This is a genomic window from Bacillus sp. AY2-1 (assembly GCF_008368965.1).
GTDB lineage: Bacteria > Bacillota > Bacilli > Bacillales > Bacillaceae_G > Bacillus_A > Bacillus_A thuringiensis_S.
Genome location: NZ_QPEL01000076.1, coordinates 1 through 56,432, shown reverse-complemented (window position 1 = coordinate 56,432; position 56,432 = coordinate 1). Strand labels below are relative to the sequence as shown.

The following is a 56,432-nucleotide window of genomic DNA, read 5'->3' as shown; positions in this document are numbered from 1 at the left end:
TGCGATTTGGTAAAATATAAACTTTCATTTCTATCACGCTCCTTTCAATGTGGTAAAATGTATGAAGAAAGAATAGGAAATAGAACAGGGAGATGAAGTAGTATGAGTAATCTTACAGAGAGAACAGTAAAAACTGAGCCGATTTTTGATGGTAGAGTTATAAAAGTTCGTGTTGATGATGTAGTATTACCAAATGGAGAAATGAGTAAACGTGAAATTGTAAATCACCCTGGTGCAGTTGCGATTATTGCTATTACAGATGAGGGGAAAATTGTGCTTGTTGAGCAGTATCGTAAAGCGCTTGAAAAGGCGATTATAGAAATTCCAGCCGGCAAGTTAGAGCCTGGTGAAAAACCAGAGGTAACAGCAGTTCGTGAATTAGAAGAGGAAACAGGATATGTATGTGAAAATATGGAGCTTATTACTTCTTTCTATACATCTCCAGGATTCGCAGATGAAATTTTATATGTATATAAAGCGACAGGTTTGACAAAAAAAGAAAATAAAGCTGAGTTAGATGAAGATGAGTTTGTGGAATTAATGGAAGTATCGTTAGAAGAAGCGATTACTCTTATGAAAAATCTTCGTATTCATGATGCGAAGACGATGTTTGCAGTACAATATTTACAACTACAAAAATAAACACTCGCCAAAGGCGAGTGTTTTTTAATTGATTTTTGCATATACACGTGCATCACGTAAGCTACCGTCTGGTGCTAGGAAATCATTTTCCATTGTACCTTCTAGAATGAATTCTAAACGTTCTGCTAAGCTACATGCATTTATATTTGTTGCATCAGTACGAATTTCAATTCTTCTAGCGCCTAGTTTATCAAAGGCGAATTGGATAGCGCCTTTAACAGCTTCAGTCATATAGCCTTGTTTTGTATAAGCGCTATGCAACCAGAAGTGAAGTGAAAACTTTGGAATATCCCAGTTTTCAGGTTTTAGTGTAATTGCTCCGATGAATGTACCAGATACTTTATCGTATAAGTGAAAATCAAGTGTTTCACGAAGTAAAAACTGTCCGTGAGCTTCGCGAACAATTTCTTCAGCACTCTCTTCTGTTTCAGCGTTAATTGGTACCCACGGTACTAAGTCTTCTAGAGAAGCTTGGATTGCTTCATATACTTCTGCACCATCACCTGGAAATGGTTTACGAACTTGTAAGCGTTCAGTTTGAAATAATGTTGGAAAATCTAATAATAATGGTTTCAAGAGAAATCCCTCCTATTCTCTACTTTTTAGTTTAGCAAAGTAGAGCGGAATTTCAATGTTAATTCGTCATACTTTTTTCTTTCTTTCATACATTTTTAATAAGAGTGTGAACGGAGGGAAGAAAAATGTGGCGAAAAAATTGGCAAGACCGTGTAATGTCTCACATACAGGAAAACTCTTCATTATATATATTTAACGCTGTTTTATTATTGATGGGAGTAATATTTGGAGCCATTCTTGTGAATAGTTTACAAATCAATCAAAAACAAGATTTATCATTTTATTTACAACGTTTTTTTGGACAAGTCTCTAAAGGAGAATTTGCCATTGCGGGCGAAATGTTTCGAGAAAGTTACTTTTCGCAATTAAAATACATCGGATTTATTTGGATTTTAGGGATTTCAATTATTGGATTACCACTTATTTTTATTTTATTATTTGTAAAAGGAGTTGTTGTTGGATTTACAGTTGGTTTTTTAGTAAGTCAGCATGGATGGAATGGACTATTATTAGCATTTGTATCTGTTTTGCCACAAAATTTAATTATCATTCCAGTCTTTCTCATTATGACAACCATTGCTGCAAGTTTTTCTTTACGGATGATTAGGCATCAATTTATTAGAAAAATAACCGAGCCACTATTACCATTATTAATCCGGTATACATGTTTCTTTCTTGTAATTGGAGCGGTATTAGCAATGGCTTCTAGTGTGGAGGCTTACGCATCACCAGTTTTAATGAAAGAAGTTGTTGAGGCTATTAATAAAAAATAAATATTTTTTGAGAATAATTATCAATTTGTTTTTATTGTTTTTCTTTTGACAGAAGCCCTTCTTCTGATATAATGGTGTAAGAGTGGCGAGGAGGGAGTAGTACCGAATGGAAGAAAGAATTGAACGAATTAAGAAGCAATTACATGCAGCGAGCTATAAATTAACACCGCAACGTGAAGCAACAGTTCGTGTGCTGCTAGAAAATGAAGAAGATCATTTAAGCGCAGAAGATGTTTACCTCCTTGTAAAAGAAAAGTCGCCAGAGATCGGATTAGCAACCGTCTATCGAACTTTAGAACTATTATCTGAGTTAAAAGTTGTCGATAAGATTAACTTCGGAGACGGTGTTTCACGCTATGACTTACGCCAAGAAGGTGCGCAGCGTTTTCACCATCATTTGATTTGTACACAATGTGGTGCTGTACAAGAAATACAAGAAGATTTACTTGGTGAAGTGGAAAGGAAAGTAGAACGAGACTGGAGCTTTAAGGTGAAAGATCATCGTTTAACATTCCATGGGATTTGTAAAAATTGTCAAGAAAATGAAACGGATGAAAAATAACCTTTTCCTATTTATCTAGGAAGAGGTTTTTTATTTGAATAAGGTATAAATTGGTGAAAGCTTGGCATATGTTGTAATAACTTATATTTTGGAGGAATTTACAATGCGCCGAGCTTTAAAATTAACTTTTGATGGAATAAAAGTATTTTTATTATTTACAAGTTGTACGATTTTGTTTTATTTCGCTATACTATGGATAAATGAAGAATATGAAAGCTATCATCGTTATGAAAAACCTAAAGAAGAGACTGTAGAAAAAGTATCAGGGAATGAAGAACCGGCAAAGGATGCTTTCGTAAATAGAATGATGTTTTTCTATGAAAATGGGGAGTAGTGTAGAGTGGAAGATCAATTAAAAGATTTTATTCATTATATGGTTGTCGAAAAAGGATTAGCAAAGAATACAGTAGTATCTTATGAACGGGATTTAAAAAGCTACGTAAAGTATTTGCAAAATGTGGAACAGACGAAAACTTTTCATGAAGTGACCCGTTTACACATTGTTAACTTTTTGCAGTATTTAAAAGAAAACGGAAAATCTTCGAAAACATTGGCGCGTCATATTGCATCAATTCGTTCGTTCCACCAATTTTTACTTCGTGAACGAGCGGTAGAGCACGATCCATCCGTACATATTGAAACGCCGCAAGGGGAACGGAAATTACCAAAAGTATTATCAGTTGATGAAGTAGAGGCGTTACTTCAAACACCAAAAATGACAAGTGCTTTTGGGATACGTGATAAGGCGATGCTAGAGTTACTGTATGCGACAGGACTTCGTGTTTCAGAATTGATTGCACTCAATTTAGAAGATGTACATTTAACGATGGGATTTGTTCGTTGCATAGGGAAAGGGAATAAAGAAAGAATTATTCCACTAGGAAGTTTAGCAACGGAAGCGATTCAAAAGTATATTGAAAAAGGAAGAAGAGAATTAATGGGGAAAAAAGTAGTAGATGCACTCTTTTTAAACCATCATGGTAATCGATTATCAAGACAAGGATTTTGGAAAATATTAAAACGATTAGCGAAAGAAGCAAATATTGAAAAAGAGCTTACACCTCATACGTTGCGTCACTCGTTTGCTACGCACTTATTAGAAAATGGAGCAGATTTACGTGCTGTACAAGAAATGCTTGGTCATGCAGATATTTCAACGACGCAAATCTATACGCACGTTTCAAAAACTAGATTAAAAGATGTATATAAACAGTTTCATCCAAGAGCATAGTTACTATGCTCTTTTTTCATAGATTCAGAAGGGAAGACCGTTTCACAGAAACTTCACAAACATTTCGTATATTGTTTTCAGCAGAAGACTGGAATATTACAATGTATTTCCTCTATACTAAATAAAGTATAAAGGAGGAAATGATGATGAAAAAACTGATTATAACTTTATTTATCGCGATGCTAGCGTTGGCTGGCTGTAATACAAACAAAGAAGAACCGAAAAAAGAACAGAAACTTGAAGCTGTAAAAGTAGCAGTCCAAACAAATCCGAAAGAAATTAAACCAGGTGAAAAAACAGAAGTACAAGCACTTGTTACACAAGGAAAAGAAAAAGTAACGGATGCCGATGATGTAAAGTTTGAAATTTGGAAAGATGGCGACGAAAAGCACGAGATGTTAGATGGTAAGCATAAAGGAAAAGGTGTTTATGCAGTAGAGAAAACATTCGAAACGGATGGAGTATACCATATTATCGCTCACACAAATGCACGTGAAATGCACGTTATGCCGGAAGTGAAAGTTGCTGTAGGAAATGCGAAAGTAGAAGATGCGAAAAAAGAAAATAGTGATCACAGTGCAGGACATGGAGATCATAAAAGTGACACAATGATCCATCTTATGGCTGGAGACATAAAGGCAAATGCTGAATCTACAATGAAAGTTCATTTAAAGCAAAAAGAAGAAGCATTAACTGGTGCTGAAGTACAACTAGAGATTTGGAAAGATGGTGTTGAAAAACACGAATTTATTCCAGCGAAAGAAGGGAATAAAGGAGAGTATGAAACGAAACATACTTTCAAAGAGAACGGTGCTTACAAAGTGAAAGTGCATGTAAGAAAAGGCGAATTGCATGAACATAAAGAAGAAACAATAGAAGTAAAATAAAAAGTAGCTCTTTAGAGCTACTTTTTATTTTTAATATGAAGAAATAAATCATAAAAAAATTAGCACTTCGTTGCAGAATGGATTACAATAGAAGTGTGAAGAAAATGAGAAATTCTACGAAAATGTATTAAAAAGAAAGCGTAAACATGTTATGATATCAGTATCAGATGTCTGACATCTGACTTAGAAAAAACTAGAAATGTTTTTGAGTCGTTTCAAGTAAAACGAAATAGGTTAGAGAATGGTTTAAAGAAGTACTGTTTGACAATGAGAATTCTTATGGATAACAGTTTCACTTTATAGCGTTTTGAACATACTACAAGAAGTAGAACTGAACTTATAGGAGGTCGCAGTTATGAATAAATATAAACGTATATTCCTAGTCGTAATGGACTCTGTGGGAATCGGTGAAGCACCAGATGCTGAGCAATTTGGTGATTTAGGATCTGACACAATTGGTCACATTGCTGAACATATGAATGGTTTACAAATGCCTAACATGGTGAAATTGGGTCTTGGTAACATTCGTGAAATGAAAGGTATCTCTAAAGTAGAGAAACCACTTGGATATTACACAAAAATGCAAGAGAAATCTACTGGTAAAGATACAATGACAGGTCACTGGGAAATCATGGGCCTTTACATTGATACACCATTCCAAGTGTTCCCAGAAGGATTCCCGAAAGAATTACTTGATGAATTAGAAGAAAAAACAGGCCGTAAAATTATCGGTAATAAGCCAGCTTCTGGAACTGAAATTCTTGATGAACTTGGCCAAGAGCAAATGGAAACCGGCTCTTTAATCGTTTATACTTCTGCTGATAGCGTATTGCAAATTGCAGCACACGAAGAAGTAGTGCCACTTGATGAGTTATATAAAATCTGTAAAATTGCACGTGAATTAACATTAGATGAGAAATACATGGTAGGTCGTGTTATTGCTCGTCCATTCGTTGGTGAACCTGGAAACTTTACACGTACACCAAACCGTCATGATTATGCATTAAAACCATTCGGCCGTACAGTAATGAATGAATTAAAAGATAGTGACTACGATGTAATTGCTATCGGTAAAATCTCTGACATCTATGATGGTGAAGGGGTAACGGAATCACTTCGTACGAAGTCTAACATGGATGGAATGGATAAGCTTGTAGATACATTAAATATGGACTTTACAGGTCTTAGCTTCTTAAACTTAGTTGACTTTGATGCATTATTCGGCCACCGCCGTGATCCACAAGGATACGGAGAGGCTCTGCAAGAATATGATGCACGTCTTCCAGAAGTATTCGCAAAACTACAAGAAGATGATCTATTATTAATTACAGCAGACCACGGTAATGATCCAATTCACCCTGGTACTGACCATACACGTGAATATGTACCATTATTAGCATATAGCCCAAGTATGAAAGAAGGCGGACAAGAGTTACCACTTCGTCAAACATTTGCTGATATTGGTGCAACAGTAGCAGAAAACTTCGGTGTGAAAATGCCAGAATACGGAACAAGCTTCTTAAACGAGCTAAAGAAATAGGGGGATAAACAAATGAATCGTGAACTTATTACAAAATCAGCTTCATACTTAAAAGAGAAATTTCAAGAGACACCACAAGTAGGACTAATCCTTGGATCAGGACTTGGTGTATTAGCAGACGAAATTGAGAACGCAGTAACAGTACCTTACAGTGAAATCCCTGAGTTCCCAGTATCAACTGTAGAAGGCCATGCAGGTCAACTAGTATTTGGTACACTTCAAGGTGTAACAGTAGTAGCAATGCAAGGACGTTTCCACTTCTATGAAGGATACGACATGCAAAAAGTAACATTCCCAGTTCGTGTTATGAAAGAACTAGGTGTAGAAACGGTTGTTGTAACAAACGCAGCTGGTGGTGTAAATACATCATTCGAGCCAGGCGATCTTATGTTAATTTCAGACCACATTAACTTCATGGGTACGAATCCATTAATCGGGCCAAATGATTCTGAAATGGGCGTACGTTTCCCTGATATGTCTACATCGTATACAGTAGAACTTCGTGAAATGGCGAAACAAGTTGCAGCAGACTTAAATATTAAAGTACAAGAAGGTGTATACGTTGGAATGACAGGTCCTGTATATGAAACACCTGCTGAAATTCGTATGCTTCGTACACTTGGCGGAGATGCAGTTGGTATGTCAACAGTACCTGAAGTAATTGTAGCACGTCATGCTGGAATGAAAGTATTAGGTATTTCTTGTATTTCAAATATGGCAGCTGGTATTTTAGATCAGCCACTTCATCACGATGAAGTAATTGAAACGACAGAACGTGTTAAAGCTAACTTCTTAGCATTAGTAAAAGCAATCGTAAAACAAATGAAGGGGTGACTTCACAATGAGAATGGTGGACCTAATTGCAAAAAAACGTGACGGACATGCATTAACGACAGAAGAAATTAACTTTATTGTTGAAGGATATACAAATGGTGATATTCCTGATTATCAAGTAAGTTCACTTGCAATGGCAATTTTCTTCCAAGATATGAACGATCAAGAGCGTGCTGATTTAACGATGGCAATGGTAAATAGCGGCGATACAATTGACTTATCAGCTATTGAAGGTGTAAAAGTAGATAAGCATTCGACAGGTGGTGTTGGTGATACAACGACACTTGTATTAGGTCCATTAGTAGCTGCTTTAGACGTACCAGTAGCGAAAATGTCTGGACGCGGTTTAGGACATACTGGTGGTACAATTGATAAATTAGAAGCAGTTCCAGGATTCCATGTGGAAATTGAAAACGATGAATTCATGCGACTTGTAAATGAAAACAAAATCGCTGTTATCGGCCAAAGTGGTAACTTAACACCTGCTGATAAAAAGTTATATGCACTTCGTGATGTAACAGCAACAGTAAACTCAATTCCGCTTATTGCAAGTTCGATTATGAGTAAAAAAATTGCTGCTGGTGCAGATGCAATTGTTCTTGATGTAAAAACTGGAGCAGGTGCATTTATGAAAACGGATGAAGATGCAAAACGTTTAGCAGAAGCAATGGTACGCATCGGTAATAACGTTGGTCGTAATACGATGGCAGTTATTTCTGATATGAGTCAACCACTCGGTGAAGCTATCGGTAACGCACTAGAAGTACAAGAAGCAATTGATACATTACAAGGTAAAGGGCCAAAAGATTTAGAAGAGCTATGTTTAACACTTGGAAGCCAAATGGTGTACCTTGCTGGACAAGCTTCATCTTTAGAAGATGCACGTGAAAAGCTAATTGAAATAATGAACAACGGAAAAGCGCTAGAATCATTTAAAACGTTCTTATCAGCGCAAGGCGGCGACGCATCTGTTGTTGATGACCCTTCTAAATTGCCACAAGCACAATTTAAAATTGAAGTGGAAGCGAAAGAAGACGGATATGTATCAGAAATCGTTGCAGACGAAATCGGAACAGCAGCAATGCTTTTAGGAGCAGGACGTGCAACGAAAGAGTCAGAAATTGATTTAGCAGTTGGTCTAATGCTGCGCAAAAAAGTAGGCGATAGCGTGAAGCAAGGTGAATCCCTTGTTACAATTTACGCGAACCGCGAAAATGTTGAAGATGTAAAAGCGAAAATTTATGAGAACATGAAGATCTCTAAAGAACACGTAGATGCACCAACTTTAGTACACGGTATCGTAACGAAGTAATAAAAAAAGCTGAGGAGATTTCTCCTTGGCTTTTTTTACTATTTTTTGTTTATAATAATAATGGGTGAAATTATGATTAGAATTTGTGCAGTAACAAAAACAGATGAAGTATTATATGATGTTTCTCTAGAAGAAACAAAGAAAGACCATATTGTATGGTATTGGCTAGATTTATATAAGCCAACGAAAGAAGAGTATACATATATTCTACAAGACCATTTTAAGTTCCATCCCCTTGCAATTGAAGACTGTCTAGAATATGTACAGAGGCCAAAAGTTGATTTTTATGATGGATATAACTTTTTAGTTCTTCACGCGTTTGGAGAAGATGGGCTAGAACCACATGAAATTGATTTGTTTGTTAGTGATCGCTATATTGTTTCTTTCCATTTTTCTCATAATAATGCAATTGAAAGAGTATGGAAAACACTTGGTGAGAAGAGGCGGATTAAGAAAGGACCTTTACATGTAGCACATACAATCACTGATCAAATTGTAGATGATTATTTCGCACCTGTATATTACATTGAAGATCATTTAAATGCGATTGATGATAATTTAACAGGTGAGACAGCAGGAGCCGTGCTAGAAGAAGTATTTGATATTAGGGCAGATTTATCTAAGTTAAGACGTACAATTATTCCAATGCGTGATTTATTGTATCGTATTTTGAATTCCACTCGTTTTTACGGTATAAGTGATCATGAGATTTATTTTAAAGATATACATGATCATTTACTTAAACTTACGGAAATGATTGAGGCAAGTCGAGAGTTAACGGCGGATATTCGGGATAGTTATTTTTCATTAAACTCACATCATATGAATAACATTATGAAAACATTAACTGTATTCTCGACTATTTTCATGCCATTAACATTTATTGCGGGAGTATATGGAATGAACTTTACGCATATGCCAGAGCTTGGTGGACAATATAGTTATTTTATTTGTCTTCTTCTAATGGCATTAATTGGCGGCGGAATGATGGCATGGTTTTATAAAAAAGGATGGTTTAAGTAAAAAACACCGAGGATTTCCTCGGTGTTTTTTCTTAACCAATAGCATGTAATACAAACATAGCTAAGAATAAGCATGTAATGATATACATAGATGGTGCGACTTCTTTACGCTTTCCAAGAGCAACTTTTAAGATAGGGTAAGCAATAAATCCGAACGCAATGCCATCAGCGATACTATATGTGAGCGGGATCATAACGATAATTAAGAATGCTGGAAATCCTTCTGAAAAGTCGTTCAGAGGAATTTGTTGAATGCTTGTAATCATCAGACCGCCAATAATAATTAAGATTGGTGCAATGGCACTATCAGGAATTAATTTGACAAATGGAAGAGCAAACAGTGATGCAAAGAATAGCAACCCAGTAACGATAGACGTCAGACCTGTCTTACCACCTGCAGTAATACCTGCGGCACTTTCTACTGTTGAAACGGTAGGGCTTGTGCCAAATAGACCACATGTCATTGCTGAAATTGCATTGGCTTGGTAAGCACGTGGGAATTTACGATCATCTTCTAATAAACCGTGCAGAAGTCCCATGTTCTCAAAAATAAGCACCATGCTTAAAGAGAATGTTGCAATCCAAAATGGTAAGGAAGAAAGTTTCCCAAATGACATAGCTCCAAACACATCACCGTAATTAGCGAATGAGAATGAACTATTTCCCATTTGACTCGTATCCACAAGACCAAATAACCATGAGATACCAGTTCCTATTGCAATCGTCCATAAAAAGTTTCCACGTACGTTACGAATAAATAATACAAGTGCAATGATAAGAGTAAGTAATGTCGCAAGAACGACAGGATTACTTAATTTCCCCATTGCCACAGCAGTATTTGGGTTCGAAACGACTAAACCACCTTTTTGCAATCCGATAAACGCTAAAAATAATCCAATGCCGACAGTAATCGCTTCCTTTAATGACTTTGGAATTGATACTGATAGCACGCGAGCGATTGGTGTAAAAGCGGCAATTGCAAAAATAATACCAGAGATAAAGACAGCAGCTAATGCTTCTTGCCAAGTTAGTCCAAGCGTATGCACAGCTGTGTACGTGAAGAATGCATTTACACCCATACCAGGGACAAGAATAGCAGGTGCATTTGCCCAAAATGCCATGAGTAGACATCCGACAAATGAACTAAAAACAGTTGCTAAAATTCCAGCTTCAAGAGGAATGCCAGCATCTGATAAGATGGACGCATTTACAATCATAATATATACGATTGTGAAAAATGACGTAACTCCAGCTAAAACTTCTTGTTTTGGTGATGTTTCGTGTAAACCTAATTTAAATGTTCTTTCAAGTATTCCTTTCATGTTAAACCTTCTTTTTCATATCCCTCTCCCACCCGTGATATCTCTTTTGTAAGAGCTCACCGTCCTTTATTATATCAGAACATCATGTTTTTACAACAAGTAAAATGATAACGTTTACTTGTAAAGAGAATTCGTTATAAATACGTAAAAATAGCCCGTATGGATGAAATGATTTCTAATTCACCAGATTGAATGGGCGGGGCTGCTTGTGCATGTAAAGTAGCATAAGACGTAACCTCCCGTGGTAATTGGGCAGATTCTTCAACGAATGAGAGGGGAACAGGATTAATATTTAGATTATATGTACTCGCAATAGCACGAGCTTTTTCTACTGCCTGGTGCAGAGCTTGAATGAGAGCCTTCTCATAATATTTATTTGGATGAGATACTCGGAAACGTAAACCTTTTGCTACATTTGCGCCATTTGATACGGCTATATCATATACTTCCCCAGCTTTTTGTACATTTAAAACGGTAATTTCATACAAATGCTCCACACGGTATCCTTGGAGCAATGCTTTATCATTTACATATTCGTATTGAGGAGTGATCGTATAAGAAATCGTTTCTATATCTTTATCGGCAATACCCAGCTGTTTAAGTGCATCCAGTAATTGTTTTGATTGTACTGCATTTTCTTCCTGCGCTTGTTTTACATTTTTACTATCAGTTCGAATGCCAAGCGTTAATATAACAACGTTTGGTTTTGCTTTGACAACGCCTTCGCCTTGTACAGTAATAGTAGCTTCTTTACCAGTATTAGCTGTGCGTACGTTGTGTAAATAAGGATTTATTCCACCCTGCATTTTCCATCACCATCCTTTTTATATGTATATGTGTGAACAAAAAAGAAATTTATATGAAAAAAGTTACATAAATGAGAATGTTGAGGAAAGAAATCATATACAATATAGGTATTTATAGATTATAATATGTGTAAATATGATAAAAAAGGGACGAGGCTATTGAACGAAAAAAGAGAAACGCTGATTTTAGATTTATCTGCATCATTTCGAAAAATGATACGTTTATTACAAAATGATATTAATACACGTTTTGCAGAACATATGCCATATAATGAATTTTCTGTATTACGTGCGTTATTTTTAAACAGTCCACAGATGGCTTCGCAAATTGCGAGTGAAGTAAACGTAACCTCCAGTCATATTACAGCTGTTACAGATCGACTTGTACGAAAAGGATTAGTAGAAAGAAAACGTTCTAATTCAGATCGTCGTATCGTGTACTTAGAAATTACAGAGCACGGAAGAGAAGTAACTGAAAAACTTGAAGCTGTGCGTAAAGAATATTATAAAGAGAGATTTAAAGGTTGGAGCGACCAAGAAATAGAAATGGTCTTAGAACTATTTGGCCGCGTATTATAATAAATGAGGATAGGAAGCGAAAGCATTCCTATCCTTTTTCTTTTGAATAAAAATATTTTGAAACTCCGATACTTTAATTAAAAGATCGGAGGAAAGATTATGAAATATATTGCTGCACTTACCATTTTATTTGGTAGTTTTTTCTATTTTCAAACATTCACGTACGCAGATACGCCTATCCAAGTGGTGCGAAAAGAAGTGAAGTACATTGAAACTGATAATACAGTTTTATATTCGAAATTATGGGTTCGTTCTATGCAAAACGCAGTATTATTTCACCATAGCGATAATATTCGTAATCGGGACACATTACGTAATGTAACAAGTTCATCGTTTGTTAAAGCGAAGCAACTATCTTTTCAGAAAGCAGCACTTTATATACCGAGACTATCGCAATACGTATCAAAAATAGGGAAAGAAAACATTCAAGTGTACTACATTGCGATTCACTATAATGTGAAAAAAGAAAATGCATATCAATTAGATGGTATGAACTATTTTCTACAAGTATTTGTAAAAGAGCGTGGGGAATGGAAAATTGCCGAAAGTGTAGTTGCACCGACAGAGCAAATTGTGCAAAATGGTGATGGATTTGGGATGAAAGAAGAGATGGTGTATGGGGATAGGAGAGAGAATGTGAAATAACCTCCTCTTTAAGAGGAGGTTATTTCACACGCCAAGAAAATTTAAATTTTAATAAGCGAGATAATAGTAGGTAGACTATCGTACTGGTTCCTATAAAACCAATATAATAATTTAAGATAGAATGACTTCCTCCCGTTGCCATTCCTCCAAACATTCCAATAAAGATTACACAACATATCATACATAGTGTTTTGAGTTTCGGATATAATAGAAAATTCCCATTTTGTTCATTAGGTGATCTTGTATATAAGTACATTCCTAAAGGTAATAGAATAAGTACATTTGCGATTGGGCCGATAAGTTTTGTTGCTGAGGGAATATACGTAAAATTAGGTTCATCATGACGTACGCCTTGTTCATCAGTATAAGCACGTTGAGGATCGTAATTAAAATTAATATTGAATCCGCGAACTGGCGCTAAAATACTCACTTTTTCTATTACTGAACCATAACGATCTACATTCTCCTCCGTATAGACGGGATGATTAGAAATAAGTCCAACCGTATGAATAGAAATAGCTCCGGCAATTAGAGTCGGCAAAATAAAAGGGAATCCAAGTATAGCAACACTGAAGAATCCTTGTGAAATCATATTACCAGCAATTGTTCCTATGCATAATGCAAGTGTATATATAGCAATTAAGATGATAACCATGTATAAGAAATAGGTATGAAATGGTGAAAATATTTGATACTTATTATGAAAAGTTGCCTTTTTCATAATAGCAAAAAGTCCCCAATTCAATATAACGATAGCTAAAATATTACACACACCAAAAAGCCATTTCGTCATGAAGAGATGTTTCCGTTTAAATGGCATAGACCATAGAATGTCACTTGATTGATTTTGACGCTCCCATCCAATAAGGATGCAGGCTAATGCAATAAGGAGTCCTCCTTGAACCATGATAGCATCGGGAAGTGAAAGTTGATAATAGTATCGGTATATATATTTCCATTCATTATGTTCATGAAAATATTTTAATTGCTCGGCAGATGCTAAGTAGTATTTATAGGATAGTACATAAAAACTTACTAACCAAAATAGCCAAACAATATATTTACTTTGCTTGTAGGTATGCATCCATAATACTTTTTGAAACATAGGATCTCTCCTTTAAAAAACTTTATAGTTTGTAAGACGTGATAATATAAAATAAGTGACGATTCCAAATAAAAAGAACCCAACATAGTAACTAAATAATAAATCAAAACGCTTCAACATTTGCCCACCTATTAATGCAAAATAAAAGGTAGTACACGACATCCAGAGTGAGTTGTATTTTGGAAAAAGGAAAATTTTCTTATTATGTTCATTAGGTGACCTTGCATAGAGAAACATCCCAATAAGCAAACTGAAAATTGTATAGAAGATAGGAACAAGTATTATTTTTGCAGAGTAATAACTATGAAAAGTAGGTCCCCTTTGTATTACTTTTCCATGATCTTCATCTGATTGGGCAGTAGGGTGGTAATTATAACTAATTGAAAAGTCTAATATAGCGCTTGAAATGTTGGTCTTTTTATTGAATTCATAAATGTTTTCGAAATTCGTATAACTTTTATTCCCCTGTATTGCCTCAGCATGAGCTGTAAAGAATAGGAGTAAGAGTGAAAAGATTCCCATTCCCATGATGCAAAAAGTAATGCTAAAGATGCTTTGTGAAATAATACTGCCAGTAAATGTACCAATACATAAAGAGACAGTATAGATCGCTATATATGTGAAAATTGCATACAGGAAATATCGATGAAACGGTTCGAAAGATTGATATTCAAAGTGAATCGTAGATTTATAAATAAAATACATAAGACCCCAATTGATTAGAAGTGATAGTACAATGAAAAATCCACCGAAAACCCACTTCGATAAGAACATATCACGTCTTTTAAATGGAAATGTCATAAGTGAATCTCCACTTTGATTACTTCGCTCCCAACCAATCAATATACAGGATAGGATAATTGTAATAATACCTAACCAAAAGCTATTAGAAGAATAAAAAGAATAATGATAGTAGAACTTTTCTTCACCTATTTTTTCTGGATGGAGAAAGAGAGACTGTTGAGTTTCTGCTGCTTGATAGTATTCGAAAGATAAAAAATAAAGCGAACTAAAGAAAAACAGTAACGCAGCATATTTCCCGCGCTTCCAATTCCACATCCACAACGCTTTATGAAACATACCCATCCTCCTCCAGTGTCGTAACGAAGACATCTTCAAGTGACATTGTTAGTTCTTCAATGAGTATAGGTTGCTCTTTATAAAACTTCTCCAGTGTTGTAGCTACATTTCCCTCAATTAAGATTGTATATACTTTTCCCGTTTGGTTTAATATTTTAATATTGCTTAAGTTTTCTAGTTTTTGAGGTAATGAGCGTTCATAGGCTACTTGGATTTTAGCAAATTGTGATTTTGCATCGTCTAGTGATGTAATAGAAGATACAGTATGTCCTTTTAAAATAATGATTGTATCTGCAATTTGTTCAACTTCATCTAAATGATGGGTAGATATGAAAATGGTAATCTCTTTTTCTGCAACTTCTCCAACGAGAAACTGTAAAATCTGTCTTTTAACGATAGGATCAAGTCCGTTTGTTGGTTCATCTAAAATAATATATTCTGCCTGTGCAGCAACAGCTAAAATGATGGCAAGCAGTGCTTTCATTCCTTTTGAATAACTACGAATTCGTTTGTTTGGTAAATTGAAACGTTCTAGTAGTTCGTAGAAATATGGTTCATCAAATGCTGTATAAACTGCTTTATAAAACTTCACGATTTCTTTTACTGTATAACCGTTCAGTATGTTAGTAGAATCCGGAACATATACGATTTTTTGTTTCGTTTCAGGATTTTTATGAATGTCGATATCCTCATATGTAACAGTTCCCTCATCTGGGTCTAAAATACCGACTATCGTTCGTAATAAAGTTGTTTTCCCCGCACCATTTCTTCCAAGTAATCCGACGATACTACCTTTTTGTAATGTGAAAGAAACATCGTCTAAAATTGTTTGATTATCAATTGTTTTCTTCAAGCTTGTCACTTTCAACATCCGTATTTCCTCCAATCTCTTTATAGTATGAATCTATCCAATCATGAATTTTATCTTTCGTAATACCAAGATAAGAGGCTTCTAATAGTAATTGATGAAATTGCTTTTCAACCATAGCGATTTTCCTTTCGTCTAATGTTGGGGTAATCGATTGGGATACAAATGTTCCTTTTCCTCGTAACGTTTCAATAATTCCTTGTCGCTCTAACTCTTGATACGCTTTACTCACTGTATTTGGATTTATAACGAGTAAAGAAGCGAGCTCGCGTACAGAAGGAAGTTTATCACTTGGAGCCAACATGTTTTTCAATACGAGTTCTTTTATATTTTGAACAATTTGTTCCCATATCGGAGTGTTGCTTCTTGGGTCAAGTTGAATATGCAAGAGCAATGTCTCCTTCCTCATATGTATTAAGTGTACTACTGTGTGTAATACACTTAATACAATATAGGGGACGAATGTATTTGTCAAATGAAAATAATAGAAAAAATTGGTATTAAAAAAAGAGAAATTGGAAAAAATAGGTCTGATATAGAATGGAGGGTTAGTCATGAAGCGAGTTTTTGGAATACTTGTTTGTTTCATGTTATTGCTTTCTGGAACTTCAGTGAGTTTTGCGCAATCTGAGAAAACGAAGCAGGAGAAAACAGAAGAAACAACGCCGAAGTTAGCGGAACAAGCGTCGTCAGCAATCGTAATTGAGCAAGATACAGGTAAAGTTTTATTTGATAAAAACCCAAATGAAAAATTACCACCTGCTAGTATGACAAAGATTATGACAATGCTTTTAATTATGGAACAAGTTGAAAAAGGAAAACTAAAACTGACCGATAAAGTTAGAGCGAGCGAACATGCAGCTTCAATGGGTGGATCGCAAATCTTTTTAGAACCTGGGGAAGAGATGACTGTAAATGAGATGTTAAAGGGTATTGCAATTGCATCTGGAAATGACGCATCTGTTGCAGTAGCTGAGCATATCGCAGGTTCAGAAGAAGGATTTGTAAATATGATGAACAAAAAGGCGAAAGATCTAGGGTTGAAAAATACACATTTTCAAAACCCAACAGGTCTTCCGGCCAAAGACCATTATTCGACAGCAAATGATATGGCTATAATGGCGAGAGAATTGATGAAGTATCCACTTATTCGTAAATACACAGGTAAGTACGAAGATTATTTACGTGAAGATACGGATAAAAAGTTTTGGCTCGTTAATACGAATAAGCTAGTACGTTTTTATCCTGGCGTAGATGGAGTAAAAACAGGTTTTACGACAGAAGCGAAATATTGTTTAACAGCATCGGCTCAAAAAAATGGCATGCGTGTCATTTCAGTTGTCATGGGAGCACCAACATCAAAAGAACGGAACAACGAAGTGACGAAGCTTCTTGACTATGCATTTGGACAATATATGACAAAGAAATTGTATACGCGCGGCGAAAAAATTAAGACAGTTCAAGTAGGAAAAGGGAAAAAAGAAAAAATAGATTTAGTTGCGTCAGATAATGTTTCTCTTCTTATGAAGAAGGGCGAGAGTATGGACAAGGTAAAACAAGAAGTAATTGCTGAAAAGAAAGTAAAAGCACCGATTAAAAAAGGTGACGCGCTTGGCACACTTGTTATTAAAAAAGATAAAGATGTTTTATTAAAACAAACAATTGTAGCAAAAGAAGATGTTGCTGCAGCGAGCTGGTGGGAGTTATTTAAAAGAAGTTTTGGGATGTTTTCAACATCAAAATAGCGGCAAATAGTTTGCCGCTTTTCTATTCGTATGCCAGTGAATAATGCTGAAAGGTTTCACTTTATGACGAAATAGTTCTTCTTTTGTCAGCAGGAAGGATTCTTATTTTATATCACGAAAATCTTTATGTATGTGAATAAGTAAAGTTTGAGCATAAGGAGGAAATCGTGTGAGTCTTTCCATGCAATTAGAAGTAAAACGTGACGTCCTATGTGTGAGACTAGAGGGTGAATTAGATCATCATACGGCTGAAGAGTTGCGAACGAAAGTAACAGATATGATTGAGACACATGGTGTTCATCATATTGTTTTGAGCCTAGAGAACTTATCGTTTATGGATAGTTCTGGTCTAGGTGTTATATTAGGCCGATATAAACACGTAAAGGGATTAGGTGGAGAAATGGTTGTTTGTGCAATTTCACCGCCTGTTAAGCGTTTATTTGAAATGTCGGGCTTATTCAAAATCGTTCGCTTAGAAGAAAGTGAAGCGCACGCGCTCGCGACGTTGGGGGTGGCATAGATGAGAAATGAAATGAACCTTCAATTTTCAGCATTAAGTCAAAATGAATCATTCGCTCGCGTTACAGTGGCGGCTTTCATTGCACAACTAGATCCAACGATGGAAGAATTAACGGAGATCAAAACAGTTGTGTCAGAAGCGGTTACAAATGCAATTATTCATGGATACGAAGGAAATGCAGAAGGTATTGTTTATATTTCTGTAATTTTGGAAGAAGCAATGGTGAAACTCACGATTCGAGATGAAGGGATTGGAATCTTTAACTTAGATGAAGCGAGACAACCCCTTTTTACAACTAAACCTGAATTAGAGCGTTCCGGAATGGGATTTACTATCATGGAAAATTTTATGGATGAAGTAGAAGTTATTTCAAACGAATCTTTCGGGACAACAATCCATTTGACAAAATACTTATCAAATAGTAACGCTCTATGCAATTAAGGAGAATAGCCTATGGACATAGAGGTCAAAAATGAGAAGAAGAAACCTCAGTTAAAGGACCACGAGCTAAAAGCGTTAATTCAAAAAAGTCAAGATGGAGATCAACAGGCGAGAGATACAATCGTTCAAAGTAATATGCGTCTCGTTTGGTCGGTTGTACAGCGGTTTCTTAATCGAGGATACGAACCAGACGATCTATTTCAAATTGGATGTATTGGGCTCTTGAAATCGGTAGATAAATTTGATTTATCTTTCGACGTGAAATTTTCAACATATGCAGTTCCAATGATTATTGGAGAAATACAACGTTTTTTACGTGATGATGGATCAGTGAAAGTTAGTAGGTCTTTAAAAGAAACAGGGAACAAAATTCGAAAGATGAGAGATGAGCTTTCGAAAGAGTTCGGAAGGGCTCCAACGATTAATGAGGTGGCAGAGGCGCTAGAACTAACGCCAGAGGAAGTTGTTCTAGCACAAGAAGCGAGCCGGGCGCCTTCATCTATACATGAAACTGTATATGAAAACGACGGTGATCCAATCACTATTTTAGATCAAATTGCAGATCAATCTGAAACGAAATGGTTCGATAAAATTGCTTTAAAAGAAGCGATTAGAGAACTAGATGAACGAGAGCGCTTAATTGTATACTTGCGTTACTATAAAGATCAAACACAGTCAGAAGTAGCAGAGCGCATAGGTATTTCGCAAGTACAAGTTTCAAGACTTGAAAAGAAAATATTAAAACAGATGAAAGATCGAATAGACGAATAATTGTCTATTCGATTTTTTTATGAAGTTAATAGGAGAGAGATGTTAATTTTCGAAAAAATTAACAGAATTTATTGATAATTTAGTTAATTTAAAATATAATCCAAGTATGAACTTGTCATAAAGGGGGGAAGGAAACATGGAAACGAGGCAACAATGGGGAACGAGAGCTGGATTTATTTTCGCAGCGGTCGGATCTGCCGTTGGATTAGGAAACATATGGCGTTTTCCTTATACAGCGTATGAAAATGGCGGCGGGGCATTCTTTTTACCGTACTTATTTGCATTATTAACGACGGGTATTTCATTGTTAGCATTTGAGTTTGCTCTTGGTCATCGTCATCGTGGCTCAGCACCACTTACATTTTTCCGTATTAGCCCGCGTGCCGAATTTATTGGATGGTGGCAAATGTGCGTAACATTTATCGTTTCAACATATTATGCAGTGATTATTGCTTGGTCTATATCGTATACATACTTTGCAATTACTGGAGCATGGGGAAAAGACACGCAATCATTTTTATTTAAAGAGTACTTACATGTTGCAGATAAGCCAGGACAATTTGGAGGACTTGTACCGGAAGTATTAATTCCGTTAGCTCTCGTTTGGATTATTGTGCTTGGCGTTGCATTTAAAGGAGTTAAAAAAGGAATCGAAGTTGTTAACCGTATATTTATTCCTTTATTAGTTGTTATGTTCCTTATTATCGTCGTTCGTGCAGTGACGATGGAAGGTGCTATGCAAGGACTAGATGCATTCTTTAAACCAGATTGGAGTCGTATTTTTGATGGGAAAGTATGGCTTGCTGCTTATGGTCAAATATTCTTTAGTTTATCTTTAGCATTTGGAATTATGATTACGTATTCTAGTTATTTACCGAAAAACTCTGATACAACAAATAATGCCTTTATTACTGGATTCGCAAACTCAGGATTTGAATTATTAGCAGGTATTGGAGTCTTTGCAGCTCTTGGATTTATGGCAAATAATATGGGAGTACCGGTTGATAAAGTAGCAAGTGCTGGCGTTGGACTTGCGTTCGTAGTATTTCCGCAAATTATTAATGAGTTGCCGATGTCACCGTTGTTTGGTGTATTATTTTTCTTATCGTTAACGGTTGCTGGAATCACATCACTTATTTCACTTGCGGAAGTATGCTTTGCCGCTGTATCTGAAAAATTCAGTTTAAGTCGTGAAAAAACCATTGGAATTATGGGAACCCTTCTCGTGTTAGTTTCTCTTGTTTTTGCAACACGTGGTGGACTTATGTTCTTAGATGTTGTCGACTATTTCGCTAATAATTTCGGATTAATTACAATTGCACTTGCGGAAGTAGTTACGATAGGGCTCATTTTACGTCGTTTACCAGTTTATCAAAATCATGCAAACTTTGTATCTGATATTAAATTAGGAACGTTTTGGAGAGTGAGTTTACTCGTTATTACTCCGCTTATGTTAGGGTATATGCTAATTGATGGTACAATCCAAAATATTAAAAAGAACTATGGAGATTATCCGACTGAGTTTGTTGTAACGTATGGTTGGTCGATAGCAGCAGCATTCCTCATAGTTGCAATAATCATTGGTCTGAAAAAATGGGATGCACAAATTCATTCGGACTCTGCCAAACTTGAAAAAGAATGGAAAGATCGAGGTGTTTCATAATGAGTGGATCAGCGATTATGATGATGGTTATTGGAATCGTAGTCATTTGGGGAGGGCTTGCATTAAGTATTGCAAACTTATTTAAGAAAAAGGCATAAGTAAAAAACATCTGCACCAAAATGGTGCAGATGTTTTTTTATGAAAAAATTGTATTAGAAAAAAATTCAATAACCATACTACAACTACGAGGAAGAGTGAAGGGGTGAATGAAAGTTGGAACAAACGATTTATATTAAAATGCGCAATCGTTTAAAAGTTTCTCCTACTTATGAAGTAAAGCTGGGCGATGTTGCTCAACTTGCCGGAGATTCTTCCGTAGTTGAGTTGTTACAAAATGAGATAGTTTACAAAATAACAGCGCATGATAAGACGCATGTTGTAATTGATGTTATGAAAGTAATTGAGATTATTCAACAGAAAGCATCTCATGTACAAATTAATTTACTCGGTTCTGGACAAACTCTTGTTGAAATTATATACGAAAAAAAGAAGGCGCATCCAGTTTTTTTCGGGCTTGTATGGCTGTTACTTTTCATTGGAGCGGCCCTTGCGATCATTTATTTCCATGAAGATGTAAGTATGCAACAAGTACATCAACGGTTATATTACATGATTACTGGAGAATTTAATGCGCAACCACTTTTATTTCAAATTCCTTATTCTTTAGGTCTTGGCTTAGGGATGGTTTTATTCTTTAATCATGTATTTCAAAAGCGAATTAATGAAGAGCCAAGTCCGCTAGAAGTTGAGATGTTTCAATACCAACAGTCGCTTGATCAATATGTAATCGTTAATGAAAACAAGGATAATATGAAACAACTTGCCGATGATTGAGTCTGGATTTGTTATTTTAATTGGTTTAGCTGGAGGGATTGCGGTAGGTAGCGGGTATGTCGCATTTTTAGCTGTACTTGGTATAATCCCCCGTTTAGCTCAATTAACGAGAAGTGGAAAGCATATTCAATATTTTGAGTGGGCAGTCATTGCAGGTACTTTAACAGGGGCTTGGTGTAGTTTGAAAAACATTACATTTCAAACATCGCAATATTGGCTCGTTATATTAGGGATATTTTGTGGCACGTTCATTGGAATGCTTGCTGCGGCATTAACAGAGGTGTTAAATGTTCTACCTATTTTAGCGAAACGAGTAGGGGTAGAGGGGAAGATTGTTGTTTTACTCATTGCTATTGTACTTGGGAAAGTAATAGGATCGTTGTTTCACTGGATTTATTTCGTAAAGTAGGAGGCAGTATATAAATGACAAGTCAGAAATTGAAGGATGATTACATAAATAAAGTGAAGGAGTATCATCCAAAGCCAAACTATTTACTAAATTGTATCAAAGCATTTCTTGTAGGTGGACTCATTTGTACAGTTGGAGAAGTATTGATGAAATTTTATATACATTATTTTCACTTCAGTGAACAAGAGGCAGGAAACCCAACTGTTGCAACGCTTGTTTTATTATCCGCGATTTTAACAGGATGTGGTGTATATGATAAAATCGGTCAATTTGCTGGAGCAGGATCAGCGGTGCCGGTGACAGGATTTGCAAATTCTATGGCGAGCGCTGCCTTAGAGCATAAGAGTGAAGGGATTGTTCTAGGGATTGCTACAAATATGTTTAAACTGGCAGGAAGTGTAATTGTATTTGGGGTTGTTGGTGCATATATCATTGGGTTAATAAGGTATACCTTTAAAGTTTTTATGTCTTAAAGGAGGGGCTAGTATGAGGTTGACCGGAAAACAAACGTGGGTATTTCAAAATGATATATATGTGAATGCAACGGGTACTGCTGTCGGTCCGAAAGAAGCTGAGGGCCCTCTTGGAAAAGATTTTGATATTTCATACGATGACTTGCATTGTGGAGAGGAAAATTGGGAGCTCGCCGAACGAAGATTAATGTCAGACTCAATTCAACAAGCAGTGCAAAAAGGGAATATAAAAACATCGCAAATTGATTTCTTTTTAGCGGGAGATTTATTAAATCAAACAGTGACAGCAAATTATGTTGCGCGTAAGTGGGGCATTCCTTTTTTAGGAATGTTTAGCGCTTGTGCGACGTCTATGGAGACTTTAGCAGTTGGCTCAGCTTTTATAGACGGTGGATTTGCAAATCGTGTCTTAGCTACAGTAAGTAGTCATAATGCAACGGCTGAAAGACAATTTCGCTATCCAACAGAGTATGGTGGGCAAAAGCCAGGGACAGCAAATTCAACTGTGACTGGTGCAGGATCTATATTAATTAGCAATGAAAAAAGTGCGATTAAAATTACGGCGGCTACAATCGGAAAAGTGCAAGATTTAGGAATCACAAATCCTTTGGATATGGGGGCAGCGATGGCTCCAGCAGCAGCTCATACAATTCAACAGCATTTTGAAGATTTAAGAAGAAGTGCCGATGATTATGATTTAATTGTTACGGGTGATTTATCAGCTGTTGGGACGCCGATTGCAAAACAACTTTTACTTGAGGAAGGTTACGATCTTGGGCATATATACAATGATTGCGGATTGATGATTTATGAATCAAGTCAAGAAGAAGTGTTTGCAGGTGGTAGTGGTTGCGCTTGTTCAGCAGTTGTCACATATGGCCATTTATTACACGAGATGCAAAAAGGGAATTTACAACGAATTTTTGTCGTTGCCACTGGCGCATTATTAAGCCCGATGATGATGCAACAGAAAGAAACGATTCCAACAATTGCACATGGTGTCGTATTTGAAAGAGTTAAAGGAGAGTGAATTGTGGATTTTATATATGCATTTCTTGTAGGTGGAGCTATTTGTGTAATTGGGCAACTATTGTTAGATTTCGCAAAGTTAACACCAGCTCATTTAATGGCAACTTTTGTAGTCATCGGAGCAATTTTAGATGGATTTGGATTGTACGATAAACTAATAAAGTTTGCAGGTGCTGGAGCAACAGTCCCTATTACAAGTTTTGGACATTCACTATTGCACGGAGCAATGCATGCAGCAGAAAAACATGGATATTTAGGAATTGGTATTGGCATGTTTAGTTTAACGTCTGCGGGCATTTCCGCAGCGATATTGTTTTCGTTTTTTATAGCACTTATATGTAAACCGAAAGGATAAATCAAATGAGACGAAGGGTTGTTTTGGTCACAGATGGAGATGAATATGCAAAGCGGACAATTGAGCTTTTAACAAAGGAATTTGGGGGAAGGTGTATTTCAGCATCACAAAGTAATCCAACCAAATTGACAGGGAAAAAAGTTGTTGAGCTTATTATGCAAACGCCATATGACCCTGTATTTGTCATGTTTGATGACAGTGGATTTATTGGAGAAGGATCTGGTGAGAAGGCTTTAAAATATGTGGCTACCCATAAACAAATTGATGTGCTCGGAATTTTAGCAGTAGCGTCTAATACGCATCATTGGGAATGGGCACGTGTAGATGTAAGTGTAGATCGGAATGGGAATTTAACCGAATACGGTGTTGATAAATTTGGACTTCCAGATGGTGAAATTGGCAGGATTAGTGGAGATACAATATATTGCTTAGACGATTTAAATGTTCCTGTCATTGTTGGAGTTGGTGATATTGGTAAAATGTGCGGGAATGATGAATGGGAGAGAGGGTCACCTATTACTAGAAAAGCGATTCAATTAATTTTGGAAAGGAGTGGTTTTTATGACGAAGCCTAAAAAGGTGGATATCCCTATATCAACTTTCATAAGTGACAATGAAAATTATTTAAAGCAGACAGTTGGACTAGGCGTTACATACGATGTTGGCATTCGTAAATTTCAAATTTTGAATAAAGAAATTGGTGTGTTATTTGTAAACGGACTTTGTGATACAAATTATATTATCCCTATTTTAGAAGAAGCGGTGGATACAAATGAGATAAGGGATGTAGAAGAAGATACAGTGAAGCTTTTAGAGAATCGCTTAATCCATCAACAAGTAAGCAAAGTGAAAACGATGGATGAGGTAATGCTCCAAGTATTATCAGGACTCATTGTGATATTTGTGGAAGGTGAAACGGAAGCGTTCGCGATCGATGTTCGTAGTTATCCAGGGCGAACACCGACAGAACCAGATACCGAAAAGGTAGTACGCGGTGCGAGGGATGGGTTTGTTGAAAATATCGTTGTAAATACAGCATTAATTCGTAGAAGAATTCGAGATCCACGTCTTCGAAATGAAATTATTCGAGTAGGAGATAGATCACAAACGGATATTTGTATTACATACGTTCAAGATGTTGCAAATCCAGACTTAGTAAAGATTATAAAACAAGAATTAAATAACATCGATGTAGATGGAATTACGATGGCGGATAAAACAGTAGAAGAATTTGTTGTAAAGCAAAGCTATAACCCATTCCCACTTATTCGATATACAGAAAGGCCAGATGTAGCAGCAAATCATCTACTAGAAGGGCATGTGTTAGTGCTCGTTGACACATCACCAAGTGCTATGATTACACCGACAACATATTTTCATCATTTACAGCATGCGGAAGAATTTAGACAAAATCCAGCTGTCGGTACATTTTTACGCTGGGTGCGCTTTTTAGGTGTTATATTCTCGTTATTTTTATTACCATTTTGGCTAGTGTTTGTATTTGATCCAACTCTTTTGCCAGCAAATCTTGCTTTTATTGGACCGACTAAGATGACGCATTTACCAATTTTATTACAGGTGTTAATGGCAGAGGTCGGACTTGAGTTTTTAAGGATGGCAGCCATTCATACTCCAACGCCGTTATCGTCTGCAGCAGGGTTGATTTCCGCTATATTAATTGGTCAAATTGCAATTGATGTAGGTTTGTTTGTGCCAGAAGTAATTTTGTATGTAGCGGTTTCGATGATTGGTGCATATGCAACACCGAGTTATGAATTAGGATTAGGGAATAAGGTTGGGAAATTGTTTGTTATTATTTTAACAGGTCTCTTCCATGAGATGGGATTTGTAATTGGTATGACGATATTAATTTTATTTTTAACGTCTATAAAAAGTTTACAAACACCTTATTTATGGCCGTTTTTACCATTTGATTGGGGCGCGTTAACAAAAATTTTACTCCGTCCAACAATGTCTAGTTTAAAAGTACGACCAAGTATTGTAAGACCTCAAAATGTAAAAAGACAAAAATAAACGGGATTATACACCCGTTTATTTTTTTTAGCAAAAATTTATTGTTTTTTAACAAAAATCACACATTTTTTGTGTACACTTAGAGTAGATATTGTGTATGGAAGGGGAAGAGGACATGATTAAATTATTTGTAAGTGATTTAGATGACACGCTCGTTTACGATGTGAATCATATGCAAAAAGAAGATGAACGTGCGCTGTGTTGGTTAGCTGAGAAAGGGACAAATATTTGTTTTGCCTCTGGCCGCTTTACACATAGAATTGATGAAGTTGTAAAAAGGTTTTCATTCCCATATTACACAACAGGCTTAAATGGAGCGACAATGTTACTTCCGGATGGGGATTTATTCCATGAATCGAGTTTTGAAAATACGGTTGCCCAGGAAATATATCGATATATACATAAAAAAGGACTAGCGGATATTGTTTGTGCAAATGAGCAGCGATATACAAAAAGGAAAAATGAACAACACCATAATTTTGAAGCGTATATGGGTGTGCATATCGCTGAAATTGAAGCGTTAGAAGAAGAGTTTGGTAAGACTGTGCACCCTGCAAAATTGTTTGTTTTTGGAGAAGAAGAGAAAATTGTGACGTTAGATCAAGAGCTACGAGATACGTTTCAAGGCGAAGCGGAAGTTTTTATATCAGGTAAACGCTATGTTGATATTATGCCAAGAGGCGTGAGTAAGGGTAGTGCTCTAAAGCGACTAATGGACCATTTGCAAATTGAAGCAAATGAAGTTGCTTGTATTGGAGATTCTTTCAATGATATTTCTATGTTTGAAGTAACCCCGCATTCATTTACTCTTCATCATGCCCATCCATATGTAAAGGAGAAAGCAAATCATATAGTGCGTTCGGTTGAAGAGGCTGTTATGAAATTACCGTTACTTGTATAAAAAAGAAGCCCGTCACTGGCGGGCTTCTTTTTTACTTGAATAAAGATTTAACAAAATCAATGATACTTGAGAAGAAATCTTTCACTTTATCTAGAAAACTTTGTCCTTCTTCAGATCCTAAAAAGGCAGAAACGTGTTCTTTTGCTTTGTTTAATTGACTACCAACTTGATTCCAATCGATATTAAGATTTTTCATTTTATCAAATAACGATACTAAGTTATCTAACTGTTCATCTGTTAATGTAATGCCTAATTGATCAGCAATTTTTTTAATTAATGAACGTAAATCTTCTGTTGTTTTTGGCTGTTCTTTTGCAATTTCTTCTTTAATTTTTGCAACAAGTTGAACTGCTTTTTCTTCACCAATTTTATCACCAAGCTGGGCTGTTTGTACCATTTCTTCATTCGCTACTTTTTTAACTTCTTCAGGAATTTGTTTATTGGACGCAGTTTCATATGCTTTCATTAATCCAGTTAAAGCTGCAGTTCCTGAAACTTTAAAAGGTGCGTTAATTTGAATTTCTGCATCTTTTACACCTGCTGTAATCAAAGCGTTAGTGTACATTGCATCTGTTACCCAGTTAATGTTCTTTGATCGTACAATAAGACCAGATCCTGGTTTAGTGTATGTAATCATAGAAGAAGAAATTGCTCTCGTACCAATTTGTGCTTTTGGAACAATGCCTTCTAGAAATTTATGTTCTTCCGCATTAGATACAGTAATAATTGTAGCATCTTTCGGTGCTTTCATTTCTTTTAACAGATCTTGTTTTTGTTGTTCGGATAAGTTCTCTCCTAGTGTAACAATTGATTCTCCCTCGATGATGTCTGCAAATGAAGCTGTTGGCATCATAAATACCGTTACAGCTAATAGCAGAGCTAATAATTTCGTTCTCACGAAAAATCGCTCCCTTTCTCTTTCTAAAATTTTCGGGCAACAAAGTTATTATAGTATATATTTCTTATTTGTCACCTAGCTTTTTCCACATTTCAAAAAAGAAGTATCTAGATTGTCGGATTCTTTTTGTTTCTAGTCATGAATGTGGTAATATAGTGCTGAGATAGTTGAAAGGAGACATATACATATGAAAACTTTAGGATACATATTAATGGAAAACGGTGAAAAAATCGACTTGGAATTTTTCCCAGAAGAAGCACCGAAAACAGTAGAAAACTTTAAAAAATTAGCAGAGCAAGGATTTTATGATGGTGTTACATTCCACCGTGTTATTCCTGGCTTCGTAAGCCAAGGTGGAGACCCAACAGGTACAGGTGCAGGTGGCCCAGGTTACTCTATTCCATGTGAAACTGATGGAAACCCTCATAGACACCTTGTCGGATCACTTTCTATGGCTCATGCTGGCCGTAACACAGGCGGTAGCCAATTCTTTGTTGTTCATGAGCCACAGCCACATTTAGATGGCGTTCATACTGTATTTGGTAAAGCAACAAGCGGTATTGAAACAGTATTAAAAATGCGTCAAGGCGATGTAATGAAAGAAGTTAAAGTTTGGGAAGAATAAGGTAAGGGAAAAGAGAGCTTTTGCTCTCTTTTTTTACTTTTAAATGGGACGGGGTACTTCTTCTGCAGCTCATCATACAAGTAGTATTGTTGCTAAAATATATTGCTTGTGAGAACAAACCTTTAACAAATTACATAGAATACATTACATTATATGTTTCAATAAATATTTTTTGTTATATTAATTTTGCTAGAAGTGTGCTGCTTTAGGGTAACTATTAATGAAGTGATATTGAATGATATGTTTCTTTCCATTCCATATAAAATTTTCTTTTTTTAACTCTATTTATTAAAGGAATAGTGCTGAAACATAGATTTGACTTTCTTCTTTTCGCTTTGTATGATTATCAAGTTGTTTTAGGCTCTTCTCACTCTGTTGAAAATATTGTAAAATGAATATGATATGAAAAGAGTGATTGAGGGGATTACTAGTTTGTAACTTTTGTAAGAAGGGATAAGGGTTATGTTAATTCGTTTTAAAAAAAGTTATGAAAAAATTGCAATGGGGCTTCTTTCGTTTATGCCAACTGAAAAAGATGTGAAAACATTACAATTGACAATGAAAGAATATGAAGCAAAAGATGATTGGCAATTGTATTTGTGGAAAGAGAATGAAGATTTTGTTGGAATAATGGGGATTGTAAAAAAAGAGAATCAAGTATTAGAAATTCAGCATTTGAGTGTCAACCCATCTCACCGTCATGTAGGGATTGGGACAAAGATGGTTCAAGAGTTAAAGAGTAAATTTCTTGAGTTTACAATTTGCGGAAATGAGCAAACAGCAAGTTTTTGCGAAAAATGTAAAGGGCTAGAACAAAATATACATTCGTGAAAGCAGGGATAAGTAGTTTATTATCTCTGCTTTCTTTTTTGTAATTGTTCATTTCGTTCAGTAATGACTTCTGTGCGATCACGCATAGTATGCTTGTTTATAATATATTCACTTGGGATAGCATTCAAATCTTTCCAAGGGAGGTTTTGTTTTTGACATAACTCTGTGCACTGCTTCTCTAACGATGGATCTGATAAGGGTAAAAATAAAGGTACAAAACGTTCTTTTTTATGGATAGATTGCAATCTTTCATTGAGCAAGGAAAGAAGTTGTACTTGATTAATTCCTAAACGTTGTAAAGACACACCGCTTTTTTCTAAAATTGTGATTGCGCTTTTCATCATTTTTGTAGAACCATTCCAGTTATCACGTCTTTGGTGGTATAAAGAAACTGCAATTTGAATGAGACCAACTAAGTAATGATCACGATTTCCTCGTGGTTTTGTCTTCCAGTACTCTTCTAGTATTTCGTGGCATTCAAAATAGTCGTAATCTCCTTGGAAATGAATTAAAAATTGTATGTATTCGGTAGGATACATGTTTTCTCGCCCCTATCTAACGGTTATACATATAAGTGTATCATAGAAATATGAACAATAAACGACTAGGAGATTTCCCCCTAGCCGTTATTGTTCATATTAGCAGAAGCAAGCTGCTCCTACAATAATTAGTAAAATAAACAGTACAACAAGTAATGCGAACCCACCGCTAAAACCACAATCAACGTGACCCATAGTTTTTTGACCTCCTACATTGTTCTTACTACACTGTTATCATATGAAGTGGTGGGCATGATGACATAGGCATCGGTCTATTTTTAATTAAATTTCTTAAAAAGGTTGGATAGAACATGAGTATGCTCTATACTTATGTTGTTATAGAAAAAATGTGGTGGGATGCTTTGTGCAATATAATTTTAAAGTAGAGGCTTTTGAAGGGCCTTTAGATCTATTGTTACATTTAATACATCGTTATGAAATTGATATATATAATATTCCTGTAGCAGATATTACAGAGCAATATTTATCTTATGTGCATACGATGAAAGAACTTCAATTAGATGTTGCAAGTGAGTATTTAGTAATGGCCGCAACGTTATTACAAATTAAAAGTAAAATGTTGTTGCCGAAACATGAAGAAGATGTACTTGATAACGGTGATGATTTTATAGATGATCCTCGTCAAGAATTGATGGAGAGGTTAATTGAATATAAGAAATATAAGCAAGTTGCTACTGAGTTAAAAGAAAGAGAACAAGAAAGAGCACAGCTATATACACGTCCACCAATTGACTTTACATCGTTGCAACAAGAAGAAGAGACAAGCTTGCCTCTTGATGTTACGTTATATGATATGCTAGCGGCATTTCAAAAATTAATGCGCCGTAAAAAGGCAAAAAAACCTGTAACAACACGTATTACTCGTCAAGAAATACCAATTGAACAGCGAATGACTGATATTTTAAAGCAGTTAAAAATAAAGGGTGGTCGCCAAAGTTTTTATGATTTATTTGTTGATGATGAACGTGAAATAATGGTCGTAACATTTTTAGCAGTTCTGGAACTTATGAAAAATCAACAAATCATAATTGAGCAAGAACATAATTTTGATGAAATTTTCGTATCAAGCTCTAATAAATCTGCATAGGGCAAGTATGTGAAATTGGGATAAAAACACTTTATCTCATGCTATGTTTTAATGTATCGTTTGGAACAAGAGAAAAAATATTGAACCGAACGCATTGATTGTGATTCGGTTTTTTGATGTGTATTTTTATGGGAAAATAGAAGGAAGGAGCTCGTGAAATGGATAGGAAAGAACAAAAGTCAATTATTGAAGGCCTTTTATTTGTTTCTGGTGATGAAGGGATTTATCCAGAACAAATAGCGAAAGTTCTTGAAATTGAAATGAATGAAGTAATGAATATTTTAGAAGAAATGCAACAAGAATGTGAAGGTGCAAACCGTGGTTTGCAAATTGTACAGTATGCAAAAGTATATCGTTTTGCTACAAAGAAAGAACATGCTTCATATTATCAAAAACTAATAGATACACCAACAGCTGCTTCGCTCTCACAAGCTGCCCTTGAAACGTTAGCGATTGTTGCATATCGTCAACCAATCACAAGGACTGAAATGGAAGAGATTAGAGGAGTTAAAACCGATAAGGCGTTACAAACGTTGGTTTCACATTTACTTATAAAAGAAATGGGAAGGGCGGAAGGACCAGGGCGTCCTATTTTATACGGAACAACAAAAGAATTTTTGGACACATTTGGATTGAAAACATTAGATGATTTACCGCCGCTTTCTGAAGAGAATGAACAAATGAATGAAGCAGATTTATTCTTCGGTTCCTTACAAGAGATATCGAAATAAAAGCTTAGCATTTTGCTAAGCTTTTTTTGTATATCAATTATTTACAGTGCCATACTAAATGAAAAAAGGAGACGAGTTATGAGAGGTATGCGGATTATTCTATTATTAGTTTCTGTTTTATTATGTTTTTCTTTAAATAGCGCATCAGCTAAAAGGTATATGATGTCCATTCATACTACGTCTCCTTTACATATGCATCGGCAACATCTTAGTAAAATGAAAGTGAGCTTTTTAAAAGTGGGGCAAGGTGATGCAACACTTATCATAATGCCAAACGGACAAACAATGTTAATTGATGGAGGACCTTATGAAGCAGGAGAGGTTATTATTCAGAAATTAATTGAGAAAGGGATTAATCATTTAGATGTAATTGTCAGTACGCATCCCGATATGGATCATATAGGGGGGCTAATTCCAATTGTAGAGCAAATGCCGGTATCGCTTATATTAGATAGCGGAAAAACATATAGTTCTCTTACTTATCATACATATCGGAATAATATTAAAAAAAGAGGGATACCTTTCGTTTCAGTAAAGGAAGGGCAATATATACCGCTGGATCCACATGTTTCTATACAAGTATTAAACAATGGGAAATCAAAAGATGAAAATAATGAATCCTCAATTGTTTTGAAGGTACGATATGGAAAAGCGGATTTTTTATTAATGGGTGACGCGGATGTACGGACAGAACATGAAATATTAAAACAATTTGATGTACATGCAGATGTTTTAAAAGTGGGGCATCACGGCTCGTATACTTCAACAAGTGAAACGTTTATAAAAAAAGTGGAACCGCAGTTTGCTATTCTGTCTTATGGGAGTAGTAATCCGTATGGACATCCTCACCAAAGTGTAGTAAAACGCTTAAAAAGGCACGGTATAATGGTATATAGAACGAATAAACGTACAGTAGAAATAGAAACAGATGGTGAACATGTTATGTTAGAGTCTAGTGGGTTAATGCCATTGTTGAAGTGACTTCTATATTAGGGGTGGATACTGTCCCTTTTTGGAAAAATGAATACTATATATTATAATTATAATTATAATGGACGTAAGAAATTTCCTTTTTTGTTGAATAAAAAGGAAATTTCATTAGAATGTATAGACAACTACTCGTGCATATATTAAGATGGAACTAGGCGAATAAGGTAATAATAACAAGTAGGTATTTCATGGGAAAGGATCGATGAAAATGAAAACGCAAATTGTCATCAATGCCAAAATTTACACAGGTCAAGAAATAGTGGAAAACGGATTTATTCGTTACGCAGAAACCATTAAAGAAATTGGTTTGATGGCTCAATATGTACCACAAGAAAATGAAACTGTTTTTGATGCTACAGGGAAGATTGTAATTCCAGGTATGATCGATGTTCATATTCATGGTGGATACGATATTGATGCGATGGATGCAAATAGCGATGGGTTAGTAACTCTAGGTAAAGAAATGTTAAAAGAAGGGGTTACAACTTACTTCCCAACAACAATGACACAAGCTCCAGAGGCAATTGAAGCAGCGCTAACTGCTGCGAAAGAAGCAAAAGAAAAAGGAGCACATTTCGAATATATTCACTTAGAAGGACCTTATGTTTCAAAGAAACGTGCAGGTGCACAACCACTTGAACATATCGTTCCTGCAAATATTGAGCAATTTAAACAATGGCAAGAAGCAAGTGGGAATTTAATTAAATTAGTAACATATGCACCAGAAGAAGAGGGAGCATTAGAGTTTGAACAATATCTTACTGAAACTGGTGTAGTTGGCACAATGGGGCATACAGATGCAATTGATGCGCAACTAAAAAATAGAAAGATTACACATGCGACACATTTATACAATCAAATGCGTGGATTACATCACCGTGAGCCAGGAGTTGTTGGTCATGTGTTATTAAATCCAGATGTAATGGTTGAAGTAATTACAGATGGTATTCATATTCACCCTGATATGGTGAAATTAGCATATAAGTTAAAAGGACCGAAAAAAGTAAGTGTTATTACTGACGCAATGCGCGCAAAAGGTCTTGAAGATGGATTATATGAGCTTGGCGGACAGCCGGTACATGTAAAAGATGGTAGTGCTCGATTAGAAGATGGAACGTTAGCTGGTAGTATTCTAAAAATGGATCAAGCTTTCCGAAATGTAATTGAATTTACAGGTTGTTCAATCGAAGATGCAGTACTGATGACATCAGTTAACCAAGCAGAAGAGTTTGGATTAAATAATAAAGGTGCATTAGCGGTAGGAAAAGATGCAGACTTTGTTGTGATGAATGAAGATTTACATGTATATGATACGGTTCGTTTAGGAATTCATATGAAGGAAGGGAAGTAATTAAATGAATATTCTTGTTGTAAAAACTCCAGAAGAACTAGCAGAAGCAGGTTATAAATTAATTGAAGAAGTTGTAAAAACAAAAGAAAATCCAACATTAGGAATGGCTACAGGAAGCTCTCCATTAGGTATTTATGCAGAAATGCGAAAAAATAAACTTGATACAAGCCGTGTAACCACTGTAAACTTAGATGAGTACGTAAATTTACCACATGAAGATAAAAACAGCTATCACTATTTCATGCAAGAACAGTTGTTTGATCATCTTCCATTTAAACAAACTTATGTACCAAACGGGATGGCAAGTGATTTAGAGGAAGAATGCAAACGTTACGAGGGCATTCTAGTTGCTAACCCAGTTGACCTACAGATTCTTGGAATCGGTGAAAACGGTCACATCGGATTTAACGAGCCAGGAACACCGTTTAATTCTCCAACGAACATTGTTGAATTAACAGAATCTACACGCCAAGCAAACCTTCGCTTCTTCGAAAAAGAAGAAGATGTGCCAACTCATGCGATTACAATGGGAATTGGAAGCATTATGAAAGCGAAACAAGTTCTACTTGTAGCTATGGGTGCTAAAAAGGCAGAAGCTGTTAAAGAATTATTGCAAGGTGAATATAGTGAAGAGTGTCCGGCTACAGTTTTACAACGTCATCCGAATGTAACCGTAATCGCAGATCAAGAAGCTCTATCTTTATGCAGTGAGGCGATTGCTGATGAACATCGACAAGTATTCACCATTTCCGATCTATTATCAGATTCAAGAGTGGGTGAAACAGCTAATTGAGGACGGCGAATGGAAGCCGGGAGATAAAATCCCATCTGAGAATGAACTTTGTGATAAGTTCGAAGTGAGTCGTATGACAATCAGACAGGCGATTAATAATTTAGTGGAACAAGGCTATTTATATCGGAAGCGTGGAATTGGAACATTTGTCCAACTTCCGAAAGTGGAACAAAAATTGCAAGGAATGACGGGATTCACAGAAGACATGATTTCTCGTGGGATGAACCCAAGTAGTCAATTACTTAGTTTCCGCCTAGTTCCAGCTACTGCTAAAATAGCAGACCGGTTGAGAATACAGGAGGGGGAATCGGTTTATGAAGTGAGGCGTATTCGCTTAGCTGATGATGAACCGATTGCTTTTGAGACGACATATTTGTCGCCAGCTCTTGTAAAAGATATTAACGAAGAGATATTGCAACAATCTTTATATGAACATTTAGAGAAAAAACTGGGCTTTAAACTTGTTAGCGCTACTCAGTCAATTGAAGCTTCTGTTGCAACGGAAAATGAAGCTGAACATCTGCATATTCCTAAAAAGGCGCCTGTACTTGTAATGCGTCAATGGTCATATTCAGAAGGTGAGATACCGCTAGAGTACGTGAAATGTATTTATCGTGGAGATCGTTATAAATTTATTACGAATATTGCACGTAACAAATAGTATATTTCAGTTTGTGAAGTACAGTGGAAATGAAAATGGATAACATGTAAAGAAATAAAAATACGACTCATCCTTATAAGGAATGAGTCGTATTTTTATTATGAGCAATTACGTGGTTAACAGCATCTTTGACGTGATTTACTACATAGTGAGCGTGTTTTTTCACTGCATCATCGGCTTGCGACATAGCAAAACTGTGAGGAGTTAAAGAAAACATAGGAATATCATTGTAAGAATCCCCTATACAAGCAATTTCCTCAGGTTTTATTTGAAACTCATTTAATAAAACAGAAATGGCAGAGCCTTTACTAACATTCGGTGGCATTACATCTAAACATTGTTCTGCTGAGATGAAAGTACTAACTTTCCCGTGGAATTTTTCATCAATTTTTTTCTGAAGGAGTTGTAAGCTCTCCTTTGTTCCACCGACAGAAATTTTATTTGGGAAAATTGTATCATCAATCTTCTGTAGTAAGTTTGGTTCTTCAACAGAAGTCATTGTTACTTGTTGTTCAAGTTCTTGAATAAAAGGTGTTTTCTCTTCAATGTAATAATTATGCTCATCACTTACATAACGGAAATAAGGATTTTCATTCGTCATAGCTAACAAATCGGGAAGTATGCTGGAATCAAAAGTTGCAGATAATAGTTGTTTATTTTCATGTGTATATACAAAAACACCATTTACACTAATACGATGAAAATTTGTATTTACAGCTTTCATTAAGTCTGCAATTTCATTATCAAGTCTTCCGGAAGCGAAGCAAAGAATAACATTTTGCTCGGCGAGGCTGCGTAGTGCCGCAACATCTTGCTCATCAATAAGACCTCCGTGTTGCATCATTGTACCATCGATATCACTTACAAACATTTTAATCATGTTGTTATCTCCTTTCTATGTACAGTTGCTCTTACATTATACGCATCATATATAAACATGTCTAAAAAATGAATTTTTATTAAATGGCAGATGTTTTACATTGACGACAAAGAAGAATATTCTGTAACATAAAAGTAGGCTATTTAAGTACGAGGGTGGTGTTATATGAATAATTATCTAGAAATTAAAAAAGTTTTAAATAATAATGTCATCATTGCTAGCCATCCTGAACACGAGGAAGTAGTAGTGATTGGTAAAGGAATTGGATTTGGGAAAAAAGCGAAAGATGTATTGGAGCAAGAACAAATCGAAAAAATGTTTGTCTTAAAAAATGAACGTGATCGTGAACAATATAAATTATTAGTGCCGCATGTTAGTGAAAAATTAATTGAATTGATGAACGATATTATGCTGTACATTCAAGAAAAAGCAAAATCTCCACTAAATGAACATATTCATATTGCGTTAACAGATCATATTTCATTTGCAATTAAAAGGTTAAAACAAGGACTTACAATTGATAATCCTTTTTTAGTTGAAACAAAAATGCTGTATCCAGAGGAATATGAAATTGCTGAAGGTGTTGTAGAACTTTTAAATTCTCGTTTGCAAATTACATTGCCAGAAGGAGAAATTGGTTTTATTGCACTTCACATTTACAGTTCGCTTACAAATTCTGATTTATCTTCAGTTAATCAAAACTCCCGTCTCATTGCACAACTTGTATCTTTAATTGAGACAAACTTACAAATTACATTAGATCAAGAGAGCATTCATTATTTACGCCTTATTCGTCATCTTCAATATGCTATTGAGAGGGTGAAAAAAGGAGAAAAAGTAGAGGAATCGCAAAGTTTTGCTGATTTATTAAAGGCGGAGTATCCAGTTTGCTATAACGTGGCTTGGAAGCTAGTTAAGGTCATGCAAAAAGAGTTGCAACTACCTGTATATGAAGCTGAAAGTATTTATTTAACGATGCACTTGCAACGCTTAGTAAAGGCAGAGCATGTGTAAAAAGTCATATATTTTTGTCTAAAATGAAAACGTTAAAAAAAATGATTGAATCGCTTACAATAGTTATGTATAATAACTATTGCAAAGTTATACAAATTTCGACAAACAGATTAAGGAGAGTAACGAAAACGTTTGCCTTAATTATAGTGAACTTATACGTAAACCTATTTTTGACACGTGTTACTGATTCGATCAGGCATGAGTGGAGAAAAGTAAGGAATGTAAGCTAGAGAAAGGGATATACTACCCTTTGTATAGCTATCGTTCTATCTTTTTTTCCTCATGTCTTTTTGGCGTTTGTCGGAAGGTATCAATATAGATAAGAGAGGAAGGGTTTCCATGTTTAAGAAGATCTTTGGTGTTCTTCAAAAAGTCGGAAAAGCGTTAATGCTTCCAGTAGCGATTTTACCGGCGGCAGGTATTTTACTTGGATTTGGTAATGCATTTCAAAATCCACAGTTAACAAATGTTATTCCTGCTTTAAAAGCAGATTGGTTCGTAATGGTTGCAAAAATTATGGAACAATCTGGTGATATTATTTTCGCTAACCTTGCATTATTATTCGCAGTTGGGGTAGCAATTGGTTTAGCTGGTGGAGACGGAGTAGCTGGTTTAGCAGCATTCGTCGGCTACTTAATTATGAACAAAACGATGAGTGTGTTCTTAGAAGTAGATAAGCTAGTGAAAGTAACAAGTTCTGGAGCAGACCCAGTAAAAATTGGATTTGCAGATCCAGCGTATGCAAACGTATTAGGTATTCCGACGCTACAAACAGGGGTATTTGGTGGTATTATCGTCGGTATAGTAGCGGCATATTGCTATAATAAATACTTCAACATTGAATTACCATCATACTTAGGTTTCTTTGCAGGTAAGCGTTTCGTACCGATCGCAACTGCAACATTCTCTTTAATAGTAGGTATTATCATGTGCTTCGTTTGGCCATACATTCAAGGTGGCTTAAACACGTTCTCACATCAAATGATTGATGCGAATAGAACAATCGCAGCATTTATATTCGGTTTAATTGAACGTTCATTAATTCCATTTGGACTACACCACATTTTTTATTCACCGTTCTGGTTCGAATTCGGTCAGTATACAAATGCAGCTGGCGAATTAATCCGTGGTGACCAAAAAATCTTTATGGCACAGTTAAAAGACGGTGTAGAATTAACGGCAGGTACATTTACAACTGGTAAGTATCCGTTCATGATGTTCGGTCTTCCAGCAGCAGCTTTAGCAATGTATCATGAAGCACGTCCAGAAAATAAAAAATTAGCAGCAGGTATTTTAGGTTCTGCAGCATTAACATCTTTCTTAACAGGTATTACAGAGCCACTTGAATTTTCATTCTTATTCGTAGCGCCAGTATTATTCGGAATTCATGCTGTATTTGCTGGTCTATCATTTATGACAATGCAAATTTTAGGTGTTAAAATTGGTATGACATTCTCTGGTGGTTTAATTGACTTCCTATTATTCGGTGTACTACCAGGCCGTACAGCATGGTGGTGGGTAATTATTGTTGGTCTTGTACTAGCAGTTATTTACTACTTCGGATTCCGCTTTGCAATCCGTAAATGGAATCTAAAAACACCTGGTCGTGAAGAGGCAAATGCGAATGACGGTGCAGGAAAAGCAGAAGCAGGCGAACTTCCTCGTGAAGTATTAGTAGCACTTGGTGGTAAAGAAAACATTGCTTCTTTAGATGCTTGTATTACTCGTTTACGTGTTCAAGTTAACGAACAAAAGAATGTAAACAAAGACCGCTTAAAAGAACTTGGAGCAGCTGGTGTACTTGAAGTTGGAAATAACATTCAAGCTATTTTCGGACCGAAATCTGACACGTTAAAATCACAAATTCATGATATTATGTCAGGTCGTACACCTCATGCTGAAAAAGAAGAACCTGTAAAAGTGGAAGAAACTCCTCAAAAAGTTGATGAAAATGAAACAATTGTATCACCAATTGAAGGGAAAATCTTACCAATTACAGAAGTACCTGACCAAGTATTCTCAGGAAAAATGATGGGAGATGGATTTGCAATTGAGCCAACTGAAGGAACAGTAGTTTCTCCAGTTAACGGTGAGATCGTTAATGTATTCCCTACAAAACATGCGATTGGTATTCAATCTGAAGGCGGAAAAGAAATTTTGATCCACTTCGGTATTGATACTGTAAAATTAAATGGTGAAGGTTTTGAAGCGCTTGTAGCACAAGGCGACAAGGTGAAACAAGGCCAACCATTATTAAAAGTAGATCTTGCATTTGTAAAAGAAAATGCACCATCTATCATTACACCAATTGTCTTTACAAACTTACAACAAGGGCAACAAGTCGAATTGAAAAAAGATGGAAATGTTAAGAAGGGCGAAACCGCTATTATTGACATTCAGTAGGAATTTGACGCAAAATGTTTATAATTATAATAGGCGATGTGGTTGACCGAACATCGCCTATTATATACAATAGATGATGTAGTACTCACGTCTATACAACTAAAAAATACTGTAATTTAAAGGAGATAAATTATCATGGAAAAAATCTTTAAAGTAACTAGCGACTCAGGAATTCATGCTCGTCCAGCAACTCTACTTGTAAACACTGCAAGCAAATTCGGTTCTGACATTAACTTAGAGTATAACGGAAAGAACGTTAACTTAAAATCAATTATGGGCGTAATGTCTTTAGGTATTCAACAAAACGCAGAAATTAAAATCACTGCAAATGGTGATGATGCAGCTCAAGCACTAGCAGCTATCGAAGAAACTATGAAAAACGAAGGATTAGGAGAATAATGACTCTTAACATTCAAGGGATCGCTGCATCAAGTGGGATTGCTATTGCAAAGGCTTTCAGACTTGAAAATCCTGAATTTAACATCGAAAAGAAATCAATTACAAACGAAGCTGCAGAAATTGCACGCTTAGACGCTGCGCTTGAGAAAGCAAAAACTGAATTAGAAGCTATTAAAGACCACGCATTTGCTGAGCTAGGAGCTGACAAAGCTGCGATCTTTGAAGCACATTTATTAGTGTTAAATGATCCAGAACTAGTAAACCCAGTAAAAGATAAAGTGAATAGCGAAAAAGTAAATGCTGAATTTGCAATGGATGAAGTTGCATCAATGTTTATTTCTATGTTTGAAAACATGGATAACGAATATATGAAAGAACGTGCTGCAGACATTCGTGACGTAACAAAACGCGTTCTTGCACATTTACTAGGAATTAACTTCTCAAATCCTGGTACAATTTCTGAAGAGGTAATCATCATTGCTGAAGATTTAACACCATCTGATACAGCTCAGCTAAACCGTAAGTATGCAAAAGGTTTCACTACTGATATCGGTGGACGTACATCTCACTCTGCAATTATGGCTCGTTCTATGGAAATTCCAGCTGTTGTTGGTACAAAAGTTGTTATGGAGAAAATCCAAAACGGCGATATCGTTATCATTGACGGTTTAGATGGAGAAGTAATTGTAAACCCATCAGAAGAAACTCTTCGTTCGTTTGAAGAAAAGAAAGCGAAATTTGAAGAGCAAAAAATTGAATGGGCAAAATTAAAAGACCAAGCTACTGTAACAAGTGATGGACATCACGTTGAGCTTGTTGCAAATATCGGAACACCAAATGATGTACAAGGTATTATCGATAATGGTGGAGAAGGCGTTGGTTTATACCGTACAGAATTCTTATACATGGGCCGTGACAATCTTCCAACAGAAGAAGAGCAGTTCGAAGCGTATAAAGCAGTTCTTGAAGGTGTAAAAGAAGGTCAACCAGTCGTTGTTCGTACACTTGACATCGGTGGAGATAAAGAGCTTCCATACTTACATTTACCAAAAGAAATGAACCCATTCTTAGGATACCGTGCAATTCGCTTATGTCTTGATGAGCAAGATGTGTTCCGTACACAACTTCGTGCATTACTTCGTGCTAGCGTATACGGCAACTTAAAAATTATGTTCCCAATGATTGCAACTCTTGATGAGTTCCGTCAAGCGAAAGCGATTTTATTAGAAGAGAAAGCGAAACTTGTAGAAGCGGGTACAACTGTTTCTGATTCTATTGAAGTTGGTATGATGGTTGAAATCCCAGCTTCAGCAGTATTAGCAGATCAATTCGCGAAAGAAGTTGATTTCTTCTCTATTGGAACGAATGATTTAATCCAATACACAATGGCTGCAGACCGTATGAACGAACAAGTATCATACTTATACCAACCATATAACCCATCTATTTTACGTCTTGTAAAAATGGTTATCGATGCTGCTCATAAAGAAGGCAAATGGGCTGGCATGTGTGGTGAGATGGCGGGAGATTCACTTGCTATCCCATTATTATTAGGATTAGGTTTAGATGAGTTCAGTATGAGTGCAACATCTATTCTTCCTGCAAGAACACAACTAAGCAAGTTGTCAAAAGCAGAAATGGAAACATTAGCAGAAAAAGCATTAATGATGTCAACTGCTGAAGAAGTTGTTGAACTAGTTAAAAGCATATAATTAATAAAAAAACCTGAGTCGATTTGAAATCGGTCTCAGGTTTTTTCTATGAGAAAAGTAAATCTTGTTTTCTTACTATAGAGGATAAGACACAGAACTAGATAGCGATAGCAACGATATCAGTTGGGCATACACGTAAAATACCATTAAAAGTATTACGTTGACGGTGCTTATCATCTTTGTTGTCGTCTTTATTATCTTTATCATTATTGTTACGAGCTAAAGCGGAGAAAAGAGCAACACCGTTAGCGAAACCTTCAAAAATTACATCGTTGAAAGATCCGATACCTTTAATGCTTAAAAGAGAAAGCTCTGTTCCAACTGAAATGCTAGCAAGTACGTTACATACAGCTGGTTGTTGTGGTTTTACCTCTCTCTCTTTCTCGCGATGGTCACGATGGTCGCACTCTCTTTCACGATGATGACAGTCTCTAAAGTTATCACAGCATCCAAATGATCCAAACATAATCCTCATCACCCCCTTCACACTTATAATCTATGTAAGTTCGGTAGTTAGTGACTGGACAGAGAGTGGAATTTTTTCTAGGGGATTTTCTCATTTTAAATGACTAGCTGGGTGTTTAGTATGGAATGATGTTTAAAATAGGGGTAATATAACAAAAAAATGTAAAAACCACCAAAATAAACGAAATGGGTAGCCTTTACACTTTTTTACTTTTATATAAAACGATGATATATACAGGAAGAGCTAGGAGTAGTGGTACGATGGATCGTGCAGTATGTTTTTCTGATTCTAATTGAAATGCTTCTTCTTTTGGGAATTGTAAAATGGAGATGTTTGCGGCATCACCAATAAAATATAGAAGCAGTACAGTTACTATGTAACATAAAAGTGCGATCAAGCTTCCGTATGAACTCAATGAAAATCCCTCTCTTGTTATCTATTTGTTATCATTGTATCACAATTGTAATAAAAACACACGGGTATATTTCAATACCTTAACAAAATTCGACACAAAACGTCACGTTTGTTTATGATAAAGGAATAGAATATACTTTTCTATAAGTATAAATGTCGAATGATTTGTAGTAATATTACAAAAGTATGACAGGAAATAAAAAACGAAGGTAATGTAGTTACCTTCGTTTTTTATTATTTTGCCCACTCACTCACTTGCTCTACGCTCATACGTGGTGCAGGGTGACCTTTTAAAGTTGATTCACCAATTGTAATAAGCATAATTGGAACGTAACGAGATGAAACGTTAAATTCGTCTGTCAGTGCTTGTGGATTGAAGCCACCAATAGCACAAGTATCCCAACCAGTTGCTTTAGCTGCAAGCATAAGTTGCATTGCTGCTAAAGATGCATTTGAAAAGGCAGCATCTCTCGGGAATTGTTCACGAGCATATGCAGATTCAATATTTTTAGCTAAGCGTTCTTTTGCTTCTTCTTTCATAAATCCTTGTTCTACAATTGGACCATATACTGGCTCAACATTTTTATAAGCTTCTAAATCACCTAAAATAGCGACTACTGCAGAAGCATCAAGAATTTGTTGTTGGTTATAAGCTATTGGGTGTAATCGTTTTTGTACATCTTCACCTTGAAAAACAAGGAATTTCCAGTGTTGTAAGTTCCAAGCGGAAGGTGCTTGTGCTGCGGCTTTTAAAATCTCATGCAATTCTGTAGATGAGATTTCTTTATTTGGGTTGAATGCACGTGTAGATGTGCGTTCATATAAAACGTTAAAAAAGTTGTCGTTTGTCATTATATATCCTCCAAATTGTATATAAAATTATCAAGAAAACGCAATGTATATTACTTACATTTTGTAAGTTTTCGAATTTAAGAATATAATATCTTTATTTTAATTGTCAAGTTTTAAGAAATAAGCTAGGGCATTCATACAAACGATATAATTCCTATAATCATACACTAAAAAAGGAATTTATAGAGTGAAAAGGGAAGATAACATTCTCAATTAGCTTGTTAATATGTATCTCTTGCAAATTAAAGTTTATTAGAGAACAGTCTTTTAAAAATGTTTGTGAGGAATTCAGTAGAACAAGATATATGAAGTGAGTGAAGACTAGTGATGAACATACTACATTTTTTATTAGAGAATACGGTTTTCCAAAATGTGTTACAAGATTTGCAGTTAAATGTCCTTTATATAGAAAATGGATGTAAGCATCAACAAACGATAGAAAATATCCATCCAAAATGTATGTTTATAGCAAATAATTTTGAAGAGGGCGAACTATTATTTCAAAGAACGAAACCGCACATTATAATTATGTATGTAACAGATTATTCTCAAATCAAATATATAAAGAATATGTATACCCCGCAAAGTACATTCATTGTCATTTGGGATCAACAAATAACAAAAGAATTTACAGATGTACTTGCATTAGGAATACGTAATATTGTAATAGCCCCTGTAACTCCACAAGCAGTATTAGAAGAAGTGAATAAGAGTTTGTATCAACTTTCTTTAGTAAGGCAAGTTAGTTTGCAACAGGAACTGCTTCAAACGATGTTTGATTTTCAAAATGATTTATTATTTATAGTAGAAGATGATGAAATTGTTGATTGTAATACAAATTTTTTAACTTTTTTCGGATATGAAAATTTGTTTGCCTATCGTGAGCAACATTTAGTATTTGCTGAACATTTTATTAGAGAAAATGGATACTACTCGACGACGCATGATATAACATGGCTAGACGATACTTTATCAAGTGGTAGAAGAATTAAGATGTCAAATTATGAAGGGGAAGTATCTACTTTTCTATTACGTGCGACACCATTGCCAGAAGATTTATCAAGATTTATTGTAAAATGCACGGAAATTACAGAATTAGATGAAATCTATCAAGAACAAGAAAGACTTGCTATGGTAGATTCATTGACAGAGATTTATAATCGTTTAAAGTTTCAACAAATACTAGAGGTAGAGTGGGAAAAGGTAATACGTAGTGATGAGAAAATAGCAATCATTTTATTTGATATAGATAATTTTAAAACAGTTAATGACACATATGGTCATGATTTTGGTGATTTGGCATTAATACAACTTGCAGAGCTTATGAAATCTAAAGTGGAGCAGCAACACGTATTTGCAAGATGGGGAGGAGAAGAATTCATTATATTAGTGACAAATACAGTAGAAAAGGAAGCATTTCAAGTTGCGGAGTCATTACGATTCTTCATTGAAACAAAGCAATTCACTGGAATTTCGAAGCTAACAGCTAGCTTTGGAGTTGCGTTATATGAACAAGGAACTACAAGAGAAGAATTAATGCAACGAGCGGACATTGCTTTATATGAAGCGAAAAAAAATGGAAAGAATCAAGTATGTGTGTACAGAAAAGAAAAAATGTAATTTTTCGCAACAAATTGTTGCGATTTTTTTTTATTGTTTGATAATAGAATAGGGGGACAATTTTTAGCGAAGGAATTATGGAGGATCGACATGATAAAAAAAGTAATGATAATGGCTTCACTGTCTGCTATAGTTGGCGGCGGAGTATACTATTTTCTTGTTAGCCCCAATATAAAGGAAAACACAGTATTAACAACTAAGGTGAACCCTACTATTGAACCAGAAGTGCAAGGGAATATAGAAGAAAAAGAAGAGCAACAAATTGATTATGCTAGCATATCTCAAAAATTAGATCAATATTTAGTCGGAAAGCAATTTAATGGAACAGTTTTGGTAACAGATAAAGAGCATGTTATATTGAATAAAGGATATGGCTATGCTGATGTTCAAAATAAAATTGAAAATACGCCTCAAACAAAATATCGTATCGGTTCTATTACGAAAACAGTTGTTGCCACATCTATTTTACAGCTGCAAGAACAAGGGAAATTGAATATTCAAGATAATGTAAATAAATATATTCCTTCATTTCCGGAGAATAAAAATATTACGCTATATCATTTATTAACACATACCTCTGGTTTACCTGAACACGCAAAAGGCAATGTTAATGCTGCTTCCCGTTTACAGTTAATTAATTGGATCGGACGTCAAAATTTAGAATTTCCTGCAGGAACAGGTTGGAGATATACAGATTATAATTATATGGTGCTTGCTTATATAATAGAACATATATCGAAAAAACCTTTAGGAGATTACATAAAAGAAAACATATTTGTAAAAGTAGATATGCATGAATCCGGTATGGGAAATATGGTACCTGGCGATAAAAATTTTACAAAGGGTTATGTGAAAAAAGATCAAGAGCTTGTACCAGCGCAGAAGTTAGGCATGGATTGGCTATATGGTTGTGGTGAGATGTATACGACAGTTGGAGATATGAAGAAGTTAGACGAAGCAATTATAAATGGAAAACTTCTTTCTGAACAAAGTATACAAGCAATGTTTTCACCTTCAGCAGAACGGAAATATGCATTTAGTTTTTATATATATGCAGATTATTTTCATAATCATGGTGTATTATCTGGTTGGAACACTTTTAATAATTTTAATAAAGAAAAAGGAACTTTTGTTATGTTATTTTCAAATGTGAAAAATAGTATGGATGATGACTTTAATAAAGAGTTCCGAAAGATGGTAAATGATTTATTAGAACAAAGGGGATGAGAAAATGGAACATAAAACTTTATCAATAGGTTTCATTGGTATTGGCGTAATGGGAAAAAGTATGGTTTATCACTTAATGCAAGATGGTCATAAAGTATATGTATATAATAGAACGAAAGCAAAAACAGATTCTTTAGTGCAAGATGGTGCACATTGGTGTGATACGCCAAAAGAGTTAGTGAAGCAAGTTGATATTGTAATGACAATGGTTGGATATCCACATGATGTAGAAGAAGTGTATTTTGGTATAGAAGGAATTATAGAACATGCAAAAGAAGGTACGATAGCAATTGACTTTACGACATCTACACCTACTTTAGCAAAACGCATTAATGAAGTTGCAAAAAGCAAAAATATATATACGTTAGATGCACCTGTCTCAGGAGGAGATGTTGGTGCGAAAGAAGCAAAACTCGCAATTATGGTAGGTGGAGAGAAAGAAATATATGATAGATGCTTACCTTTACTTGAAAAGTTAGGAACAAACATTCAATTACAAGGACCAGCTGGGAGTGGACAACATACAAAAATGTGCAATCAAATTGCGATTGCTTCCAATATGATTGGAGTATGTGAGGCTGTTGCTTACGCGAAGAAGGCTGGACTGAATCCAGATAAAGTGTTAGAGAGCATTTCAACAGGGGCAGCAGGTAGCTGGTCATTAAGTAATTTAGCTCCTCGAATGTTAAAAGGAGACTTTGAGCCGGGATTTTATGTAAAGCATTTTATGAAAGATATTAAAATTGCTTTAGAGGAAGCAGAAAAATTACAATTATCAGTCCCGGGCTTAAGTATGGCGAAAGAATTGTATGAAGAGTTAATTAAGGATGGAGAAGAAAATAGTGGAACACAAGTATTATATAAAAAATATATAAGGGGGTAAACGAGGTGAACCTTCAAAAGTTTGATGAGATGATTGATACTGTACAGCGAGCTACTTGTATGAAAATTAATGAAAAACAAAAAGAAGCTTTTAAACAAAAGTATGATTTTGAACCAGAATTTGAATATGGAAGAGATGAGAAGGGGCATTATGTAATTCGAACCTCAAAAAAGATGTTAGAAGAAATGGAGTTTTATTTGGCATTGAAATATGATCGTGATGGAGTGGATCTTTATATGCAAGCTGAGATTGACGGTATATTTCATGTATCTGTTAGCTATGGTGAAGATGCCCTACATCTACAAGAATTGTTTCAATTTCTAGAAGAAAATAAATAAAAGTCCTCATTTGAGGACTTTTATTTATTTAGTCATCTTTAATTTTTATAATTATAAGTTAGAAGCGCGGCGGCATCGTTCAACCGGGAATGGGATAATTTGTGCGATGTGATTAGGACCCAATTGTTTTGTACGAGCATGGCGTATTATATAAAAAGCACACAGAATTGAAACAGGAATAGCGCCGAATAAACCAAACAATAAAGCGCTTACACAAGATGCGACAAATCCTAAAACACCAATTTCTAACTCTTCCATAATAGCTCCTAAAATAACTGGAAATGCTCCACATGTAACCCCAAGTATAAGTGCGATAAGTAAGCTCATGATTATCCCCCTCTGTTTGCGATATTATTTTCCTTCTTAATTAATTGTAGTATATCATATACAAAACAGAATTTTCAGAAAAAATTCAATAAATATTCAAAAAATGTTCAAAAAATATACTTGAAAAATCAAGGTGTTAAATTTGTGATGAAGTGGTACTTTTGAGTAAATAAAAAATCAGGCTTATTTCAAAAATGAAATAAGCCTGTTCCATAGGAGGATGTATATATGTAGAGTGAATAAAAGTTTGGAAAAGGGGGTCCAAGTCCTTTTATTCAACTAACTACCTTAATAGATTGGAACCCAGCCTTCAGTTGTCACAAAAATACGAATAGCTACAACTTGACGATCATCTTGCAAGGTAAAATAATGTCTTGCATTTTCAGGAACAGATATGAGATCGCCTGGCTCAAGTTCAACATCAAAGAATTTCCCATCTTTGCCTTCAATAGCGAAAATGCCATGACCACTGACGATAAAGCGAACTTCGTCATCTGTATGATGATGTTCTTTTTGGAAATTAATTAATAATTCGTCAAGGTTAGGTGTGCTATTTGAAAGTGAAATTACATCATGTGCTTTATAACCTCGACTTGCTGAAACATCAGCGATTTCTTTTGAAAAAACAGCTAATATTTCAGCTTTGTTTTCATCTGTTAACGAATAATTTTCATTTAAATGAGTAGGAAGTTTAGAAATGTTCCATTTCTCATATAAAACGCCTTCCTCTTGTAGAAATTTAGATACTTCCACTTCATTTTCAATGCGAGTATTTACTTCATGAATACGAATTTGCGCCATTAGAAACGCCTCCTTGAATTGATAATAGTTTTATATGAAATTGGAATAAAAACTCATAAGCTTCTAATCTTTTCTTTGCATCAAAGCTATCTCGGCCCCATACGGTAATACCGTGGTTACGGATTAATACTGCTCCTGAATCACCTTTTATATGCTTTCGGAAGTTTTCTCCAAGCGTTGGGATATGGGCATGGTTTTCGATAATAGGAATGTGAATTGTTGCACCTTCTTCCCAAATATCGAGAGCTTTAATAATTTCTTGATTTTGAAGGGTGACTGCATCATTATATAAATTTGTGATGACATTGTTATCAGTTGTATGAACATGAAGTACGCACCCGGCATTTGTATTGTTATAAATATGTGTATGCAATACTGTTTCTGCTGACGGGCGTAATTCAGTCTCTAATACGGGACCCCCTAAATGATCTACTAATAGAAAATCATCTGGAGTAGTTTTTGTTTTATCTTTACCACTTGCTGTAATAAGAAAAGTAAGGGGCTCATGACTAACCTTTATAGAAATATTACCACTCGTTGCCGGAAACCAATTTCGTGTTGTTAATTCTTTTTTTATCTCGCTTAAGTCATACCATTGACGAAAAAGTTGTTTCATAATTTCACCTCCAACAAATGTTTTAATTCATTTTGAATATCATGGAATGTTTCAAACGGTGTATAAGCAATATAATTCTCTTCACACTTTGTAATAAGGAAGTCACGAGCAAATACTTTATCTGCTTGTTTCGCAGCTTGTAAATCAGTAATTGAATCTCCAATCACAATATGGAAGTCATTCGTATCACTCAATTTACGGATGAGTGATGATTTACATAATCCGCAATGATTTTGACAATGATGATCACAAGGATGAGGCCAATTCACCGTAATGTATTCATTTGAAAAATCTGTTTCATTACAGTAAATTTGCTCTTTTGGAATGAGTCCTTGTAAGAGTGGATAGACGAAGAAATCCATTCCACCTGATATAACGTAAAAAGAAATGTTATTTTCATTTATAAATTGTATAAATTCATGAAAACCATTACGAATTTCAGCAGTTTCTATTAAAAATTGAATAATTTCATCGTGCAGATGAGTAGGTATTAATTGAAATAATTGAGAAACACCTTCTTGAATAGATAGCTCTTGTGATAAAATTCTATTCTTTACTTCTTCAGCTTCTGGTGGTGCGAATTTTTCCATAATGGACATAATGTTATCATTATTTGTAATCGTGCCATCGAAATCACAAAATACTTGAATACTCATAATTTCACCTCATGAGAGGGATTTCCCCATATTTGTAGTGCACTATGCAAATTTGTGTCATCTACTTCATGGAGTGGTTTATTTTGCAAAGTAGCATCAATTGCAGTACGGAAAGCTTTACCACCGCCTTGCGCTCCATTTGGATGTCCATGTATCCCGCCGCCAGCATTAATAACAACATCTTTACCGAAATCTCGTACAATAAAGGGAACGAAACCAGGGTGAATACCAGCAGACGGAACAGAAAAGCTCTTCTTGAAAAATGCATCGTCTTCAGTTAAATATTTTGAGATAGCAAGAGCTTCCTCTTTTTCTAGCGCAACACTTCCGTATGGAGATGGGAATAATGAAAAGTCAGCCCCAGCATAGCGTAGTAGCTTTCCGAGTAATAATGGAGATGAAATTCCATATAACCTAGATGCTGAATAAGCACCACTTACAGCAGGGTGTGCCATAATAGGAACTGGGATTTCATCATCTTCTGCAAGTGATTGTAGTACATCTAGTCCGTAAGCAAATACGTTAAATAATAGAATATCAGCTCCAGCTTGCACTGCACGTTTCGCATTTTCTTTTAAATCAAAAGTTCGTCCTGTTAAATTTACGGCATATAACGTTTTATGTCCGTATGTTTCATATACGGATTGTAAAACTTCTTTTCCAGATACAATGCGTTTCGTAAGTGGTGTTAATGCATTTTCAAATAATATTTCATCATCTTTTACTATATCTACACCACCAATTGCTTGATCGCGTAATTGCGTTTTTAAATACCCAATATTTCGTCCAATCATTCCTTTAAAAATACTCATTAAAAGGGGACGATCATGCACTTGTAAAAGATTTCGAATACCATCTATACCGAACTTAGGACCAGGAAAATGCTTTTTTAACTCACCTGAAAAAGTTAAGTCAATTAATTTTACTTCGCCATCAAGGGATAGCTTTCCAAATGTAGTCGTTAAAATTGCTGGTAAATCTGGACTGAAGTTTAATAACGGATATTCGATTTTAATAATTCCGCGTTTTACTTTTTTACGTAAATACGAATTTGTATGTTCATGTTCAGCTAATTCCTCAATATGAATGACGTTGCCTTTATGTTGCTTTAATTGTTCTTGCAATAATTGTGGCAAATGAGTCCAAGAGCCAATTGTTAAACCAAGTGCAATTTGCTCAGCCTTTTTTTCTAAGTTATGTGAATCATCATGGATTAAATACGTCGCTATAATTCCGCTCATTGTTATAACCTCCTAGTTAAATAAAAAAACCTCTCAGCTAAGGAGAGGTTTTTTTACAACCAGCTCCTTATCTGTCAGCGTAATGCTGCGAGAATTAGCACCGTGTCTACAATTGTAGATCGGTTGCCGGGTTTCGTCGGGCTCGTCCCTCCACCTGCTCTTGATAAGAAGTATTTAGAAATGTTTAAATTTTTAAGATAACTGAATTTTGTCAGATATTTTTCATGTTGTCAATTACTTTTTGAAAAAATTTAATTTATCAATTCGATTAATGGCTTCCCGTAATCTATCTTCTGTATGCAAGAGACCAACACGGATATACCCTTCGCCATGTTCACCAAATCCAACACCAGGAGCAACTGCAACATGTGCTTTTTCTAGTAAAATATCAGCAAATTGCTCAGAGGTATATCCTTTTGGAACAGGAAGCCATGCAAAGAATGACCCTGTTGGAATGTTTACATTCCAACCAATTGATTGACAAGCCGAAATAAGAGCGTTTCGTCGAGATTCGTAACTATTTACAAGGTCTATTACGCAAGACTGTGAACTTAATAGTGCTTCGCGGGCAGCATCTTGAACTGCACCAAAAATACTAACATACATATGATCTTGTAATAAGTTAATGGTTTCAATGACACTTTCATTCCCTACTGCAAAAGCAATACGCCATCCAGCCATATTGAAAGTTTTCGATAGAGTGTAAATTTCAATACCTGTATTTTTAGCACCGTCTGCTTGCAAGAAACTAACAGGTTTTTGACCATCGAATCCAATCGCACCGTAAGCAAAATCATGAACCACTAATATATTATGTTTATTAGCAAAATGAATAGTTGCATCAAAAAAATCTTTTGATGCAGTAGCACCTGTAGGATTATTTGGATAGTTTAAAAACATTAATTTTGCACGCTCGGCAATAGAGTTATTAATTTTTGTGTAATCTGGTAAAAAGTTATTTTCTGCAATAAGCGGCATTGTTTCAAATTGTGCTTTTGCTAAAGCAACTCCTGATAAATAATCTGGATAGCCTGGATCTGGAACGAGAATCGAATCACCAGGGTTTGTAAAACAAACTGGTAATTCTACTAATCCAGCCTTTCCACCAAACAATATAGCAACTTCAGTTTTCGGATTTACTACTACATCATATTCACGTTGATAGAATGTTGCCACGGCTTCTTTTAAACTTTCATGTCCGCGAAATGGCGGATATTTATGATGAATGGTCTTTTCTGCAGCATCTTGTAAAGCTTTTACGATATGCTGCGGTGTTGGTTGATCTGGATTACCTTGACCTAGATTAATAACATCGTGACCAGCTGCAACGAATTTGTTAACTTTTGCAACAAGTGAAGCGAAAAATTGTGTTGGCAATGATGTTACTATCTCAGAAGGTTGAAATAATTTCATACTTTCCACCTCTTTTGAAAGTTGTTACAATTCTAGTGACAAATGATATAATCTTTCCAGTATTTTGTAAAGAGAAAAATAAGAATGGGGCTGAAAAAATGAAAGTCGCATGTATTCAAATGGATATTGTTTTTGGGGATGTAGAAAAAAATATTGAGAATGCTAAAAATAAAATAAGCGAAGCGATGAAGGAGAGACCGGATGTTATTGTCTTACCAGAATTATGGACAACAGGATATGATTTAGCAAGACTTTCTGAAATTGCAGATAGGGATGGATTGGAAACGAAAGAAAAGTTGAAAGAATGGTCGAAACAATATGGTGTACATATTGTTGGTGGTTCCATAGCGAAGCAAACAGAGCAAGGTGTTACAAATACAATGTATGTGGTAAACAAGGAAGGAGAACTAGTCAATGAATATAGTAAAGTGCATTTATTTCAGCTTATGGATGAACATAAATATTTAATCGCTGGAAATAGTACAGGTGAATTTAAGTTAGATGATGTAGAGTGCGCCGGCACAATTTGTTATGACATTCGTTTTCCAGAGTGGATGCGCGTTCATACTGCAAAAGGTTCAAAAGTTTTATTTGTTGTAGCAGAATGGCCATTAGTTCGTTTAGCACATTGGCGTTTGCTATTGCAAGCAAGAGCAGTTGAAAATCAATGTTATGTTGTTGCCTGTAATAGGGCAGGAAAGGATCCGAATAATGAGTTTGCCGGTCATTCTTTAATTGTCGATCCTTGGGGCGAGGTTGTTGTAGAAGCAAATGAAGAAGAATCAATTTTATTTGGAGAGCTTGTATTCGAGAAAATTAAAGAAGTACGTAAAGGAATTCCAGTTTTTGCGGATCGTCGTCCAGAATTATACAAATAAAATGTTGACAAGTGATTTTTATTCTTGGTATAGTCTTCAACATAAAGTTAAAAATTCAAAAAATTATACAACTCTTATCAAGAGCAGGTGGAGGGATTTGGCCCGATGAAGCCCAGCAACCGACCGTAATACCATTGTGAAATGGGGCGTTTATTACGCCAAAAGGCACGGTGCTAATTCCAGCAGAAAGTAAAACTTTCTGGCAGATAAGAGGGGAGAAGATAAACTTCAAACCTCTTTCTTAGTGGAAAGAGGTTTTTCTATGTTAGAAAAACCTCTGAATTTAAAAAGGGGGAGAAGACGATGGGATATTATTCATTAACAGAAATAACAGCTGTACAATATGCGAAAGATCATGGCTATTTTGAAGCGAAGGCAAATGTCGTTTGTCATGAAATTGGAGACGGAAACTTAAATTACGTGTTCAAATTAGATGATGGAGAGAAATCAATTATAATAAAACAAGCACTGCCCTATGCGAAAGTAGTTGGTGAAAGCTGGCCATTGTCTATAAAAAGAGCAACGATTGAAAGTAAGGCCTTACAAATTTTTGCGCAGTATGTACCGGATTATGTTCCAGCAGTGTACAGTCATGATGAAGAGTTAGCGATAACGGTAATAGAAGACTTATCAAGACTAACAATTACAAGAAAAGGATTAATAGGCGGAGAAGAATATCCGCTTTTATCCCAGCATATCGGCCGTTTTCTAGCACATGTTTTATTTTACACTTCAGATTTTGGTTTACAATCAGAAGAGAAGAGGGTACTAGAAGGTACCTTTGTAAATCCGGATCTTTGTAAAATTACAGAGGATTTAGTGTTTACAGATCCGTTTGGACATTATGATACAAATGATTATGAGCCAGATTTACAGCTCGTGGTTGATGAACTTTGGAGTGATAAAACTTTAAAACTAAAAGTAGCACAATATAAATATAAGTTCTTAACAAGAAAAGAAACTCTTATTCATGGTGATTTACATACTGGTAGTATTTTTTCGTCACCTTCTGAAACGAAAGTGATTGATCCAGAATTTGCGACCTATGGCCCATTTGGATTTGACATAGGTCAATTTATTGCAAATCTATTATTAAATGCTTTATCTAGAGAAGAAGAAAAAAGAAGTGTACTATTTTTCCATATAGAAAAGACGTGGAGTTATTTTGTAGAGACTTTTACAAAGTTATGGATTGGAGAAGGTGTAGAAGCATATACGAAAGAAAAACAATGGTTACCAATTATTTTGCAAAATATCTTTACTGATGCTGTTGGATTTGCAGGATGTGAACTGATTCGTAGAACAATTGGTTTAGCTCATGTAGCAGATTTAGATGAGATAGAAAATAAGGAAACAAGAATTCAAGCTAAGAAACAAGCGCTATCCATAGGAAAAGAACTAATAAAATATGAATCTAAAAGTGCTGATATTCAACTGTTTCGAACATTATTTCAACAGACAGTTTCAGGGGGCATAAAAGCATGAGTACAATTGTTACTGTTCCGAGATCTGTAAGTTGGAAAGGTGATGCAATTGCGGTATTAAATCAAACGAAATTGCCGCATAGCACAGAATATAAAACATTGACGACTATTGAAGAGGTTTGGAAAAGCATCGTAATGTTAGAAGTACGAGGAGCGCCTGCAATTGGAATTGTAGCTGCATTTGGCTTGGCGCTTGAATCAAAAAAATATAACACTGTACATATTGAAGAATTTCAAAAGAAGTTTAATAGAGATTGTAATTATTTGGGGACGTCACGCCCGACAGCGGTCAATTTATTTTGGGCAATTGATCGTATGAGAGAATCTATTCGAGGGATTACTACAATAAAAGAAGCACAAAAAACATTAGAAGAAGAAGCGCTTCGCATTCAGCAGGAAGATGAAGAGGTGTGCCGAAATATTGGGGAATATGCGTTAACATGTTTTAAAGATGGCGATAATATTTTAACAATCTGTAACGCTGGAAGTATCGCAACTGCCAGATATGGAACTGCATTAGCTCCCTTTTATATTGGAAAAGAGAAAGGTGTGCGTTTACATGCATATGCGTGTGAAACGAGACCAGTTTTACAAGGTGGTCGCTTAACGACGTGGGAATTGAAGCAAGCAAATATTGATGTGACCCTTATTACAGATAATACTGCAGCTCATGCTATTCAAACGAAAGAAATAGATGCAATTATTGTAGGGGCGGATCGAATTGTCGCAAATGGAGATACGGCAAATAAAATAGGGACAATGAATTTAGCTATTTTAGCAAAGTACTTTGATATCCCATTTTATGTTGCTGCGCCACTGTCAACATTTGATGTTACGAAAGAAACTGGCGCCGAAATAATTATTGAAGAAAGAGATGAAACAGAAGTTACGAAAATCTTTGGAAAACAAGTAGCACCAATCGGAACGAATGTTTATAACCCTGCATTTGACGTAACACCGAACGAATTAATTACAGGAATTATTACTGAGAAAGGTATTATAAGCGGGGATTATAAACGAGAAATTGCATCATTATTTGAAAAACAGGCTAATACATAATAGCTTGTTTTTTTATGCCTAAATGCATTGTTTTCTCTTACTTATATAATGAAAGGAGGGGAAGAGGATGGAAGAGTGGATCAAGATGATAGGTAATGTAGGGTTTCCAATTGTTGTAACATTATATTTACTCCACCGTATTGAAAGTAAATTAGAGGGGGTAATTGTTGCAATTGAGAAGCTCCCGCGGCAATTACTAAAGTACGAAGATCCTCGTAATAAAAAATAAAGTTTGCTCTTCTTGAGCAAACTTTATTTTTTAT

67 protein-coding genes and 2 riboswitches (1 of these 69 running past the window's edge) are annotated in these 56,432 nt (G+C 35.5%); of the genes, 46 read left to right on the top strand and 21 right to left on the bottom strand.

Going from position 1 to position 56,432, the window contains the following annotated elements; translation table 11 throughout:
- Nucleotides 1–28, bottom strand: the beginning of a protein-coding gene (gene mciZ / locus DN403_RS19025; protein WP_000870291.1) for a Z-ring formation inhibitor MciZ. It extends 107 nt beyond the left edge of the window; 28 of the gene's 135 nt are visible here — the first part of the coding sequence; the start codon lies at nt 26–28; the stop codon falls past the left edge of the window.
- Between the two features lie 74 nt (nt 29–102).
- Here mciZ and DN403_RS19020 point away from each other — a divergent pair, with 74 nt between their 5' ends.
- Complete coding sequence (locus DN403_RS19020) at nt 103–642, top strand: NUDIX domain-containing protein (RefSeq protein ID WP_000067931.1); 540 nt, start codon at nt 103–105, stop codon at nt 640–642.
- Between the two features lie 24 nt (nt 643–666).
- On the opposite strand, the gene DN403_RS19015 is transcribed toward DN403_RS19020, so the two are convergent.
- Entirely contained in the window at nt 667–1,218 is a 552-nt protein-coding gene (locus DN403_RS19015; protein WP_016077274.1) for a GNAT family N-acetyltransferase, read from the bottom strand.
- Nucleotides 1,219–1,373: 155 nt separating this feature from the next.
- Here DN403_RS19015 and spoIIM point away from each other — a divergent pair, with 155 nt between their 5' ends.
- The 9 genes from spoIIM (at nt 1,374) to corA (ending at nt 9,380) form a co-directional block, all read left to right on the top strand.
- Nucleotides 1,374–1,991, top strand: coding sequence for a stage II sporulation protein M (spoIIM, locus tag DN403_RS19010; protein ID WP_229172950.1), 618 nt, complete (start codon nt 1,374–1,376; stop codon nt 1,989–1,991).
- 106 nt (nt 1,992–2,097) lie between these two features.
- On the top strand, nt 2,098–2,553 hold the full coding sequence (gene fur / locus DN403_RS19005; protein ID WP_000392657.1) for a ferric iron uptake transcriptional regulator: 456 nt from the start codon (nt 2,098–2,100) through the stop codon (nt 2,551–2,553).
- A 103-nt stretch (nt 2,554–2,656) separates the two neighbouring features.
- The gene (locus DN403_RS19000; protein WP_001250432.1) at nt 2,657–2,887 is read left to right on the top strand and encodes a YqzK family protein; all 231 of its coding nucleotides are present in this window, start codon (nt 2,657–2,659) and stop codon (nt 2,885–2,887) included.
- 6 nt (nt 2,888–2,893) lie between these two features.
- Complete coding sequence (gene xerD, locus DN403_RS18995; RefSeq protein ID WP_000390088.1) at nt 2,894–3,784, top strand: site-specific tyrosine recombinase XerD; 891 nt, start codon at nt 2,894–2,896, stop codon at nt 3,782–3,784.
- A gap of 146 nt (nt 3,785–3,930) precedes the next feature.
- Complete coding sequence (locus DN403_RS18990) at nt 3,931–4,671, top strand: FixH family protein (protein ID WP_000733456.1); 741 nt, start codon at nt 3,931–3,933, stop codon at nt 4,669–4,671.
- 355 nt (nt 4,672–5,026) lie between these two features.
- The gene (gene deoB, locus DN403_RS18985) at nt 5,027–6,211 is read left to right on the top strand and encodes a phosphopentomutase (protein WP_001046081.1); all 1,185 of its coding nucleotides are present in this window, start codon (nt 5,027–5,029) and stop codon (nt 6,209–6,211) included.
- A 12-nt stretch (nt 6,212–6,223) separates the two neighbouring features.
- Nucleotides 6,224–7,045, top strand: coding sequence for a purine-nucleoside phosphorylase (locus DN403_RS18980; RefSeq protein WP_001078446.1), 822 nt, complete (start codon nt 6,224–6,226; stop codon nt 7,043–7,045).
- A gap of 7 nt (nt 7,046–7,052) precedes the next feature.
- Nucleotides 7,053–8,357, top strand: coding sequence for a pyrimidine-nucleoside phosphorylase (locus tag DN403_RS18975; RefSeq protein ID WP_149185678.1), 1,305 nt, complete (start codon nt 7,053–7,055; stop codon nt 8,355–8,357).
- Nucleotides 8,358–8,417: 60 nt separating this feature from the next.
- Nucleotides 8,418–9,380, top strand: a complete 963-nt coding sequence (gene corA / locus DN403_RS18970; RefSeq protein ID WP_002026281.1) for a magnesium/cobalt transporter CorA — start codon at nt 8,418–8,420, stop codon at nt 9,378–9,380.
- A 31-nt stretch (nt 9,381–9,411) separates the two neighbouring features.
- Here corA and DN403_RS18965 read toward each other — a convergent pair whose 3' ends face one another.
- Both DN403_RS18965 and DN403_RS18960 read right to left on the bottom strand, forming a co-directional pair.
- On the bottom strand, nt 9,412–10,701 hold the full coding sequence (locus DN403_RS18965) for an NCS2 family permease (RefSeq protein ID WP_000676243.1): 1,290 nt from the start codon (nt 10,699–10,701) through the stop codon (nt 9,412–9,414).
- Nucleotides 10,702–10,835: 134 nt separating this feature from the next.
- Nucleotides 10,836–11,507, bottom strand: a complete 672-nt coding sequence (locus DN403_RS18960; protein WP_001161431.1) for an SIMPL domain-containing protein — start codon at nt 11,505–11,507, stop codon at nt 10,836–10,838.
- 159 nt (nt 11,508–11,666) lie between these two features.
- Here DN403_RS18960 and DN403_RS18955 point away from each other — a divergent pair, with 159 nt between their 5' ends.
- On the top strand, nt 11,667–12,086 hold the full coding sequence (locus tag DN403_RS18955) for a MarR family winged helix-turn-helix transcriptional regulator (RefSeq protein ID WP_001003307.1): 420 nt from the start codon (nt 11,667–11,669) through the stop codon (nt 12,084–12,086).
- A gap of 99 nt (nt 12,087–12,185) precedes the next feature.
- Nucleotides 12,186–12,731 (top strand): hypothetical protein, encoded by a 546-nt coding sequence (locus tag DN403_RS18950; RefSeq protein ID WP_000873789.1) that lies wholly within the window; start codon nt 12,186–12,188, stop codon nt 12,729–12,731.
- Nucleotides 12,732–12,750: 19 nt separating this feature from the next.
- Here the strand turns inward: DN403_RS18950 and DN403_RS18945 are convergent, their stop codons facing one another.
- From DN403_RS18945 to DN403_RS18930, 4 genes are read right to left on the bottom strand one after another with little or no spacing between them, the layout of a single operon-like run.
- Nucleotides 12,751–13,836 (bottom strand): hypothetical protein, encoded by a 1,086-nt coding sequence (locus DN403_RS18945; RefSeq protein ID WP_000487025.1) that lies wholly within the window; start codon nt 13,834–13,836, stop codon nt 12,751–12,753.
- Between the two features lie 12 nt (nt 13,837–13,848).
- Complete coding sequence (locus tag DN403_RS18940; RefSeq protein ID WP_000468517.1) at nt 13,849–14,916, bottom strand: ABC transporter permease; 1,068 nt, start codon at nt 14,914–14,916, stop codon at nt 13,849–13,851.
- The gene (locus DN403_RS18935; RefSeq protein ID WP_000922124.1) at nt 14,906–15,787 is read right to left on the bottom strand and encodes an ABC transporter ATP-binding protein; all 882 of its coding nucleotides are present in this window, start codon (nt 15,785–15,787) and stop codon (nt 14,906–14,908) included. Before DN403_RS18935 ends, DN403_RS18940 begins: the two co-directional genes overlap by 11 nt.
- Nucleotides 15,753–16,172 (bottom strand): GntR family transcriptional regulator, encoded by a 420-nt coding sequence (locus DN403_RS18930; RefSeq protein ID WP_000548027.1) that lies wholly within the window; start codon nt 16,170–16,172, stop codon nt 15,753–15,755. Before DN403_RS18930 ends, DN403_RS18935 begins: the two co-directional genes overlap by 35 nt.
- A 166-nt stretch (nt 16,173–16,338) precedes the next feature.
- On the opposite strand from DN403_RS18930, the gene dacF reads away from it, so the two are divergent.
- The 14 genes from dacF to DN403_RS18855 all read left to right on the top strand — a co-directional run bounded on the left by dacF (nt 16,339) and on the right by DN403_RS18855 (nt 26,959).
- The gene (dacF, locus tag DN403_RS18920; protein ID WP_000832002.1) at nt 16,339–17,529 is read left to right on the top strand and encodes a serine-type D-Ala-D-Ala carboxypeptidase DacF; all 1,191 of its coding nucleotides are present in this window, start codon (nt 16,339–16,341) and stop codon (nt 17,527–17,529) included.
- Between the two features lie 169 nt (nt 17,530–17,698).
- Nucleotides 17,699–18,049, top strand: coding sequence for an anti-sigma F factor antagonist (spoIIAA, locus tag DN403_RS18915; protein WP_000059135.1), 351 nt, complete (start codon nt 17,699–17,701; stop codon nt 18,047–18,049).
- On the top strand, nt 18,050–18,490 hold the full coding sequence (spoIIAB, locus tag DN403_RS18910) for an anti-sigma F factor (RefSeq protein WP_001243398.1): 441 nt from the start codon (nt 18,050–18,052) through the stop codon (nt 18,488–18,490).
- Between the two features lie 12 nt (nt 18,491–18,502).
- Nucleotides 18,503–19,261 (top strand): RNA polymerase sporulation sigma factor SigF, encoded by a 759-nt coding sequence (sigF, locus tag DN403_RS18905; RefSeq protein ID WP_000350729.1) that lies wholly within the window; start codon nt 18,503–18,505, stop codon nt 19,259–19,261.
- Between the two features lie 136 nt (nt 19,262–19,397).
- The gene (locus tag DN403_RS18900) at nt 19,398–20,924 is read left to right on the top strand and encodes a sodium-dependent transporter (protein ID WP_000450088.1); all 1,527 of its coding nucleotides are present in this window, start codon (nt 19,398–19,400) and stop codon (nt 20,922–20,924) included.
- A complete protein-coding gene (locus tag DN403_RS18895) occupies nt 20,924–21,022 on the top strand; it encodes a methionine/alanine import family NSS transporter small subunit (protein WP_000016826.1) in 99 nt (32 codons plus the stop codon). The genes DN403_RS18900 and DN403_RS18895 overlap by 1 nt, the downstream gene beginning before the upstream one ends.
- A 115-nt stretch (nt 21,023–21,137) precedes the next feature.
- On the top strand, nt 21,138–21,758 hold the full coding sequence (locus tag DN403_RS18890; protein WP_000438368.1) for a stage V sporulation protein AA: 621 nt from the start codon (nt 21,138–21,140) through the stop codon (nt 21,756–21,758).
- A complete protein-coding gene (gene spoVAB / locus DN403_RS18885) occupies nt 21,751–22,167 on the top strand; it encodes a stage V sporulation protein SpoVAB (protein ID WP_000572938.1) in 417 nt (138 codons plus the stop codon). The genes DN403_RS18890 and spoVAB overlap by 8 nt, the downstream gene beginning before the upstream one ends.
- 14 nt (nt 22,168–22,181) lie before the next feature.
- Nucleotides 22,182–22,640 carry a stage V sporulation protein AC gene (gene spoVAC / locus DN403_RS18880; RefSeq protein ID WP_000203809.1) on the top strand — a complete coding sequence of 153 codons (459 nt, stop codon included), beginning with the start codon at nt 22,182–22,184 and terminating at the stop codon, nt 22,638–22,640.
- 13 nt (nt 22,641–22,653) lie between these two features.
- Nucleotides 22,654–23,670: a stage V sporulation protein AD gene (spoVAD, locus tag DN403_RS18875; protein WP_001241139.1), complete on the top strand. Its 1,017-nt coding sequence runs from the start codon at nt 22,654–22,656 to the stop codon at nt 23,668–23,670.
- A gap of 3 nt (nt 23,671–23,673) precedes the next feature.
- The gene (spoVAE, locus tag DN403_RS18870; RefSeq protein WP_000345907.1) at nt 23,674–24,024 is read left to right on the top strand and encodes a stage V sporulation protein AE; all 351 of its coding nucleotides are present in this window, start codon (nt 23,674–23,676) and stop codon (nt 24,022–24,024) included.
- 5 nt (nt 24,025–24,029) lie between these two features.
- Complete coding sequence (gene spoVAEA / locus DN403_RS18865; protein WP_001254416.1) at nt 24,030–24,599, top strand: stage V sporulation protein SpoVABEA; 570 nt, start codon at nt 24,030–24,032, stop codon at nt 24,597–24,599.
- Entirely contained in the window at nt 24,586–26,058 is a 1,473-nt protein-coding gene (gene spoVAF / locus DN403_RS18860; protein ID WP_000165593.1) for a spore germination protein SpoVAF, read from the top strand. The genes spoVAEA and spoVAF overlap by 14 nt, the downstream gene beginning before the upstream one ends.
- 97 nt (nt 26,059–26,155) lie before the next feature.
- Entirely contained in the window at nt 26,156–26,959 is an 804-nt protein-coding gene (locus DN403_RS18855; protein WP_002082221.1) for a Cof-type HAD-IIB family hydrolase, read from the top strand.
- Between the two features lie 31 nt (nt 26,960–26,990).
- On the opposite strand, the gene DN403_RS18850 is transcribed toward DN403_RS18855, so the two are convergent.
- A complete protein-coding gene (locus DN403_RS18850; RefSeq protein WP_001259343.1) occupies nt 26,991–27,857 on the bottom strand; it encodes a DUF1002 domain-containing protein in 867 nt (288 codons plus the stop codon).
- Between the two features lie 187 nt (nt 27,858–28,044).
- Here DN403_RS18850 and DN403_RS18845 point away from each other — a divergent pair, with 187 nt between their 5' ends.
- Together DN403_RS18845 and ribT are read left to right on the top strand one after the other, a co-directional pair.
- Nucleotides 28,045–28,482 (top strand): peptidylprolyl isomerase, encoded by a 438-nt coding sequence (locus DN403_RS18845; protein ID WP_000853784.1) that lies wholly within the window; start codon nt 28,045–28,047, stop codon nt 28,480–28,482.
- A 462-nt stretch (nt 28,483–28,944) separates the two neighbouring features.
- Nucleotides 28,945–29,313, top strand: a complete 369-nt coding sequence (gene ribT / locus DN403_RS18840) for a GNAT family N-acetyltransferase RibT (protein WP_000908401.1) — start codon at nt 28,945–28,947, stop codon at nt 29,311–29,313.
- Nucleotides 29,314–29,333: 20 nt separating this feature from the next.
- On the opposite strand, the gene DN403_RS18835 is transcribed toward ribT, so the two are convergent.
- Together DN403_RS18835 and DN403_RS18830 are read right to left on the bottom strand one after the other, a co-directional pair.
- Nucleotides 29,334–29,852, bottom strand: a complete 519-nt coding sequence (locus tag DN403_RS18835) for a DUF309 domain-containing protein (RefSeq protein WP_000283612.1) — start codon at nt 29,850–29,852, stop codon at nt 29,334–29,336.
- A 99-nt stretch (nt 29,853–29,951) separates the two neighbouring features.
- Nucleotides 29,952–30,047, bottom strand: coding sequence for a YjcZ family sporulation protein (locus tag DN403_RS18830; RefSeq protein ID WP_000510194.1), 96 nt, complete (start codon nt 30,045–30,047; stop codon nt 29,952–29,954).
- A 169-nt stretch (nt 30,048–30,216) separates the two neighbouring features.
- Between DN403_RS18830 and scpA the strand changes: the two genes are divergently transcribed.
- The 6 genes from scpA (at nt 30,217) to DN403_RS18795 (ending at nt 35,486) form a co-directional block, all read left to right on the top strand.
- A complete protein-coding gene (scpA, locus tag DN403_RS18825) occupies nt 30,217–30,960 on the top strand; it encodes a segregation/condensation protein A (RefSeq protein WP_001199753.1) in 744 nt (247 codons plus the stop codon).
- Nucleotides 30,961–31,118: 158 nt separating this feature from the next.
- Nucleotides 31,119–31,691, top strand: coding sequence for a segregation/condensation protein ScpB (gene scpB / locus DN403_RS18815; protein WP_000375173.1), 573 nt, complete (start codon nt 31,119–31,121; stop codon nt 31,689–31,691).
- Nucleotides 31,692–31,769: 78 nt separating this feature from the next.
- Nucleotides 31,770–32,672, top strand: coding sequence for a ComEC/Rec2 family competence protein (locus DN403_RS18810; RefSeq protein WP_001214828.1), 903 nt, complete (start codon nt 31,770–31,772; stop codon nt 32,670–32,672).
- 217 nt (nt 32,673–32,889) lie between these two features.
- The gene (nagA, locus tag DN403_RS18805) at nt 32,890–34,032 is read left to right on the top strand and encodes an N-acetylglucosamine-6-phosphate deacetylase (protein ID WP_002082222.1); all 1,143 of its coding nucleotides are present in this window, start codon (nt 32,890–32,892) and stop codon (nt 34,030–34,032) included.
- 4 nt (nt 34,033–34,036) lie between these two features.
- The gene (gene nagB / locus DN403_RS18800; protein WP_001024209.1) at nt 34,037–34,825 is read left to right on the top strand and encodes a glucosamine-6-phosphate deaminase; all 789 of its coding nucleotides are present in this window, start codon (nt 34,037–34,039) and stop codon (nt 34,823–34,825) included.
- A complete protein-coding gene (locus DN403_RS18795; RefSeq protein WP_014894892.1) occupies nt 34,755–35,486 on the top strand; it encodes a GntR family transcriptional regulator in 732 nt (243 codons plus the stop codon). The genes nagB and DN403_RS18795 overlap by 71 nt, the downstream gene beginning before the upstream one ends.
- Before the next feature lie 73 nt (nt 35,487–35,559).
- Here DN403_RS18795 and DN403_RS18790 read toward each other — a convergent pair whose 3' ends face one another.
- Nucleotides 35,560–36,366, bottom strand: coding sequence for a Cof-type HAD-IIB family hydrolase (locus DN403_RS18790; RefSeq protein ID WP_000594250.1), 807 nt, complete (start codon nt 36,364–36,366; stop codon nt 35,560–35,562).
- A gap of 165 nt (nt 36,367–36,531) precedes the next feature.
- Here DN403_RS18790 and glcT point away from each other — a divergent pair, with 165 nt between their 5' ends.
- The 4 genes from glcT to ptsP all read left to right on the top strand — a co-directional run bounded on the left by glcT (nt 36,532) and on the right by ptsP (nt 41,894).
- Nucleotides 36,532–37,380: a glucose PTS transporter transcription antiterminator GlcT gene (glcT, locus tag DN403_RS18785; RefSeq protein WP_001067323.1), complete on the top strand. Its 849-nt coding sequence runs from the start codon at nt 36,532–36,534 to the stop codon at nt 37,378–37,380.
- A gap of 339 nt (nt 37,381–37,719) precedes the next feature.
- A complete protein-coding gene (ptsG, locus tag DN403_RS18780) occupies nt 37,720–39,783 on the top strand; it encodes a PTS glucose transporter subunit IIABC (protein ID WP_000473175.1) in 2,064 nt (687 codons plus the stop codon).
- A 135-nt stretch (nt 39,784–39,918) separates the two neighbouring features.
- Complete coding sequence (gene ptsH, locus DN403_RS18775; RefSeq protein WP_000411080.1) at nt 39,919–40,182, top strand: phosphocarrier protein HPr; 264 nt, start codon at nt 39,919–39,921, stop codon at nt 40,180–40,182.
- A complete protein-coding gene (ptsP, locus tag DN403_RS18770) occupies nt 40,182–41,894 on the top strand; it encodes a phosphoenolpyruvate--protein phosphotransferase (protein WP_000174211.1) in 1,713 nt (570 codons plus the stop codon). The genes ptsH and ptsP overlap by 1 nt, the downstream gene beginning before the upstream one ends.
- Before the next feature lie 97 nt (nt 41,895–41,991).
- Here the strand turns inward: ptsP and DN403_RS18765 are convergent, their stop codons facing one another.
- From DN403_RS18765 to DN403_RS18755, 3 genes are all read right to left on the bottom strand, one after another.
- Complete coding sequence (locus tag DN403_RS18765; RefSeq protein ID WP_000468030.1) at nt 41,992–42,360, bottom strand: DUF3915 domain-containing protein; 369 nt, start codon at nt 42,358–42,360, stop codon at nt 41,992–41,994.
- 196 nt (nt 42,361–42,556) lie between these two features.
- On the bottom strand, nt 42,557–42,775 hold the full coding sequence (locus DN403_RS18760; RefSeq protein WP_000100493.1) for a hypothetical protein: 219 nt from the start codon (nt 42,773–42,775) through the stop codon (nt 42,557–42,559).
- Between the two features lie 233 nt (nt 42,776–43,008).
- Nucleotides 43,009–43,626: a nitroreductase family protein gene (locus DN403_RS18755; protein WP_000180387.1), complete on the bottom strand. Its 618-nt coding sequence runs from the start codon at nt 43,624–43,626 to the stop codon at nt 43,009–43,011.
- Between the two features lie 327 nt (nt 43,627–43,953).
- Here DN403_RS18755 and DN403_RS18750 point away from each other — a divergent pair, with 327 nt between their 5' ends.
- The 4 genes from DN403_RS18750 (at nt 43,954) to DN403_RS18735 (ending at nt 47,694) form a co-directional block, all read left to right on the top strand.
- Nucleotides 43,954–45,246: a GGDEF domain-containing protein gene (locus DN403_RS18750; RefSeq protein WP_001023182.1), complete on the top strand. Its 1,293-nt coding sequence runs from the start codon at nt 43,954–43,956 to the stop codon at nt 45,244–45,246.
- Nucleotides 45,247–45,336: 90 nt separating this feature from the next.
- Nucleotides 45,337–46,473, top strand: a complete 1,137-nt coding sequence (locus DN403_RS18745) for a serine hydrolase (protein ID WP_042595606.1) — start codon at nt 45,337–45,339, stop codon at nt 46,471–46,473.
- Between the two features lie 4 nt (nt 46,474–46,477).
- Complete coding sequence (locus DN403_RS18740; protein WP_000400426.1) at nt 46,478–47,356, top strand: NAD(P)-dependent oxidoreductase; 879 nt, start codon at nt 46,478–46,480, stop codon at nt 47,354–47,356.
- Nucleotides 47,357–47,361: 5 nt separating this feature from the next.
- Nucleotides 47,362–47,694 (top strand): DUF3909 family protein, encoded by a 333-nt coding sequence (locus tag DN403_RS18735; protein ID WP_016098937.1) that lies wholly within the window; start codon nt 47,362–47,364, stop codon nt 47,692–47,694.
- Between the two features lie 51 nt (nt 47,695–47,745).
- Here the strand turns inward: DN403_RS18735 and DN403_RS18730 are convergent, their stop codons facing one another.
- The 6 genes from DN403_RS18730 to DN403_RS18705 all read right to left on the bottom strand — a co-directional run bounded on the left by DN403_RS18730 (nt 47,746) and on the right by DN403_RS18705 (nt 52,748).
- Nucleotides 47,746–48,021: a hypothetical protein gene (locus tag DN403_RS18730; RefSeq protein WP_000054662.1), complete on the bottom strand. Its 276-nt coding sequence runs from the start codon at nt 48,019–48,021 to the stop codon at nt 47,746–47,748.
- Between the two features lie 288 nt (nt 48,022–48,309).
- Nucleotides 48,310–48,822 (bottom strand): 1,2-dihydroxy-3-keto-5-methylthiopentene dioxygenase, encoded by a 513-nt coding sequence (locus DN403_RS18725; RefSeq protein ID WP_000057322.1) that lies wholly within the window; start codon nt 48,820–48,822, stop codon nt 48,310–48,312.
- Nucleotides 48,800–49,438 carry a methylthioribulose 1-phosphate dehydratase gene (locus DN403_RS18720; RefSeq protein ID WP_000811319.1) on the bottom strand — a complete coding sequence of 213 codons (639 nt, stop codon included), beginning with the start codon at nt 49,436–49,438 and terminating at the stop codon, nt 48,800–48,802. Before DN403_RS18720 ends, DN403_RS18725 begins: the two co-directional genes overlap by 23 nt.
- A complete protein-coding gene (mtnX, locus tag DN403_RS18715) occupies nt 49,435–50,094 on the bottom strand; it encodes a 2-hydroxy-3-keto-5-methylthiopentenyl-1-phosphate phosphatase (RefSeq protein ID WP_000027470.1) in 660 nt (219 codons plus the stop codon). The genes DN403_RS18720 and mtnX overlap by 4 nt, the downstream gene beginning before the upstream one ends.
- Nucleotides 50,091–51,335, bottom strand: a complete 1,245-nt coding sequence (gene mtnW / locus DN403_RS18710; RefSeq protein WP_098437119.1) for a 2,3-diketo-5-methylthiopentyl-1-phosphate enolase — start codon at nt 51,333–51,335, stop codon at nt 50,091–50,093. Before mtnW ends, mtnX begins: the two co-directional genes overlap by 4 nt.
- 64 nt (nt 51,336–51,399) lie before the next feature.
- A riboswitch (SAM riboswitch) is annotated at nt 51,400–51,505 on the bottom strand.
- Nucleotides 51,506–51,569: 64 nt separating this feature from the next.
- The gene (locus DN403_RS18705) at nt 51,570–52,748 is read right to left on the bottom strand and encodes a pyridoxal phosphate-dependent aminotransferase (protein WP_016098935.1); all 1,179 of its coding nucleotides are present in this window, start codon (nt 52,746–52,748) and stop codon (nt 51,570–51,572) included.
- A 14-nt stretch (nt 52,749–52,762) separates the two neighbouring features.
- On the opposite strand from DN403_RS18705, the gene DN403_RS18700 reads away from it, so the two are divergent.
- From DN403_RS18700 to DN403_RS18685, 4 genes are all read left to right on the top strand, one after another.
- Nucleotides 52,763–53,626 carry a carbon-nitrogen family hydrolase gene (locus tag DN403_RS18700; RefSeq protein ID WP_002162505.1) on the top strand — a complete coding sequence of 288 codons (864 nt, stop codon included), beginning with the start codon at nt 52,763–52,765 and terminating at the stop codon, nt 53,624–53,626.
- Between the two features lie 71 nt (nt 53,627–53,697).
- A riboswitch (SAM riboswitch) is annotated at nt 53,698–53,839 on the top strand.
- Nucleotides 53,840–53,929: 90 nt separating this feature from the next.
- Nucleotides 53,930–55,111, top strand: a complete 1,182-nt coding sequence (gene mtnK, locus DN403_RS18695; RefSeq protein ID WP_016098934.1) for an S-methyl-5-thioribose kinase — start codon at nt 53,930–53,932, stop codon at nt 55,109–55,111.
- Nucleotides 55,108–56,169, top strand: a complete 1,062-nt coding sequence (mtnA, locus tag DN403_RS18690; protein ID WP_086397978.1) for an S-methyl-5-thioribose-1-phosphate isomerase — start codon at nt 55,108–55,110, stop codon at nt 56,167–56,169. Before mtnK ends, mtnA begins: the two co-directional genes overlap by 4 nt.
- 67 nt (nt 56,170–56,236) lie before the next feature.
- Nucleotides 56,237–56,398 (top strand): YvrJ family protein, encoded by a 162-nt coding sequence (locus DN403_RS18685; protein ID WP_000393338.1) that lies wholly within the window; start codon nt 56,237–56,239, stop codon nt 56,396–56,398.
- Nucleotides 56,399–56,432 lie beyond the last annotated feature (34 nt).

Excerpts from the sequence above, each read along its gene's own strand:
- DN403_RS19020 (WP_000067931.1), top strand. The coding sequence starts at position 103 with ATGAGTAATCTTACAGAGAGAACAGTAAAAACTGAGCCGATTTTTGAT.
- spoIIM (WP_229172950.1), top strand. The coding sequence starts at position 1,374 with ATGTCTCACATACAGGAAAACTCTTCATTATATATATTTAACGCTGTT.
- fur (WP_000392657.1), top strand. The coding sequence starts at position 2,098 with ATGGAAGAAAGAATTGAACGAATTAAGAAGCAATTACATGCAGCGAGC.
- DN403_RS19000 (WP_001250432.1), top strand. The coding sequence starts at position 2,657 with ATGCGCCGAGCTTTAAAATTAACTTTTGATGGAATAAAAGTATTTTTA.
- DN403_RS18990 (WP_000733456.1), top strand. The coding sequence starts at position 3,931 with ATGAAAAAACTGATTATAACTTTATTTATCGCGATGCTAGCGTTGGCT.
- deoB (WP_001046081.1), top strand. The coding sequence starts at position 5,027 with ATGAATAAATATAAACGTATATTCCTAGTCGTAATGGACTCTGTGGGA.
- DN403_RS18980 (WP_001078446.1), top strand. The coding sequence starts at position 6,224 with ATGAATCGTGAACTTATTACAAAATCAGCTTCATACTTAAAAGAGAAA.
- DN403_RS18975 (WP_149185678.1), top strand. The coding sequence starts at position 7,053 with ATGAGAATGGTGGACCTAATTGCAAAAAAACGTGACGGACATGCATTA.
- corA (WP_002026281.1), top strand. The coding sequence starts at position 8,418 with ATGGGTGAAATTATGATTAGAATTTGTGCAGTAACAAAAACAGATGAA.
- DN403_RS18965 (WP_000676243.1), bottom strand. The coding sequence starts at position 10,701 with ATGAAAGGAATACTTGAAAGAACATTTAAATTAGGTTTACACGAAACA.
- DN403_RS18960 (WP_001161431.1), bottom strand. The coding sequence starts at position 11,507 with ATGCAGGGTGGAATAAATCCTTATTTACACAACGTACGCACAGCTAAT.
- DN403_RS18950 (WP_000873789.1), top strand. The coding sequence starts at position 12,186 with ATGAAATATATTGCTGCACTTACCATTTTATTTGGTAGTTTTTTCTAT.
- DN403_RS18945 (WP_000487025.1), bottom strand. The coding sequence starts at position 13,836 with ATGTTTCAAAAAGTATTATGGATGCATACCTACAAGCAAAGTAAATAT.
- DN403_RS18940 (WP_000468517.1), bottom strand. The coding sequence starts at position 14,916 with ATGTTTCATAAAGCGTTGTGGATGTGGAATTGGAAGCGCGGGAAATAT.
- DN403_RS18935 (WP_000922124.1), bottom strand. The coding sequence starts at position 15,787 with ATGTTGAAAGTGACAAGCTTGAAGAAAACAATTGATAATCAAACAATT.
- dacF (WP_000832002.1), top strand. The coding sequence starts at position 16,339 with ATGAAGCGAGTTTTTGGAATACTTGTTTGTTTCATGTTATTGCTTTCT.
- spoIIAB (WP_001243398.1), top strand. The coding sequence starts at position 18,050 with ATGAGAAATGAAATGAACCTTCAATTTTCAGCATTAAGTCAAAATGAA.
- sigF (WP_000350729.1), top strand. The coding sequence starts at position 18,503 with ATGGACATAGAGGTCAAAAATGAGAAGAAGAAACCTCAGTTAAAGGAC.
- DN403_RS18900 (WP_000450088.1), top strand. The coding sequence starts at position 19,398 with ATGGAAACGAGGCAACAATGGGGAACGAGAGCTGGATTTATTTTCGCA.
- DN403_RS18895 (WP_000016826.1), top strand. The coding sequence starts at position 20,924 with ATGAGTGGATCAGCGATTATGATGATGGTTATTGGAATCGTAGTCATT.
- spoVAB (WP_000572938.1), top strand. The coding sequence starts at position 21,751 with ATGATTGAGTCTGGATTTGTTATTTTAATTGGTTTAGCTGGAGGGATT.
- spoVAC (WP_000203809.1), top strand. The coding sequence starts at position 22,182 with ATGACAAGTCAGAAATTGAAGGATGATTACATAAATAAAGTGAAGGAG.
- spoVAD (WP_001241139.1), top strand. The coding sequence starts at position 22,654 with ATGAGGTTGACCGGAAAACAAACGTGGGTATTTCAAAATGATATATAT.
- spoVAEA (WP_001254416.1), top strand. The coding sequence starts at position 24,030 with ATGAGACGAAGGGTTGTTTTGGTCACAGATGGAGATGAATATGCAAAG.
- spoVAF (WP_000165593.1), top strand. The coding sequence starts at position 24,586 with ATGACGAAGCCTAAAAAGGTGGATATCCCTATATCAACTTTCATAAGT.
- DN403_RS18855 (WP_002082221.1), top strand. The coding sequence starts at position 26,156 with ATGGAAGGGGAAGAGGACATGATTAAATTATTTGTAAGTGATTTAGAT.
- DN403_RS18845 (WP_000853784.1), top strand. The coding sequence starts at position 28,045 with ATGAAAACTTTAGGATACATATTAATGGAAAACGGTGAAAAAATCGAC.
- ribT (WP_000908401.1), top strand. The coding sequence starts at position 28,945 with ATGTTAATTCGTTTTAAAAAAAGTTATGAAAAAATTGCAATGGGGCTT.
- DN403_RS18835 (WP_000283612.1), bottom strand. The coding sequence starts at position 29,852 with ATGTATCCTACCGAATACATACAATTTTTAATTCATTTCCAAGGAGAT.
- DN403_RS18830 (WP_000510194.1), bottom strand. The coding sequence starts at position 30,047 with ATGGGTCACGTTGATTGTGGTTTTAGCGGTGGGTTCGCATTACTTGTT.
- scpB (WP_000375173.1), top strand. The coding sequence starts at position 31,119 with ATGGATAGGAAAGAACAAAAGTCAATTATTGAAGGCCTTTTATTTGTT.
- DN403_RS18810 (WP_001214828.1), top strand. The coding sequence starts at position 31,770 with ATGAGAGGTATGCGGATTATTCTATTATTAGTTTCTGTTTTATTATGT.
- nagA (WP_002082222.1), top strand. The coding sequence starts at position 32,890 with ATGAAAACGCAAATTGTCATCAATGCCAAAATTTACACAGGTCAAGAA.
- nagB (WP_001024209.1), top strand. The coding sequence starts at position 34,037 with ATGAATATTCTTGTTGTAAAAACTCCAGAAGAACTAGCAGAAGCAGGT.
- DN403_RS18795 (WP_014894892.1), top strand. The coding sequence starts at position 34,755 with ATGAACATCGACAAGTATTCACCATTTCCGATCTATTATCAGATTCAA.
- DN403_RS18790 (WP_000594250.1), bottom strand. The coding sequence starts at position 36,366 with ATGATTAAAATGTTTGTAAGTGATATCGATGGTACAATGATGCAACAC.
- glcT (WP_001067323.1), top strand. The coding sequence starts at position 36,532 with ATGAATAATTATCTAGAAATTAAAAAAGTTTTAAATAATAATGTCATC.
- ptsG (WP_000473175.1), top strand. The coding sequence starts at position 37,720 with ATGTTTAAGAAGATCTTTGGTGTTCTTCAAAAAGTCGGAAAAGCGTTA.
- ptsH (WP_000411080.1), top strand. The coding sequence starts at position 39,919 with ATGGAAAAAATCTTTAAAGTAACTAGCGACTCAGGAATTCATGCTCGT.
- ptsP (WP_000174211.1), top strand. The coding sequence starts at position 40,182 with ATGACTCTTAACATTCAAGGGATCGCTGCATCAAGTGGGATTGCTATT.
- DN403_RS18765 (WP_000468030.1), bottom strand. The coding sequence starts at position 42,360 with ATGTTTGGATCATTTGGATGCTGTGATAACTTTAGAGACTGTCATCAT.
- DN403_RS18755 (WP_000180387.1), bottom strand. The coding sequence starts at position 43,626 with ATGACAAACGACAACTTTTTTAACGTTTTATATGAACGCACATCTACA.
- DN403_RS18750 (WP_001023182.1), top strand. The coding sequence starts at position 43,954 with ATGAACATACTACATTTTTTATTAGAGAATACGGTTTTCCAAAATGTG.
- DN403_RS18745 (WP_042595606.1), top strand. The coding sequence starts at position 45,337 with ATGATAAAAAAAGTAATGATAATGGCTTCACTGTCTGCTATAGTTGGC.
- DN403_RS18740 (WP_000400426.1), top strand. The coding sequence starts at position 46,478 with ATGGAACATAAAACTTTATCAATAGGTTTCATTGGTATTGGCGTAATG.
- DN403_RS18730 (WP_000054662.1), bottom strand. The coding sequence starts at position 48,021 with ATGAGCTTACTTATCGCACTTATACTTGGGGTTACATGTGGAGCATTT.
- DN403_RS18725 (WP_000057322.1), bottom strand. The coding sequence starts at position 48,822 with ATGGCGCAAATTCGTATTCATGAAGTAAATACTCGCATTGAAAATGAA.
- DN403_RS18720 (WP_000811319.1), bottom strand. The coding sequence starts at position 49,438 with ATGAAACAACTTTTTCGTCAATGGTATGACTTAAGCGAGATAAAAAAA.
- mtnX (WP_000027470.1), bottom strand. The coding sequence starts at position 50,094 with ATGAGTATTCAAGTATTTTGTGATTTCGATGGCACGATTACAAATAAT.
- mtnW (WP_098437119.1), bottom strand. The coding sequence starts at position 51,335 with ATGAGCGGAATTATAGCGACGTATTTAATCCATGATGATTCACATAAC.
- DN403_RS18705 (WP_016098935.1), bottom strand. The coding sequence starts at position 52,748 with ATGAAATTATTTCAACCTTCTGAGATAGTAACATCATTGCCAACACAA.
- mtnK (WP_016098934.1), top strand. The coding sequence starts at position 53,930 with ATGGGATATTATTCATTAACAGAAATAACAGCTGTACAATATGCGAAA.
- mtnA (WP_086397978.1), top strand. The coding sequence starts at position 55,108 with ATGAGTACAATTGTTACTGTTCCGAGATCTGTAAGTTGGAAAGGTGAT.
- DN403_RS18685 (WP_000393338.1), top strand. The coding sequence starts at position 56,237 with ATGGAAGAGTGGATCAAGATGATAGGTAATGTAGGGTTTCCAATTGTT.